This is a genomic window from Rhodococcus sp. JVH1, from assembly GCF_000280725.2.
Classification (GTDB): domain Bacteria; phylum Actinomycetota; class Actinomycetes; order Mycobacteriales; family Mycobacteriaceae; genus Rhodococcus_F; species Rhodococcus_F jostii_A.
The window spans coordinates 2,637,226-2,693,710 of sequence record NZ_CP166289.1 but is presented as its reverse complement, the minus strand read 5'-3'; the positions used below and the strand labels follow the sequence as shown (position 1 = coordinate 2,693,710).

Below are 56,485 nucleotides of genomic sequence, written 5' to 3'. Positions count from 1 at the left end.
TCGTGACCGGCGAACTGCTGCCCGACGAAATCCCCGAGACCGCGCCGGGTGCTACCTGGGCCATCGACCACAGTCACGTCTTCTATCTCACCGTCGACGAGTCCTGGCGCCCCGACACCGTGTGGCGGCACAAGCTCGGCACCGACCGTGCGCAGGACGTCACCGTGTTCCACGAGCCGGACGAGCGGTTCTGGGTGTCGGTCGGGTCCACGCGGAGCGAGAAGTACCTCATGATCTGGGTGGGGTCGAAGATCACCAGCGAAGGCTGGGTGCTCGAATCGGAGAATCCCGAGGGCGAGTTCCGGGTGGTGCTGCCGCGACGCGAGGGCGTCGAATACGGCGTGGAGCACGCGGTCGTCGCGGGGGAAGACCGCTTCCTGATCATGCACAACGACGTCGTCGACGGTGAGAAGGCCGAGAACTTCGTGCTCGCCGAGGCGCCGGTGTCCGATCCGACGTCGCAGACCATTCTCATTTCGCACCGCTCCGACGTGCGGTTGGAGGAGGTCGACGCGTTCGCCGACCACCTCGTGCTCGGTTACCGCCGGGAGGCGTTGACCCGGCTGGCCATCTGGCCGCTCGGTGAGGACGGCTACGGCGAGTTCACGGAGATCGAATTCGACGAGGAACTCTTCAGCGTCGGGCTCGGGGCCAACCCGGAATGGCGGCAGCCGACACTGCGGATGGCGTTCACGTCGTTCATCACGCCCGGCCAGGTGTACGACTACGTGCTGTCGACGGGTGAACTCGCCCTGCGCAAGTCGCAACCCGTGCTCGGCGAATTCGACGCCGGAAACTACGAGCAGCAACGCGACTGGGCCGTCGCCGAGGACGGGACGCGCATCCCGCTGTCGATCGTCCGGCGGAAGACGAACGGCGTCGACGACCCCGCCCCCACGCTCCTCTACGGGTACGGATCGTACGAGGCCAGCATGGATCCCGCGTTCTCCGTCGCGCGGCTGTCCCTGCTCGACCGGGGAGTGGTGTTCGTGGTCGCGCACGTGCGCGGCGGGGGCGAGATGGGCAGGCACTGGTACGAGACCGGCAAGACGCTCACGAAGAAGAATACCTTCACAGACTTCGTCACGAGCGCACAGCATTTGATCGACACCGGGCGTACCACGCCGCGGCAGATGGTCGCCGACGGCGGCAGCGCAGGCGGCCTGCTGATGGGTGCGGTGGCCAACCTGGCCCCCGAACTGTTCGCCGGAATCCTCGCCAACGTTCCCTTCGTGGACCCGCTGACGTCGATCCTCGACCCCTCACTGCCGCTGACCGTCATCGAATGGGACGAGTGGGGCAACCCGCTCGAGAACCCCGAGGTCTACGAATACATGCGCTCGTACAGTCCGTACGAGAACGTCGAGGCCAAGGACTACCCGGCGATCCTCGCGATCACCAGCATCAACGACACCCGGGTGCTCTACGTCGAACCGGCGAAGTGGGTCGCCAAACTGCGCGCCACCAAGACCGGCGACTCGCCGCTCCTCCTCAAGACGGAGATGAGCGCCGGGCACGGCGGTGTCAGCGGACGCTACGAGAAGTGGAAGGAAGTAGCGTTCGAATTCGCCTGGGTGCTCGACACGATCGGCGAGTAGGTAGGGGGCACCCGCGCCGAGGATGCGATATCTCGGCGTGTGAAAAGCATCGGCGAGCGAGGCGGAAATCGGAGGGTCAGGGGGCTTTCCGCCTCGCATGGCTCAGATGCAGAAGCTGATGCTGGCCGACCCCAGTGGCAGGTTGAGGCAGACGGCGATCGAACCGACTGCCGGGGTCGGTGAGGGCGCAGCCGGTGCGGCGACAGCTGCGGGAGCAGCCAGAGTACCGAGTGACAGGGTCATTGCGATTGCGGCGAGTGTGGTGGCAATTCTGCTAGACATTGTGAAGGTCCTTGACTGAGTTACTGCGAGCCGGAGGTGACTCCTCTACAATCGTCCACCGATGTGATCCAGGTCACAACCTCTGACGGAGCTTTTCTCGACCGCCTCCGGTGGTCCCGTCCGCGTCATGTCAATGCCGTTGTGCCACAGCGGTAGTCGGAGGTCAGTTGTAGGAGTCGAGCATCTCCTGCGGCAGCGGCTGCTCCATCACGACCCGGGACCCGTCCCAGGAGTAGGTGATCACCGCGGGTCCGCCCGACGGGCAGCAGTTGGCGTCCTGCTCGCCGAGCCACCTGTACTGCACCGATACGGAGTCGCCGGTGGACTCGACCACCCGCGTGTAGGCATACGATTCGGCTGTCGCGGTGCCGAGATACGCGCCGTCGTGGAAGAAGAGCACCGGGGTCGGCGAACTCACCGTCCCCATGAGCGTCTCCGCCGTGGCCCACAGCAGCGCGGGGCAGTCCCCGCCGGCGGCATCGGACGCGGTTCCCGGTACCCACGGATCGCCGCCCGGTGCGTCGCCGAGCGACGCGAACGCGTCGGTGACCAGTGCCGAATCGAGGTCGAGGCACCGTCCGCTGCGTACTTCTGCGGCAGAAGCGGCCTGTGGGACCGGGGAGGCAGCGGATTCTGCCGCGTCGTCGCTTCCGGTGCACCCGGTGAGCGCGGTCGCAGCCACGACGGTCAGAAATGCTGCCACGCGAGTCTTCATGTGTTCTCCCTGCATCGTCCCCGGCAGGAATTACTTCGCCTCCCTCACTGTCTCGCGCGGCGTGGCCGGTTCGTTACGGGAGTCAGCGCAGCGCGTAGCGAATCTGTGGGCGCCCCGCACGGCCGTACTCGGTGTGCCGGGTGAGCACGCCGTCGTCGGCCAGACGTTCGAGATACCGCCAGGCCGTGACCCGGGAGACCCCGATACTGGCCGCCACCTCGGCCGCCGTCAGCGGTCCCACAGCGTCGCGGACGCAGGCGGAGATGTGGTCGAGTGTCTGTGGTGCAACGCCTTTCGGGGACGCCGCGCGGTCGTCGGAGGTGCGCAGCGCCGACATCGCCCGATCGATGTCGTGCTGACTCAGCGCGTTGCTTCCGGCGGGCAGGGCGTCGCGGAATTCCCGGTACCGCTCGAGTTTGTCGCGGAACGCCGCGAACGTGAACGGTTTCAGGAGATACAACGCGATTCCGCGCGCCACGGCGGTGCGGACCATCTCGAGGTCGCGGGCCGAGGTCACCGCGATCACGTCGGGACTCGGTCGCACGCCGCTCAGTGCCGCCGCCACGTCGAGTCCGCTGGCATCCGGCAGGCCGATGTCGAGCAGGACGAGGTCGATGGGGTCGTCGCTGCCGTTCGCGGCGGCGACCGCGCGCATCGCGCTGTTACCGTCGTGCACGACGGTGTGGACCGAAAAACCCGGAATGCGTTCCACATACGCCCGATGCGCCTCGGCGATGAGTGGTTCGTCCTCGACGATCATCACACGGATCACGAGGCGGCCCCGTCGATCGGGATCTCGACGACGATCATCGATCCGAGCGACGGCTCCGTGTGGATCGTCCCGCCGTGCCGCGCCACCACCTGCGCCACCAGCGCCAGCCCGAGCCCGCGCTGACCCGACTTGGTGGAGTAGCCGCGCGTGACCGCCTTGTCGAGTTCGTCGGCGGGAATACCGGGGCCGCTGTCGGCCACCCGTACCACCATCATCGAATCCTCCTGACGGACGGTCACTTCCACCCACGCATCCTCTCCGGGGGACTCCGTCGCACCGCGGGCGGCGTCGATCGCATTGTCCACGAGATTACCCACCAGCGTGACGAGTTCACGCGCACTGAGCGACGCGACGGGTCCGAGGGCGGTGTCTTCGGTGACGGTCAGGTCGACTCCCCGTTCGGCGGCCACACCCACCTTGCCGAGCAGCAGTGCGGCCAGAGCGGGTTCGTGCACCGCCGTCATCAGGCGGTCGATCAGTTCCTGCGACAACCGCAGATCCTCGGTGGCGAACGCGATCGCGTCGTCGTAGCGGCCCAGTTCGACCATCGTGATGATCGTGTGCAGACGGTTCGCCGATTCGTGGGCCTGCGACCGCAGCGATTCCGCGAATCCGCGCACGGAGTCGAGTTCACCCATGATGCTTTGCAATTCGGTGCGATCGCGCAGTGTCAGCACCGTCCCCAGACGCTGCCCCTCCCACGTCACGGGCTCCCGGCTGACGAGCAGCACGCGGTCGGGGGTCACGTGCACCTCGTCCCGGGAATCGTCGCCCTGCGACTGCCGCAACGACTCCGGCAGCGCAGCCACCGGGACCGGGCCTTCCGGGAGATCGAGGAGGCGGCGCGCTTCGTCGTTCACCACTTCGGCCTTCGCGGAGTCGCCGCTGTCGCGGCCGAGCACCAGCAGGCCCTCGCCGATCGAGTGCAGGACGGCGTCGTGATGTTCGTACATCTGCCGCAGCTCGTCCGGCGCCATCCCCAGTGTCTGACGGCGCAGGCGCCGGCTCAGCAGGAACGAGCCGGCCGCCGACACCGCCAGACCGATCGCGGCGACCGCGAAGATGGTCGGCAGGCTCGCGGCGAACTGGTCGCCGATCTTCTCGCGCGTGACGCCGACGGACACGAGACCCGCGATCCGGTCGCCGTCGTACACCGGGGCCACGGCCCGGATCGACGGTCCCAGCGAGCCGGCATACGTCTCCGTGAACGTCTCCCCGCGGAGCGCGCGCTCGATGTTGCCGGAGAACACGCCGCCGATCAGCTCCGGATTGGTGTGGGTGAAGCGGATGCCGGCGGGCGTCATCACGACGATGAAATCGGTGCCGGTCGCGGCACGGATCCGCTCGGTCTGGGGCTGGAGAACCGCCGTCGGGTCGGGGGACCGCAATGCCTCGACGGTGCCGTCCGACAGCGCGAGCGTGGTCGCGACGGCCGTGACGGCACGTCGGGTGGTCTCGTCGCTGTCGCGACGCTGATCGACGATAGCCAGCGCGGTCCCGGCGCCGATGACCAGCACCAACACGACGAGCTGCAGGAGGAAGAGCTGCCTCGCGACGCTCATGGGACGTCTCGGCGGATGGTGAGGCAATGCATTTCTCCTGAACGTAATGAACACAAACTTCTCCAGCCAAGCGATCGCTTAGAAGATTCTTCCAAGACGTGATCGCGGTCACTAACCGGCCTCACCGATCAGCTTGCCACTCGAATTGGAGGACAATCCCATGAGTACTGCGACAGGGAAGACCAAGAAGCGCGACCGGACACACTGGTTGTACATGGGGGTCATCGTCGCCGTCGTCGCGGGCGTCCTCGTCGGATGGCTGGCTCCGGGAGTCGGCAAGTCGCTCGGCGTGCTCGGCACGATGTTCGTCGACCTCATCAAGATGATGATCAGCCCCGTCATCTTCTGCACGATCGTGCTCGGCATCGGATCGGTGAAGGCCGCAGCCAAGGTCGGCAAGGTCGGCGGACTCGCCCTCACCTACTTCATCGGGATGTCCACGGTCGCGCTCGGCATCGGCCTGGTGGTCGGCAACCTGCTCAACCCGGGCTCCGGCCTGAACATCAGCGCCGACACCGCGGGCACCGGAGCGGCGCTCGCCGAGAAGGCCCACGGCGCCGGCGGCACCATGGACTTCCTCCAGTCGATCATCCCCACGTCGCTGATGTCGGCACTGACCGAGGGAAGCGTGCTGCAGACCCTGTTCGTCGCGCTGCTCGTCGGCTTCGGACTGCAGGCCCTCGGCAAGCAGGGTGAGCCGATCCTGCGCGGTGTCGCCTCCGTGCAGAAGCTCGTCTTCAAGATCCTGTCGATGATCCTGTGGCTCGCACCGATCGGTGCCTTCGGTGCCATCGCGAACGTCGTCGGCCAGACCGGTCTCAGCGCCGTCGTCCAGCTCGCCACGCTCATGCTCGGCTTCTACCTCACCTGCCTGATCTTCGTGTTCGGTGTCCTCGGATCCGTGCTCCGCGTCGTCGCAGGCGTCTCGATCTTCAAGCTGGTCAAGTACCTGGCCCGCGAGTACCTGCTGATCTTCGCCACGTCCTCGTCCGAGTCGGCCCTGCCCCGTCTGATCGCGAAGATGGAACACGTCGGCGTCGAGCGCACCACCGTCGGTGTCGTCGTCCCCACCGGCTACTCGTTCAACCTCGACGGCACGGCCATCTACCTGACCATGGCGTCGATCTTCATCGCCGACGCGATGGGCCAGCCGCTGTCCTTCCCCGAGCAGCTGTCGCTGCTGGTGTTCATGATCATCGCGTCCAAGGGTGCTGCCGGAGTCAGCGGCGCCGGGCTCGCCACCCTCGCGGGCGGCCTGCAGAGCCACCGTCCCGAACTGCTCGACGGCGTCGGCCTCATCGTCGGTATCGACCGGTTCATGTCCGAGGCCCGCGCGGTCACGAACTTCTCCGGCAACGCCGTCGCCACCCTGCTCGTCGGTTCCTGGACCAACACGATCGACAACGAGCGCGTCCGCACCGTCCTCGACGGCAAGCTCCCGTTCGACGAGTCGACGATGGTCGACGACGGCCACGGCGAGGTCGTCGAAGAGCAGGCCACCGAGACCCCTGCCGCCGACGAGCCGCGGGTCCTCGTGAAGAGCTGACACCCACTCCGAAGTAAACCTCTGTGCGCCCGGGCGATTCGAAGCCTGGGCGCACAGAGGTTTGTTGGCTACGTTGGTGCGCATGACGACACCTGTTCAGAACATCGGCATCAACACACTCGGCGGCACCCCGACCTCACTCGGCGAATACGACGGTCGCGCCGTCCTCGTGGTGAACGTCGCCTCGAAGTGTGGACTGACCCCGCAGTACAAGGGCCTCGAGAAGCTCGCCACCGATTACGCCGACCGCGGACTGACCGTGATCGGCGTCCCGTGCAACCAGTTCATGGGTCAAGAGCCCGGCACCGCCGAAGAGATCGAGACCTTCTGCTCCACCACCTACGGCGTCACGTTCCCCCTGCTGGAGAAGATCGAGGTGAACGGCGAGAACCGGCACCCGCTCTACGAGGAACTGACCAAGGCCACCGACGCCGAGGGCGCCGCGGGCGACATCCAGTGGAACTTCGAGAAGTTCCTCGTCGCACCCGACGGCACCGTAGTGAAGCGGTTCCGTCCCCGCACCGAGCCCGACTCCCCCGAGGTCGTCGAGGCCATCGAGGCGGTCCTGCCCAAGTAGTAGGCGCTCCGCGCTCCTGCGCCTTTTCGGTAGCTCCCACTACCGGAAAGGCGCACGAGCTTTGCTCGCTGTTCACGTTCACCTGTCACGCTGAGGACCATGACCGGACAACTGATCGTGTCGGTGTCAGGAATCAAGGACGAGACGCGCGACTTCGCGGCCGCGTTCGCCGAGGAGATGGATGCGCGCGGCGTGCCGCTGTCGCTGCTCGTCGCCCCGCGCCTGAAAGACAAGTATCGACTGGTCAACGACCATGCGACGCAGGACTGGGTCCGTGCGCGCCGATCCCGAGGCGACGCCGTCGTCCTCCACGGGTACGACCAGGCCGCGACCAAACGTCGCCGGGCCGAGTTCGCCTCGCTTCCCGAACACGAGGCGCGGCTGCGACTGCTCGCGGCGGACCGGGTGATGGAACAGACCGGACTGCGCACCAGACTGTTCGCTCCGCCCCGCTGGCTGGCGTCGCAGGGCGCCGTCACGGCACTGCCGTCGGCCGGGTTCCGGCTGCTGGCCGCGATGACCGCCATCCACGACCTCGAACGCGAGACGTCGGTGCGGTCGCGGGTGCTGGGGATCGGCGAGGGATTCCGCGCCGAACCGTGGTGGTGCCGGGCCCTCGTCCTCGGCTCCGGACGGACCGCCAGGCGTGGGGGCGTGGTGCGCCTCGCCGTCACCGCGAAGCAGTTGGGCACGTCGGGACCGCGGCAGGCGATGCTCGACGCCGTCGACCTCGCGCTCTACCACCACGCGCGGCCCCAGGTGTACCGCTGGGAGCCGCGGATCCCGCAGATCGGTGCCGCCTGACCCGTGAGTACTTATTAACCGCGGGCGGTTAATAAGTACTCACGGGGCCGTCAGGCCACCTCGACGCTCGTCTCGCTCGGCATCGTGCGGAACTCGGTGCCCGCGGGAGCCATGTCCGAGTAGCGGCCGTAGAAGATGCCGGTGGCCTCGTTCGCGATGATCGCCTGGTGGATGGGCACCGCGACCCGCGGTGCGACGGCGCGCAGGTAGTCGATGGCCTCGGAGATCTTCAGCCACGGCGCCGCGGCGGGCAGCGCCAGCACGTCGACTTTCTGTTCCGGGACGAACAGCGAGTCGCCCGGGTGCATCAGGCGGGCGGGGTTGTCGCCGTCGCCGAGCAGGAACGCCGCGTTGTCGATCACCGGGATGTCGGGGTGGATTACCGCGTGCCTCCCACCGGTGCCGGTGACGTGCACGTCGCCGATGTCGAACTCGTCGCCGGCGTGCACCCCCGTCCACGCGCCGCCGAGTTGGGCCGCGGTCTGCGGGTCCGAGTACAGCGCCGCGCCGGGGTTCGCCTCGACGAGGGCGGGCAGTCGTTGCTGGTCGACGTGGTCGGGGTGCTGGTGGGTGACCAGGATCGCGTCCAGTCCGGTGATGCCTTCGAATCCGTGGGAGAAGTTGCCCGGATCGAAGAGGATGGTGGAACCGTTCAACTCGACGAGGACGCAGCTGTGGCCGAAGTGAGTCAGTCGCATGAAATCGAGTATGCGCCTGCATGCATGGCTCGTCCCGTTCGTCCGATGCGAACCGCAGGCAGGTAGCCCGGTAAACTTCCGGGTGCCCGGTGTTCCACTCTGGGCTCGCGCACTACTACAAGGAGCAGCACGTGGCCCGTGTCGTCGTCGAAGTCATGCCCAAGGCCGAGATTCTCGACCCCCAGGGGCAGGCCATTGTCGGAGCGCTGCCGCGGCTCGGCTTCGCTGGAGTTTCCGATGTCCGTCAGGGCAAGCGGTTCGAGCTCGAGGTCGACGGCAGTGTCGACGACGCTCAGCTCGAGAAGATCGCCGAGGCCCTGCTGGCCAACACGGTGATCGAGGACTGGACCGTGAGGCGCGTCGAAGCATGAGCGCCCGCGTCGGAGTCATCACTTTCCCCGGCACCCTCGACGACGTCGACGCCGCCCGCGCGGTGACCCTCGCCGGCGGCGAGGCCGTGAGCCTGTGGCACGGCGACGCCGACCTCAAGGGTGTCGACGCCGTCATCGTCCCCGGTGGCTTCTCCTACGGCGACTACCTGCGGTGCGGTGCCATCGCACGGTTCGCGCCCGTCATGGGCAAGGTCGTGCAGGCCGCGCAGGGCGGCATGCCCGTCCTCGGTATCTGCAACGGCTTCCAGGTTCTCTGCGAAGCGGGCCTCCTGCCCGGCGCGCTCACCCGCAACGAGGGCCTGCACTTCATCTGCCGCGACGAGTGGCTGAAGGTCGAGGCCACGTCGACGGCGTGGACGTCCCGCTACGAGTCGGGTGCCGAGATCCTCGTCCCGCTCAAGTCCGGCGAGGGCCGCTACCAGGCGTCGGAGAACGTCCTCGACGAACTCGAGGGCGAGGGACGCGTCGTGTTCCGCTACGTCGGCGACAACCCGAACGGTTCGCAGCGCGGCATCGCGGGCATCTCCTCGGCCAACGGCCGCGTCGTGGGCCTCATGCCGCACCCCGAGCACGCCACCGAGGCCCTCACCGGCCCCAGCGACGACGGGCTCGGCATGTTCTACTCCGTCCTCGACAGCGTCATCTCCGCCTGAGCCGACCGGCACCGTGTGTGGCCGCGGGCCTGCACGGTGCCGGGATCAGACGGCGACGATTCCCTCGCCGTGCTGCGTGATGCCGCGGCGTTCGGACGCGGTGAGCCCGCCCCAGATTCCGAACGGTTCGGTCACGCTCAGGGCGTGGTCCCGGCATTCGACGAGAACGGGGCAGCGCCGGCAGATCGCTTTTGCGCGACGTTCTCGGTTGCTGCGGGCGTTTCCCCGCTCGCCGTCGGGATGAAAGAACACGGACGATTCGACGCCGCGGCACAGGGCGTGGATCTGCCAGTCCCAGCTCTCGGTGTTGGGGCTGGGAAGGCGAGTGGATGACGGCATGTCGGCTCCCTCGGAGTGTCGTCGGCACGGAAAAGCGTTGTGGCGCAATATCGATTTCTACTTGACGGCGCGGATCACCACGATCTCTTCGCGGGTCTGGCCGGCCTCGATGAGTCCTCTCCGCTCGAGCATGCCTCTGCGTTCGGCCAGCACCGGTCCGAAGGGGATCTCGGCGCTCGCGGCGACGTCGACCCGCATGTTCTGTTCCTCGAGCATCGTCAGCGTCTTCTCGACTCCGCTGAGGCTGGACTGCGCCAGCAGCAGCACACCACCGGCGACCAGAACGTCGGGAGCCTGGCAACAGATTCGGTCGAGCAGTGCGCGACCGTTCTTTCCCGCGTCCCAGGCCCGCGCCGGACCGCGGTCGGGCACGGCGTCGATCATTGCCGGAACGTACGGCGGGTTGGACACGACGACGTCGAAGCGCTCGTCGCGAACCTGCTCGACGAGATCGCCGTGGATCACCCGGATGCGGTGCCCGCCGACGAGGGAATTGAGTCTGATGCTGATCGCGGCTCGCCTCGACACATCCACCGCGGTCACCCGGCCCGCACCCGCAGCGGCGGCGCGCACGCTCAGCGCACCGGTTCCCGCGCAAAGGTCGAGCACTCGGGAATGGGGTCCGAGATGCTCCGCCGCCAGGACATCGGCCAACAACTGCGTATCGTGTTGCGGGCGATAGACTCCGGGAAGGCGTAGCAGCATCGAAGACTCCTCGGTCGCCGGTCGCATCGTGGTGCGTCCACGGTGTGCCCTCGCGGACTCACCGTGGACGCCGTGCGTCTGATTACTCCACAATTACCCCGCTGGGCGCAGGGCCAATCACGCCGATGCGCTCCGACCGCGGTGGCACGGGTCGGAAGTCGCGCAGGTTCCGAGGTGACCTGGCACGATCGACGGGGTGACGTACACCGAGCAGTTGCGTGACCTCGCGGCCCGGCACGGGGTGGCGACGTCGTACCGGGGTTGGGATCAGCACCGCCGCGACGTGAGTGACGACACACTCCGCAGCGTCCTCGCAGCCCTGGACGTTCCCGCCGCAACGGAGTACGACGTGCGGCGCGCCCTGTCCGAATGCGACGCGGCACCGTGGCGACGGATGCTGCCGCCCGTCGTCGTCGGCAGGGAAGGGTCCGAGACCCGTTTCGTGGTCCACGTTCCGCACGGCGAGGCGGTGGACGTCACGATCGACTCGGAGTCGGGCGGGACGGTCCCGGCACGCCAACTCCAGGTGTGGGTCGATCCTCGGGAGGTCGACGGCGCCCTGGTCGGCCGCGCGACGTTCGTCGTCCCCTCCGACGTTCCGTGCGGGTGGCACACGCTGCGGGCTTCGACCTCGCACACGTCCTCGTCGTGCACGCTTGTGGTGACGCCGGACCGATTGTCGACGTCCGACGCGCTCAGCGACCGCCGACGCTGGGGTGTGCTCACGCAGTTGTACTCGATCCGGTCGCATCGGTCCTGGGGTGTCGGGGACTTCGGCGACCTCGCGGATCTCGCCGCGATCTTCGGTTCCGTGCACGGCGCCGACTACGTGCTGGTCAATCCACTGCACGCCGCCCAGCCCCGGCCACCGATCGAGGCGTCGCCGTATCTGCCGACCACGCGCCGCTACGTCAACCCGATGTACATCCGTGTCGAGAACATCCCGGAGACGGCGTACCTCTCGACGCGACGCCATGCGCGGATGCGCGAGGCCGCAGCGCGATTCGAGCGGGCGAACGACCGGTCCGACCGGATCGACCGCAACCCGTCGTACCGGGCCAAACTCCGCGTGCTCGAACGGGTCTTCCGGATCGAGCGCAGCCCGAGCAGGCAGCACGCGTTCGAGGAGTTCTGCCGCGTCGAGGGCGACGGACTGCAGGACTTCGCCACCTGGTGCGCGCTGACCGAGAAACTGCCGCCCGACGACCCGCGATGGACGACGCAGGCCGGTGCGCCCGACAGCGACTGGGTGCAGGCGCAGCGGCGCAAGCTCGCGCCGCGAATCGAGTTCTACTCGTGGCTGCAATGGGTATGCGACGAGCAGCTTTCCGACGCCCAGGACGCGGCGCGGGCGGCAGGCATGGACATCGGGATCGTGCACGATCTGGCGGTCGGGGTCCAGCGCGGGGGTGCGGACGCGTGGTCGCTGGGAACGGCCCTGGCAGAGGGCATTACCGTCGGCGCTCCCCCCGACGACTTCAATCAGCAGGGTCAGCAATGGAATCAGCCGCCCTGGCGACCGGATCGGCTGGCCGAACTGGGGTATGCCCCGTACCGCGACATGCTGCGCACCGTGCTGAAGCACGCGGGTGGGCTGCGGGTCGATCACATCCTGGGGCTGTTCCGGCTGTGGTGGATCCCCGCCGATGCGGAGTCGCCTGCGGACGGAACGTACGTCTCCTACGACCACGAGGCTCTCGTCGGAATCCTCGCGCTCGAGGCGGAGCGGGCGGGCGCCGTGGTGATCGGTGAGGACCTCGGGGTTTTCGAACCCGAGGTCCAGGACTACCTCGCCGAGCGCGGAATCCTGGGGACGTCGATCCTGTGGTTCGAGCACGACGGCGAGCGGCCGACACCGCCGGAGCAGTACCGGACCCTGTGCCTGACATCCGTTACCACGCACGATCTTCCGCCGACCGCCGGATACCTGGCCGGCGAACACATCGAATTGCGCTCGCGGCTCGGGCTCCTCGAACGCGACCTCGAACTCGAGAAGGAACGCGACGCCCGGCAGCGTGAGGCCGTACTGCAATTGGCGCGCGACCGCGGACTGCTGGCCGACGACGCGTCGATATCCGACACCGTGAAGGCGTTGTACCGGCTGATCAACCGCAGCCCGTCGCTGCTGACGGGTGTCGCGCTCGCCGATCTTGTGGGGGAGTACCGCGTCCAGAATCAGCCGGGCACCGACGAGACCCAGTATTCGAATTGGAAGATTCCCCTCGCCGACGCGGCGGGGCGTGCCGTACACGTCGAGGACCTGGCGGACGGCGATTTCGGGTTCGTGGGCGGCGCCCGCTGATCCCGGTCGTCAGGGTGCGAGGGCGCGCATCGCCAGGTCGACGACGGCGTCCGCGTGGTCGTGGGTGAGGGGATGGGCTCCGCTCTGCCAGCGGTAGAACATCGGCGCCATGAACAACTCGAACGCGAGGGTGAGGTCGACGTCGGGCCGCACCTGCCCGGCGTCCTGCGCGGAACGGAACCGCGCCGCGACGAACTCGAACTGCGGCTGGTAGATCCGCTCGACGATCTGTTCCTGCAGCGCGGGGTCCTGCAGCGATTCGATCGACAGCGCCCGGAACAGCGGTTCGAAATCGGGTGAGGTGAACTCGTCGACCGTGGCCCGCAGGACCAGGCGCATGTCGGCGGCGAGGTCGCCGGTGTCCGGCAGGGCCATGGCCTCCTGTGCCCCGGCCGCATTCTGTTCGTGCAGGGCGTCCACGACGAGTGCGCCCTTGGATCGCCACCACCGGTAGATGGTCTGTTTGCCGACCTTGGCGCGCGCGGCGATGCCTTCGATGCTGATCTTCCCGTAGGGCTGTTCGCGGATCAGTTCCTGCGTGGCCTGCAGGATCGCAGCGCGGGACCGTTCGGAACGGCGGGGAGTGTCGGCGGACGGCATGAACGGATCGTAGACCAGACGAGACGTATCGTCTTGACTCGACTGGAGTCGCGGGTCACTCTGTAGCGAGACGGACCGTTCCGTATCGGAAAGGATGAAGATGACCCGCTCACACATCGCCATGGTCAGCATTCCGGCGCCCGGGCACGTCAACCCGAGCCTGGAGATTCTCCGCGAACTCGTCACGCGTGGTCACCGCGTGACATACGCCAACGACGCCGCCGTGAAGGACGTCGTCGAGGGCATCGGAGCGGAGTTCACGGAGTACGCCTCGACGTTGCCGCGCGTGAACACCGCGGGTGCGACGGAGGAGTCCGGGAAGTCCTGGGACGGTGACACCATCGATCAGCTCACACTGTTCCAGGCCGAGTACGAGTCGATGCTGCCCCAACTGCGGGCGCTGTACGAGGACGACCGCCCCGACCTGTTCCTGTACGACATCGCGGGAGGACCCGCCCGCGTCCTCGCCGAGGAATGGGGCGTGCCGATCGTGCAATTGTCGCCGACGTACGTCGCGTGGGAGGGCTACGAGGACGACATGAAGTCGTTCGTGGACACGATGCGGGCGGACCCACGCGGGGCGGCACTGTACGAGCGGCAGGGGAAGTTGCTGCGGGACAACGGTGTCGAGACGGACCCGGACGAGTTCTACGGGCGCCCGGCGCGGGCGGTCGTGCTGATCGCGAAATCGATGCAGCCCAACGCCGACCGGGTGAACGAGGACGTCTACACGTTCGTCGGACCGGCTCTGCCCACCCGGCGGCCCGCCGACGGCCGGTGGCAGCGCCCTGCAGGCGCGGGGAAGGTGCTGCTCGTCTCGCTCGGCACTGCGTTCACCGATCACGCCGACTTCTACCGGCGCTGCATCGAGGCGTTCGGCGACCTCGACGGCTGGCACGTCGTCCTGCAGATCGGACAGCACGTCGACGTCGCCGAACTCGGGACCGTGCCCGGCAACGTCGACGTCCACCGGTGGGTGCCCCAGTTCGACATCCTCGGGCAGGCCGACGCGTTCCTCACCCACGCCGGCATGGGCGGGTCCAGCGAAGGAATGTTCACGGGAACGCCGATGATCGCCGCGCCGCAGGCCACCGACCAGTTCGAGAACGCCGACGCGCTCGTCGCCGCGGGAGTCGCGGTGCGAGTGGACAGTTCGGACGTGTCGGCAGCCGAGTTGCGGGACGCCCTCACGCACGTCGCCGCCGAGCCGGTCCGGCGCCGCAGCGCGGAGCTCGCCGCCGAGTTGCGTTCTGCGGGTGGAGTGGACGCCGCCGTGAGGGTGATCGAGGAGTTCCTCTGAAGCCACGAAACGTGTCGGTGGTCACGTCTACTCTGCGGGCATGGCACTCACACTCGGCATGATCACGTTCGACACCACGGATCCGGGGCCGCTCGCGAAATGGTGGGCGAAGCAGACGGCGGGCACGATCGAGCAGGAGAACGACGGCTGGTTCTACGTCGTCGCCCTACCGGATTCCGCGCAGAAGCTGGCGTTCCAGAAGGTCGGCGACCCCACTCCGGGAAAGAACCGCATCCACCTCGACCTGGCGTCCGACGACCTCGACGGCGAGGTGGGCAGGCTGAGTGCCGAGGGCGCGACGGAGGTCGCGCAGCACGAGATGGGCGATTTCCGATGGGTCACGCTCGCCGATCCCGACGGCAACCAGTTCTGCGTCTCGGGTCCCCACACGTAACAGCGGGTCCTGCATGATTGACCCCATGCCTTCCACTACGTGGGCCGACGCCCAGGGACTCTGCACCTTCGTCGATGCATCACCGTCGCCCTTCCATGTGTGCGCGACGGTGTCGATGTTGCTGACCGGCAACGGTTTCACCGAGTTGCACGAGACCGACTCGTGGCCCGGCGAGCCCGGCCGGTACTTCCTGGTGCGCGGCGGTTCCCTCATCGCGTGGAGTACCGACGGGCTGGGCCGGACGGCGCCGTTCCGCATCGTAGGCGGGCACACCGACAGCCCGAACCTGCGCGTCAAGCAGCACCCGGACCTGTCGTCGGCAGGGTGGCAGCTGGTGGGTCTCGAACCGTACGGCGGCGCGTGGCTCAACTCGTGGCTCGACCGCGACCTGGGCATCTCCGGGCGGTTGAGCGTGCGGGCCGGCAACGCGGTCGAGGAGAAACTCGTCCGCGTCGACGAACCGATCCTGCGCGTCCCGCAGCTGGCGATCCACCTGTCCGAGGACCGCAAGGGCGTCCACCTCGATCCGCAGCGCCACCTCAACGGGGTGTGGGGCGTGGGGTCCGAACGCCGCTCGTTCATCGACTTCATGGCCGACCGGGCGGAGGTGCCCGCCGACGCGGTGCTCGGGTGGGAACTGATGACCCACGATCTCGCGCCCAGCACCCTCGTCGGAACGGGACAGGACCTTGTCAGCGCGCCGCGACTCGACAACCAGGGCACCTGCTACGCGGGCACCCAGGCGCTGCTGGCGGCGGCCGAGAACCCCGGTGACCGGGTGCCGGTGCTCGCGCTGTTCGACCACGAGGAGGTGGGGAGCATGTCCGATCGGGGCGCGTTCTCCGATCTGCTGAGCACCGTCCTCGAGCGCATCGTCCTCGGCCGTGGCGGTGGTCGCGAAGAATTCCTGCAGACGATGGCCGGATCGATCTGCGCGTCCGGGGACATGGCGCACGCGACCCACCCCAACTACCCGGAGCGGCACGAGCCCGCACACCACATCGCCGTCAACGGGGGACCGGTGCTCAAGGTCAACCAGAACCTGCGCTACGCCACCGACGCGGCCGGAGCCGGCGCGTTCGCCCTCGCCTGCGACCAGGCCGGCGTGCCGCTGCAGCGGTACGTGCACCGGGCCGACCTGCCGTGCGGTTCGACCATCGGCCCGATCACCGCGTCCAGGACCGGGCTGAGCACCGTCGACGTGGGTGCTGCCCAGCTCGGAATGCACTCGTCGCGGGAGCTGATGGGCGCCCGTGACGTGCGTGCCTACTCCGACGCGCTTGCGGCCTTCCTCACACCGACGGCGTGAGGAAGCGGGGCGAGGAGCGCCAGGTCGGTACCGGAACGAGCCGCCGGATAGACTGACGTACGGCTCGTCGCCACCCGGCTTGCGCCGACCGTGACTCCCGGCTTGCCTCTCTTGACTCCCGTAGGGAAGGGACCCCACCTCCAGTGTCAGCACACCCGGTCGATACCGTCACCGCCGCCACCGCGACCCCCGACGTCGCACAGCCCTTCAAGGAACTGGGGCTGAAGGACGACGAGTACGCCCGCATCAAGGAGATCCTGGGCCGCCGCCCCACCGAGGCCGAGCTGGCGATGTACTCGGTGATGTGGAGCGAGCACTGCTCCTACAAGTCGTCCAAGGTGCACCTGAAGTACTTCGGTGAGACCACGACCGACGAGATGCGTTCCTCGATGCTCGCGGGCATCGGCGAGAACGCCGGCGTCGTCGACATCGGCGACGGCTGGGCCGTCACGTTCAAGGTCGAGAGCCACAACCACCCCTCCTACGTGGAGCCCTACCAGGGTGCGGCCACCGGCGTCGGCGGCATCGTCCGCGACATCATGGCCATGGGTGCACGGCCCATCGCCGTCATGGACCAGCTGCGCTTCGGTGCGGCGGACGCCCCCGACACCCGACGCGTCGTCGACGGTGTGGTGCGCGGTGTCGGCGGCTACGGCAACTCGCTCGGCCTCCCGAACGTCGGCGGCGAGACCGTGTTCGACGAGTCGTACGCCGGTAACCCCCTGGTCAACGCTCTGTGTGCCGGCGCGATGCGCGTCGAGGACCTGCACCTCGCGTTCGCATCCGGTGCCGGCAACAAGATCATCCTGTTCGGTGCGCGCACCGGCCTCGACGGCATCGGCGGCGTGTCCGTCCTCGCGTCGGAGACGTTCGACGGCGACGAGAGTGGCACCGGCCGGAAGAAGCTTCCGGCGGTGCAGGTGGGTGACCCGTTCACCGAGAAGGTGCTCATCGAGTGCTGTCTCGAGCTGTACGCCGCGAAGCTCGTGGTCGGTATCCAGGACCTCGGCGGCGCCGGCCTGTCCTGCGCCACGTCCGAGCTCGCCGCGGCCGGCGACGGCGGCATGCACATCAACCTCGAGCAGGTCCCGATGCGCGCCACCGGCATGACCGCGGCCGAGGTGCTGTCCAGCGAGTCCCAGGAACGCATGTGCGCGGTCGTCACCCCCGACAACGTCGACGCGTTCATGGAGGTCTGCAAGAAGTGGGACGTCCTCGCCACCGTCATCGGTGAGGTCACCGACGGCGAGCGGCTCACCATCTCCTGGCACGGCGAGACCGTCGTCGACGTGCCGCCGCGCACCGTCGCCCACGAGGGTCCCGTGTACGAGCGTCCCGTGCAGCGTCCCGCGAGCCAGGACGCCCTCGTCGCCAACACCACCGCCGGACTGACGCGTCCCGAATCGGCCGACGAACTGAAGGCCACCCTGCTGAAGATGCTCGCGTCCCCGGCGCTGTGCAGCCGCAAGTGGATCACCGAGCAGTACGACCGCTACGTGCGCGGCAACACCGTCCTGGCCGAGAACGCCGACTCCGGCGTGATCCGCGTCGACGAGAAGACGGGCCGCGGCATCGCCCTCGCCACCGACGCGTCCGGCCGCTACACGGCGCTCGACCCGTACGCCGGCGCCCAGCTGGCGCTCGCCGAGGCCTTCCGCAACGTCGCCGTCACCGGCGCGACGCCGAAGGCCGTCAGCAACTGCCTGAACTTCGGGTCCCCCGAGGATCCGGGCGTCATGTGGCAGTTCCAGCAGGCCGTCCGCGGCCTGGCGGACGGCTGCGCGAAGCTCGGCATCCCCGTCACCGGCGGCAACGTCAGCTTCTACAACCAGACCGGGTCGACCCCGATCCTGCCCACCCCGGTGGTGGCCGTGCTCGGCGTCATCGACGACGTGCACCGTCGCATCCCCACCGGTCTCGGACTGGAACCGGGCGAAACGCTGATCCTGCTCGGCGACACCCGCGACGAGTTCGACGGGTCCATCTGGTCGCAGGTCGAGCACGGCCACCTCGGCGGCGTGCCGCCGAAGGTCGACCTCGAGCGGGAGCAGTTGCTGGCCGACATCCTCCTCGCGGCGTCCCGCGACGGACTGGTGTCCGCGGCGCACGACCTGTCCGAAGGCGGTCTCGCGCAGACCGTCGTCGAGGCCGCGCTGGCCGGGGAGACGGGCTGCCGCATCCTGCTTCCCGACGACGCCGATCCGTTCGTCACCCTGTTCTCCGAGTCGTCGGGCCGCGTGCTCGTCGCGGTCCCGCGCACCGAGGAAACGCGCTTTACCGGTATGTGCACGGCCCGTAATCTCCCGTGGGTGCGCATCGGTGTGGTGGACGAGGGGTCCGATTCCGTCGAGGTCCAGGGCCAGTTCTCGGTCTCGCTGGCCGAGCTGCGCACGACGTTCGAGGGAACTCTGCCGGCATTGTTCGGGTGATGAATGGTCGAATCGGGGGCATTGGAGAGGGTTGACAGGGGGCCGCGGGAATTCTCGCGGCTGGTTGATCCTGCACTCCTCCACGGTCCCCGACTCGACCGGACCTGGCGTTTACTTCGGCTCGACTTCACCGGCATCGGGTTCGCGACGCTGTTCTTCTGCTGGTCGCTGACGCCGTCGCTGCTGCCCCGCGACTGGCTGTTCCAGGGGCTCATTGGCGGCATCAACGCCGCGATCGGTTACACGGTGGGAACGGTGGTCGGCTGGCTGGTGCGTCGCTACTTCCTGCGGCACCGGTCGTGGTGGCCGCTGCCGGAACCGTGGTCCACCGGCCTGCGCGTCGTCGTGACGGTGACGTGCGTGGTCGTGAGTCTCGTGATGCTCGCGTACTCCGCGGCATGGCAGCGTGAGATCGCCGCACTGATGGGGGCGGAGGGCACCACCACCACCGGTTACATCCGCACGGGCGGACTGAGTCTGCTGGTGGGCGCCGCGATCATCTCGGTGTGGCGGCTGTTGCGCGAACTGGTGCGGTGGATCGCGGCACGACTCATCCGGCGGTGGCGCCTCGCGATCCCGACGGCCACCACCGTCGGCATCCTCATCGTGACGGTGCTGTTCTTCCTGCTCGTCGACGGTGTTCTGATGCGCGGCGTCTACGCAGCCACGAATGCGGCGTTCAGCCTGCAGAATTCGACCACCCGCGACGGCACCGAGCAACCACTCGACCCCGAGAAGTCGGGCAGCCCCGAGTCGCGCGCGCCCTGGGACACCCTCGGGTACGAGGGTCGGAACTTCGTGTCCCGAGGCCTCGACGCCGACGAACTCACGGCAGCCAACGGCACACCGGCCAAGGACCCCATCCGCGTCTACGCCGGGCTGGAGACCGCCGAGGACCCGGACGCGCGCATGGACATCGTCATCGACGAACTCGAGCGGACCGGCGCGTTCTCGCGCACGGTCCTCGTCGTCATCCCCACCACCGGCACCGGCTGGGTCAATCCGACTGCGGCGCAGGCGATCGAGCTGGTCCACAACGGTGACACGGCATTGGTGGCCAGCCAGTACTCGTTCCTGCCGAGCTGGATCTCGTTCCTCGCCGACCGCGAGAAGGCCGCGGAGGCGGGGAAGAAACTGATCGACCGCGTGCACGAGCGGTGGTTGCAGGAACCCGAGGCGACGCGCCCCAAACTGCTGGTCTACGGCGAAAGTCTCGGCACCCAGGCGGGGGAGGGCGCCTTCGGCACGCTGAGCGACATCCGGCAGACCGTCGACGGCGTGTTGTGGGTCGGGCCGCCCAACTCGAACCGCCTGTGGGGGCAGCTGATCCAGCGCCGCGACCCCGGCACGCCCGAGGTGGATCCCGAGTACGCGGCGGGTCTGGTGGTGCGGTTCGCCGACGACTCCGCCGACATGGTCGAGGAAACCGGCGAGTGGCTGTCACCGCGCATCCTGTACGTGCAGCACCCGTCCGATCCCGTGGTGTGGTGGTCGCCCGACCTGGCGTTCACCCGCCCCGACTGGTTGAAGGAACCACCGGGCGAGGATCGTTCGCCGTCCATGAAATGGTTTCCGTTCGTGACGTTCTGGCAGGTCTCCGCCGACCTCACCAACGCCGCAGGCGTGCCGGACGGGCACGGCCACAATTACGGGACTCTCGTCCTCGACGGCTGGATCACGGTCGCCCAGCCCGAGGGATGGACGCCCGTCGACACCGAACGCGTCCGGTCCACTCTCGAATCCCTCTCCGGGACAGAGGGCCCGGAGAAGTGAGCAGGCTCGCCTCCGTTGCCGGCGCGGCGGCGGCCGTGCTGTGGAGCAACGTGGTGCTGCCCGGTTCGGGGCTCGGCCCGTACGGGCGGGCGGTCGCGGGAGGCGCGCTCGGGCTGTCGGTCGTGGGAGCAGTACGCGCCGCGGGTTATGGCATCGACGAACTCGGCCTGTCCGCGTCGAAGGCCCGGTCCGGGTTGCGGTACGGCGCCCTGGCGTCGGTGATCCCACTCGCCGGATACGTGATCACGCTGAGTGTGCCCGCACTGCGCAGGCGTGTGCCGACCGGCGACGACGTCACCGATTTCGCCGGCTGGGTGGGGTTCCGGATTCCGGTGGGGACCGTGGCGCACGAGGAACTGCTGTTCCGCAGCGTCCTGTCCGCGATGCTGCGACGGGCCTGGCCACCTGCGACGGCCCACGTCCTGCACGCCGCCACGTTCGGGCTGTGGCACGTGCGCGCGGCCCGGATCGCCGGTGACGGCGTCGCCGTGAGCGTGCTGCTCACCGGCTGCTCCGCGTGGCTGTTCGAGTGGGCGCGTCGCCGCAGCGGCAGCGTCGTAGCCCCTGCACTGCTGCACCTTTCGATCAACGTCGGTGGGGCGGTTGCCGCCGAACTCGTGCGGGCCCGCACAGTAGATTGAGCGTATGCCGCCGCGCCGAGCCGTAGATCCCGCCGAACTGAGAGCCGCCGTACTCGAGGTCGGCCCGTGGCTGCGCGGCGATTCCGAGGAGAAACCGTCCCGCACCCAGCTGGCCGCGGCGGTCCGGCTCAGCGCGCGGACGCTCGAGCAGGTCGCGCCCGGTTCGAGCGTGGAGGTCCGGGTTCCGCCGTTCGTCGCGGTCCAGTGCATCGAGGGCCCGCGGCACACCCGCGGCACCCCACCCAACGTCGTGGAAACCGACCCCCGGACGTGGCTGCTGATGGTGACCGGACTGCTGGAGTTCGACAGCGCGACCGCCGGCGGCGGGGTGTCGGTGTCGGGGAGTCGCGCCGGGGAGATCGCCCACTGGCTGCCGCTGCTGCGCGTGTAGTCAGCCCAGCCACAACGCGCGGGTGCGCGGCAGGCCGCTCGACCCGTCGTCGGACGGGCGCACGGCCAGCACCTGATGGATCGTCAGCCGGCCCTTCTCCTCGAACCCCAGGGCGCTGGCCGCGAGGTACAGCAACCAGGTGCGGGCCCGCTCCGCGCCGGCGAGCCGGCTCGCGTCGTCCCAGGAGTCGCGGAGTCTGCCCACCCACGCCCGCAGGGTGAGTGCGTAGTGCTCCCGGAGGGCCTCGACGTCGCGCACCTCGAGTCCGGCGCGCTCGAAGGCGTCGAGCGTTCTGCTCAGCGGCAGCACCTCGCCGTCCGGGAAGATGTAGTTCTCGATCAACCCCGACGAGGTGTCGGTGCCGGTGAGCGACCGGACCGAGGCGATCGCGTGGTTGAGCAGCCGGCCTTCGGGACGCAGAAGGTCGAGTAGGTGCTGCGCATATTCCGGCAGCGCGGAGTCGCCGACGTGTTCGGACATGCCGATGCTGGAGATCGCGTCGAACGGACCGTCGACGACGTCGCGGTAGTCCTGCACGCGGATCTCGATCAGATCCGACAGCCCGGCCTCGGAGACCCTCGCCCGCGCCCATTCGGCCTGTTCGTGGCTGAGAGTGACCCCGACGACGGACACGTCGTACTTCTCGGCGGCGTGGATCGCCATCGAACCCCAGCCGCAGCCCACGTCCAGCAGTCGCATGCCCGACTGGAGACCGAGCTTGCGGCAGACCAGGTCCAGCTTGTCGTTCTGCGCTTCCTCGAGCGTCCCGATCGCACCGCGGTCGTCGGATCGCTGGTCCCAGTAGCCGCAGGAGTAGACCATCGTCGGACCGAGGAACAGGCGGTAGAAATCGTTGCCGACGTCGTAGTGATGTGAGACCGAGGACGCGTCGCGCGCCTTGCTGTGCTTGGCGCCGCGGCGCCGCGACACCTCCACCGACGGCGGTGTCGGCCGGAGTCCGAGGCCGCCGAGCCGGACGAACGTCGACAGCGACTTCAGGACGGTGCCGCGGTCGAATCCGCGGACGCCGAGAGTGCCCAGCCGGTCGACGAGGTCCGGAAGCGTCAGCAGCCGGAAGACGTCGCCCTCGATCTCGAGGTCACCGGACACGTAGGCCCGGACGAGACCGAGTTCGTTCGGCGACCAGAGCACCCTCCGGATGGCCCGGCGGTTGCGGAAGACGATGGTGACATCGGAGTCGGGGCCGGCTTCCGAGCCGTCCCAGCATCGGACGTGCACGGGAATGGGGATGCCCATCGCACCTTCGAAGGCGCTCAGCAGGCGTTCTGCGGCGGTCGGTGCGGTGCTGCGGACGTTCATCGGACAAGCCCCCGCTCTGTGGTTCGAGGATGCTGATCGATACCGAAACTAATCTATTTTCGGCCGTCCGTCCGGGAGTCGGGCCGGTTCGATCGGCACCGTGGGCGAAGCGACGGCGCAGGGCACGTAGACTGACCTTGCCCCTCACACGCCCATCCCCAGGGAGCACCCCGGTGACCAGAGCCGATCTGTCGGTCCACAGTCCTAATCTTCTCTCTTCGAACCCGTCCGACGAGGACGAAAACGAGCCCCGCGAGGAATGCGGAGTCTTCGGCGTCTGGGCGCCGGGAGAGGATGTGGCGAAACTCACCTACTACGGACTTTATGCTCTGCAGCACCGTGGGCAGGAAGCGGCGGGCATCGCCGTTGCCGACGGTTCGCAGGTGCTGGTCTTCAAGGACCTCGGGTTGGTCAGCCAGGTGTTCGACGAACAGACCCTGGCAGCGATGCCGGGCCACGTCGCCGTCGGTCACTGTCGCTACTCCACCACGGGCTCGACCACGTGGGAGAACGCGCAGCCGATCTTCCGCACCACCGCCGCGGGCAGCGGCATCGCCCTCGGGCACAACGGCAACCTCGTCAACACGGCGGAGCTGGCGCAGCGCGCCCGTGAAGCCGGACTGGTCAACGACAAGCGGCCCGGCGGCGCCACGTCCGACTCGGACGTCGTCGGGGCCCTTCTTGCGCACGCCGCCGCCGACAGCACCATCGAGCAGGCCGCCATGAAGCTCCTGCCGACATTGCGCGGCGCGTTCTGCCTCACCTTCATGGACGAGCACACGCTCTACGCGGCCCGTGACCCGCACGGCATCCGTCCGCTGTGCCTCGGACGCCTGGACCGCGGCTGGGTCGTGGCCAGCGAGACGGCCGCACTCGACATCGTCGGCGCGTCCTTCGTCCGCGACATCGAGCCCGGCGAACTGCTCGCCATCGACGCCGACGGCGTCCGCTCCTCCCGTTTCGCGAACCCCGAGCCCAAGGGCTGCGTGTTCGAGTACGTGTACCTGGCCCGTCCGGACAGTGTCATCGCCGGACGTTCGGTGCATTCCACCCGCGTCGAGATCGGCCGTCGCCTCGCCACCGAGCACCCCGCCGAGGGCGACCTCGTCATCCCGGTCCCCGAATCGGGCACTCCGGCCGCGGTCGGTTACGCGCAGGGGTCGGGCATTCCGTACGGCCAGGGTCTGATGAAGAACGCCTACGTCGGCCGCACGTTCATCCAGCCGTCGCAGACGATCCGCCAGCTCGGTATCCGCCTCAAGCTCAACCCGCTCAAGGAAGTCATCCGCGGCAAGCGCCTCGTGGTGGTGGACGATTCGATCGTCCGCGGCAACACCCAGCGCGCGCTCATCCGGATGCTCCGCGAGGCCGGCGCACTGGAGATCCATGTCCGGATCGCGTCGCCGCCGGTCAAGTGGCCCTGCTTCTACGGCATCGACTTCGCCTCCCCGGCCGAGCTGATCGCCAACGGCGCGGGCGGCGGCGGCGAGCCCGGGAGCTTCGACGAGATGCTCGAAGGCGTGCGCCGTTCCATCGGCGCCGACACCCTCGGCTACATCTCCACCGAAGGCATGATCGCCGCCACCGAGCAGCCTGCGTCGCGATTGTGCGCGGCCTGCTTCGACGGCACGTACCCCATCGCGCTCCCCACGGAGACGTCGATCGGAAAGAACGTTCTCGAGGGAATGCTCGAGAGCGCGGCAGGCGGTCCCGCGACGCGGGAGAACGACAACGCGAACGCCCTCAGTCGGCCGTAGGCCGGTACATCGGGATCCGGCCGGAGAACGTACTCCGGTACCGTAAGGACGCAATCACAGCACTCGATTGCCCGACCGACACGATTTTGACGAGCAACAGAAGGCTGGAGTAACAACCACATGACCGAGGATCCGACAAGTCGCCCTGGCGCGTCCTACGCCGCCGCAGGAGTGGACATCGCCGCAGGCGATCGGGCGGTGGAACTCTTCGCTCCCTTGGCCAAGCGCGCCAGCCGTCCCGAGGTTCTCGGTGGTCTCGGTGGATTCGCGGGTCTGTTCTCGCTCAAGGGTGACTACAAGGAGCCGCTGCTCGCGGCGTCCACGGACGGGGTGGGCACCAAGCTCGCCGTCGCTCAGGCACTCGACAAGCACGACACCGTGGGCCTGGACCTGGTCGCGATGGTCGTCGACGACCTCGTCGTCTGTGGTGCCGAGCCCCTGTTCCTGCAGGACTACATCGCCGTCGGGCGGGTCGTCCCGGAGCGTGTCGCCGAACTCGTCAGCGGCATCGCCGAAGGCTGCATCCAGGCCGGTTGCGCGCTGCTCGGTGGCGAGACGGCGGAGCACCCCGGTGTGATGGCGGACGGCGACTACGACCTGTCCGCGACCGGCGTCGGTGTGGTCGAAGCCGACCAGGTGCTGGGGCCCGACCGGGTCCGTCCCGGCGACGTCGTGATCGCCATGGGTTCGTCCGGACTGCATTCCAACGGTTACTCGCTGGCCCGCAAGGTCCTGCTCGAGATCGACCACATGAGCCTGACGGCGCACGTCGACGAGTTCGGCCGCACCCTGGGCGAGGAGATGCTCGAGCCCACGAAGATTTACGCCAAGGACTGCCTGGCTCTCGCCGCCGAGACGGACGTGCGCACGTTCTGCCATGTCACCGGCGGTGGCTTGGCCAACAACCTCGCTCGGGTCATGCCGAAGGGTCTGGTCGCCGAACTCGACCGCGGCACGTGGAGCCCGGCTCCGATCTTCGCGATGATCGCGCAGCGTGGCCGGGTGGAGCGGGCCGAGATGGAGCAGACGTTCAACATGGGCGTCGGCATGGTCGCGATCGTGGCGCCCGAGGACGTCGATCGTGCGCTGGCCGTCCTGACGGCGCGCCACATCGACTGCTGGACGCTGGGCAGCATCAAGAAGTCGCACGACGTGTCGGCGGAGCGCGCAATTCTCGCCGGCGATCACCCGCGGTTCTAGGGTCGGGCGCCGTTTGTCGGAACGGGGCGAGCTAGTGGCCCCGACCGGCTGAAGATGTGGAAATGAGGGGGAGCCGGTATCGGCTCCCCCTCATTTCGTTGTCTTCAGATCTCAGCGCCGCCAGTCGTCGTCGTCCTCCCGGGAGTGACCCTCCCTGTCGGCACGCTGGTCAGCGAAGACCTCGTCCCGATGCGAGTTGGACGACCCACCTGAGAGCTCTCGTTGCAGGCTGTCAAAATCCGTGGTCGGTACGCTGTACTTCAGCTCGCGTGCAACCTTGGTCTGCTTTGCCTTAGCCCGGCCGCGGCCCATGGCTGACCCCCTCGCGCTTTCGCGGGGCGGCCTGGGGAATTTGGCGGCCCCGTTTGAGTGTGTAAGTTCCTGTCCCACACTCTAGCGTGGAAAAGTCCCTCGCGCTTCCATCCACACCCCGAAGCGGTGTCGGTTTAGTCTCACCGGGCTCGCGAGCTGCCGCGATGCCGACATTTCGCCCTCAGAAGACTCCCGGAATTGCCCGGACCGTCCCCACCCGGACGCCGCCGCCGAGCACGGGCTGCGATGCGAGAGCCGCCAGATCCTCGGTCCACTCGGCGCCCATCCGGTGGAGAAGTGCTGCGGCGAGGGGTAACCGGGCCCGTTCGTGGCCGTCGTCGATCTTCAGCGCGAACGCCGAGCCGTCGGGGAGCGCGCCGGCGTAGACACCGTCGGCTCCGGCCTTCGTCATCAGCCCGGGCACGACCGGCATCAGTCGCGCGTCGTCCTTGCCGGTGCCCGAGACGAGGTAGGGGTGCTCGCGGACGGCGTCGGCGACGGCGAGCTCGGGGGAGTCGGGTTCGGCGGTGACGAGCCGGGCGAACGCGCGCGCCAGATGCGTCAGCGACAGCGGGACGATCGGCAGCCCGCATCCGTCGATGCCGAGTTCGGCGTCGACGTCGCCGCTGATCGACCCGAGCGTCTCGACGACCGCGAGTTGCAGCGGATGCGTCGGCTCGAGGTAGCTGTCCACCGGCCAGTCGTTGGCCAGGCAGGTCGCGAGCATCGCCGCGTGCTTGCCGGAGCAGTTCATGTACACCGGGCGGGGGAGCTCACCGGCGGCCAGCAATTCGGCCCGGGCGAGTTCGTTGGAGGGCAGATCGGCGGGGCAGCGGAGCTGGTCCTCGTCGAGGCCGTACCGGGCGAGCAGCTGCTCGACGAGTTCGATGTGGTCCGATTCGCCCTCGTGGGATGCGGTCGCGATCGCGAGCTCTTCGGAACTGGTCGGCTCGAAGCCGTTCCGCAGCATCGTCACGGCCTGCCACGGCTTGTTCGACGACCGCGGGTAGATCGGCGTGTGCACCTCACCGAGGGTGAGCGCGATCTCGCCGTCCGCGCGGAGGATCACCGCGGAACCGCGGTGGACGCACTCACGGAATCCCGAACGGACGACCTCGACCAGTTCGATGCTCAATACGTGACCTGCACTTCCAGTCCGGCGATCCGTCGGCGGGCCTTGTCCGCGACGGTCGGAGAGAGGTTCTCCTGCTGTTCGAGCAGCGCCACGAAGCGTTCCGGGTCGCGGCCGGTGAACAGATCGCGCACGGTGACGCCGTGGCCGGGCACGTGGATGCGCTGGACGGTGTCGCCGGCGCTGACCGACCCCTCCGTCACCACCCGCAGGTACGCGCCCGTGTCACCGCGTTCGGAGAACCGCTTGACCCACCGGGGCTCGGCGGCCCAGACGCCGAACGTGCCGCACGGTGTCCGCGGGCTGGTCACCTCCAGTTCGGTGGTGCCGATCCGCCAGCGCTCGCCGATCACGGCGTCGGTCGCGGCGATCCCGTCGAGGCGGAGGTTCTCGCCGAACCATCCCGGGGGCAGTTCGCGGCCGAGCTCCGACGCCCAGCGCTCCGCCTCGTCCTCCTGGTAGGCGTAGACGGCCTTGAACGGGCCACCGTGGTACTCGGTGTCGCAGACCCGGTCGCCGACCAGTCCGGTGGTCGTGACGCGCACCGGGCCGTCGACGGGCCGCTTGTCGATCGCCGTCCGGGTCACCCGGCGGGTGCCGCTGTCCCGTTCGGTGTGCAGCACGCAGACGGCCAGCACCTCGCCGGCCGTCGCGGTCGCCTCGCTCACCGGCCCCGGAGCCGGTCGACGGCGGCGCGGCCCGCCTGGACCGTGTCGTCTGCAGGCACCGAGTCGGGGTCGATGGACGCGGCGCACGAGCCGGCCACCAACTCGGTGTCGGTGGGGATGGACCGTTTGACGAGGGCCAGCGCGATGGGTCCGAGCTCGTGGTGGTCGATCACCGTGCCGATCCGTCCGACCGCACGACCTCCCGCCGTCACCGGGTCGCCCGGTTCGGGCCTGCCCTCGGCGCTGCCGTCGAGGTGCAGCAGGACGAGGTGACGGGGCGGTTTGCCGAGATTGTGGACGCGGGCCACCGTCTCCTGGCCGCGGTAGCAGCCCTTCTCGAGGTGGACGGCGCCGTGGTCGGCGGGACCGCCGATCCAGCGGACCTCGTGCGGGATGGTGCGATCGTCGGTGTCGAGTCCGATCCGGGGCCGTGCGGCGGCCACCCGCAGTGCCTCAAACGCCCACGTTCCCGCGGGTGCGGCGCCGGCGGCGGTGAGCCGGCCCCACCACGTCGCGAGTCCTTCCCGCGGGATCAGCAGGTCGAAGGACTCGGCGGCCGGCCACGGCATGCGGCGGACGAATCCGCCCCCGGGCACCGCGACGGCGGCGTACGGCTCGGCGGGTGCCACGACGCCGGCCGCGTCGAGGACCGTCACGGCGTCGGGGCCGAGCACGCTGAGCACCGCGAGCTCGTTGCCCTCGCGGGGCTCGGCCTTGGACCAGAACACCATCTTGGTGAGGAACGACAGGAGGTCGGGTCCGCGGTCGGCCTCGGTGTCGATCCAGGTGACGCCGTCCAGATCGGTCTGGACGAAGTGGTGCTCGACGCGGCCGTTGACGTCGAGGCTGAGGTTCTCGGCGCTCGCGCCGTCGGGGAGCGCGGCGACGTGCTGGCTCGAGATGGTGTGCAGCCAGGTGAGTCGTTCGGGTCCGCTGATCGCGATGACGAACCGGTGGGAACGGTCGACGACCGCCGCGGAACGTTCGGCGCTGCGTTGTTCGCCGAGTGGATCGCCGTGATGCCAGGCGACGCCGGCGTCGGGAGAGCCTTCGGGCGCAGGAACCGCGCCCGGGGCCGTGAGGAGTGGACTGGGTGAGACGGGCAGTTTGTCGACCACGAACCCAGTCTAGGGACCATGGACCACGGGTGGCGGTCAGCAGGGTCGATAGGCTGGGCGTCATGTCTGATCGAGTGCTGGTGACACTGGACCACGAGGTGCGGGACGCGGATGCCCCGCTGCTGCACGCGGACGATCTGGCGGTGGTGCGCGGCGACGGTGTCTTCGAGACGCTGTTGGTGCGTGGCGGTCGCGCACTGAAGGTCGAGGCCCACCTCACCCGTCTCGTCGCGTCGGCGCGCGCCCTCGGATTGCCCATTCAGGACCTGGACGAGTGGCGCCTGGCACTCGAGCTGGCCGTCGAGGAGTGGGGGTCCGAGCGGGAGGGTGCGATGCGACTCGTGCTCAGCCGCGGCCGCGAGTCCGGTGGCGACCCGACTGCTTTCGTCACCGTCGGGCCGGTGTCCGAGCGGATTCTGGAGGCGCGGCGCGACGGGGTGTCGGTACTCACATTGGCCCGGGGCTATTCGGTGGATCTGTCGGCGAGTGCGCCGTGGCAGCTGCTCGGGGCGAAGACCTTGTCGTATGCCACGAACATGGCGGCGCTGCGGTATGCGGCGACACTCGGTGCCGACGATGTGATCTTCGTCAGCAGCGAGGGCAATGTGTTGGAAGGGCCACGTTCCACGGTGGTCATCGCCCGCGACAAACACCTCCTCACGCCGCCGCCGGAGCACGGAATCCTGCCCGGAACGACGCAGCAGGCGCTGTACGAGGTGGCGTCCGGCAAGGGGTTCCGCTGCGAGTACGCGGCGCTGCGGCCGGCGGATCTCATTACGGCGGAAGGTGTTTGGCTCATCTCCAGTGTCACCATGGTCGCGCGGGTGCGCAAGATCGACGGACTTGCCCTGCCCGACGCACCGCTCGCCGACGAGATCGTGGAGCTGGTCGGCCTCGCGGTCGAGGCGGCGGGTACCGAGTCTGCGGAGGCTTGACAGGTCTACTACATTTCGTAGTAGCAAAGTACTGCGGGGGAAACGACCCCGCAGTACGTTGTTTTCAAGGGTCGGGCGGAAGCCCACGCTCCGGCCCTGAAGCCTGTCCTACGGGCCCAGTTTCGGAGTAGCCATGGATGCCTTGGATGTCTCCCGGTGGCAGTTCGGCATAACCACCGTCTATCACTTCATCCTCGTTCCGCTGACGATCGGGCTCGCCCCGCTGATCGCCGTCATGCAGACGATGTGGGTGGTCACCGGAAAGGACCACTGGTATCGGCTCACCAAGTTCTTCGGGAAGCTGTTCCTGATCAACTTCGCGCTCGGCGTCGCCACCGGCATCGTGCAGGAATTCCAGTTCGGGATGAACTGGAGCGAGTACTCACGCTTCGTCGGTGACGTGTTCGGCGCACCCCTCGCCCTCGAGGGGCTGGTCGCCTTCTTCCTCGAGTCGACGTTCCTGGGCCTCTGGATCTTCGGCTGGGGACGGCTGCCCAAGCTCGTCCACCTCGCCACCATCTGGCTCGTCGCAATCGGTGTGAACGCGTCCGCGTACTTCATCATCACCGCCAACTCGTTCATGCAGCACCCGGTCGGGGCCGTCTACAACCCCGAGACCGGACGCGCGGAACTCACCAGCATCTGGGAACTGCTCACCAACAACACGGCGCTCGCGGCCTTCCCACACGTCGTGGCCGGAGCGTTCCTCACGGCAGGGACGTTCGTGGCCGGCGTCGGCGGCTGGTGGATGGTGCGCAGCATGCGCAAGTCGAAGGAAGCCACCGAACCCGACGTGGCGAAGAAGCACGAGGAAACCGCGAGGACGATGTTCCGCCCGGTCACCATCCTCGCGCTGTGGGTGATGGTCGCCGCGGGCATCGGACTCGCGATCACCGGCGACATCCAGGGCAAGCTGATGTTCGAACAGCAACCCATGAAGATGGCATCGGCCGAATCGCTGTGCCACACCGAAACCGGTGCCGACTTCTCCATCCTCACCGTCGGCACCCAGAACAACTGCGAGAGCATCACCCAGCTCATCAAGATCCCCGGCCTCACCTCGTTCCTGGCGGACGGCACGTTCGACTCCACCGTCGAGGGCGTCACCGAGATCCAGGCCCGCTACGAGGAGACGTACGGGCCCGGCAACTACAAGCCCAACCTGTTCGTCACCTACTGGACGTTCCGCGCGATGATCGGCTGGGCCGCCGGGTCGGCGCTGCTCGCCGTGGTCGGTCTGTGGATGACCCGCGGCGGCCGCGTACCGGACAAGAAGTGGTTCGGCTGGCTGTCGATCGCCGTCATCCCGACACCCTTCCTCGGGAACAGCGCGGGCTGGGTCTTCACCGAGATGGGTCGTCAACCGTGGGTCGTGGCACCCAACCCGACCGGTGTCGACATGATCAGACTGACTGTCGACCAAGGCGTCTCGAATCACTCCCCGTGGACCGTCTGGGTCTCGCTCATCACGTTCACGGTGGTCTACGGGGCGCTGGCCGTCGTGTGGTTCACACTGATCCGCCGCTACACGATCGAGGGACCACTCGAACACGACGCGCATCCACCGGGTGACGACCACGACGAGCCCGAAGAACCGGGCAAGCCCGAGCAACTCTCGTTCGCGTACTAGGGGAGACGGTCATGGGACTTCAAGAAGTGTGGTTCATCCTGATCGCGGTGCTCTTCATCGGGTACTTCGTCCTCGAGGGATTCGATTTCGGTGTCGGCATGCTGATGCCGGTGCTGGGCAGGCGCAAGGACCCGAACGGGGACACACGGCGGCGGGTGGTGCTCAACACCATCGGCCCCGTGTGGGACGGCAACGAGGTGTGGCTCATCACCGGTGGCGGCGCGTTGTTCGCCGCGTTCCCGGAGTGGTATGCCACGTTGTTCTCCGGCTTCTATCTGCCGCTGCTGATCATTCTCGTCGCGCTCATCGTCCGGATCTGCGCCATCGAGTACCGCGGCAAGATCGACGACGACACCTGGCGCAGGCGGTGCGACTGGGGCATCGTCTTCGGGTCCTGGGTGCCTGCCGTGCTGTGGGGTGTCGCGTTCGCGAACATCGTCCGGGGCGTCGACATCGACGCCGACAAGCAGGTCACCTCGAGCCTCTTCGATCTGCTCAATCCCTATGCGTTGCTGGGTGGTCTGACGACCGCCCTCGTGTTCGCCCTGCACGGCGCGGTGTTCCTCGCCCTGAAGACGGCCGACGAAGTACGCACGGACGCCGTCGAACTGGCGTCCCGGCTGGCGATCCCGGCCGTTCCGGTGGCAGGCGCGTTCGTGCTGTGGACACAGCTGGCGCACGGCAAGGGCTGGACGTGGATCCTCGTCGCGATCGCCGCCGCCGCACTCCTCGGGGTGGTCGCGTTCACCCGCGCCGAACGGGAGGGCTGGGCCTTCCTGCTCACGTCGATTGCGGTCATCGCCACGGTGGCACTGCTGTTCGGCTCGCTGTTCCCCAACGTCATGCCGTCCACACTGGACGCCGCGTACAACCTGACCATCGACAACGCCTCGTCGAGTCCGTACACGCTGAAGGTGATGACGTGGGCCGCCGCCTTCCTCACCCCGGTGGTGCTGATCTACCAGGGTTGGACGTACTGGGTGTTCCGCCAACGGATCTCGACCAAGCACATCCCGCCGTCGATCGGTCTCCCGCTCGGGCGCAGATGAGCACAGCGGTAGGCGACGCACCCCGCCCGGCTGACGAGCGCCCGGGCGGGGAGCGAGGTTCCCGGCGTCCCGTCGATCCCCGCCTCTGGCGCTACTCCGCGGCGGCACGCGGGTACCTCGTCCTCACGGTCGCGCTGTCGGTCGTCAACGTCGCGATGGTCATCGTGTCGGCGCTGATGATCGGCCGGGTGCTCGGTGGGGTCATCGTCGGCGACGCCACCGACGTCGGCCGGTGGTCCACCGAACTGGCGGTCCTCGCGACGGCGGTGGCAGTGCGGGTGCTCGGCACCTGGCTGCAGTCCCGGTTCGCGCACCGGTCCGCCACGCGGGTCGTGGCGGAGCTGAAGGGGGAGGTCCTCGGCGTCGCCACCCGCCTGCAACCACGCGAACTCGATCCGCGGCGGGACGAGATCGCGACCGTGCTCACCCGCGGAATCGACGGTCTCGTGCCGTATCTCACCGGGTACCTCCCGGCACTGGTCCTCGCGGCGACGCTCACTCCGGCGACGCTCGCGGTCATCACGTTTCAGGATCTGACGTCGGCGGCGATCATCTTCGTCACGCTGCCGCTCATCCCGCTCTTCATGATCCTCATCGGCCTGCTCACCAAGGGCAAGGCCGCCAAGACGCTGACCGCGATGACCACCCTGTCGTCCCAACTGCTCGACCTCCTGGCCGGCCTGCCCACGCTCCGCGCGCTGGGCCGCGAACAGGGACCGGCGACGCGGGTGCGTGAACTCGGCGACGCCCACCGCCACACCACGATGTCGGCGCTGCGGGTGGCGTTCCTGTCGTCGATGGTGCTGGAACTGCTGGCCACGCTCTGCGTCGCACTCGTCGCTGTGAGCATCGGACTGCGGCTGGTGTACGGGGGGATGGAACTCGAAGCCGGAATCGTGGCGCTGATTCTCGCGCCCGAGGTGTACCTCCCGCTGCGGATGGTCGGAACCCAGTTCCACGCCGCCGAGGACGGAATGGCCGCGGCGAGCCGGGCCTTCGCCGTCATCGATACCGATCGTCCCGACGACGCCGCCGCCGCCGACGGTGCGGTCGTGGTCGACGCGGCCGGGGCGCGAATCGAATTCGACGGCATCGACGTCCCGTCACGGCACGGCCTGGCGCCGCGCGGACTGACCGGCGCCCTCGAACCCGGTGCGGTGACCGTGCTGACCGGACCCAACGGTTCCGGGAAATCGACTGCGGTGCAGGCACTCCTCGGCCTCGTCGAACCCGAGCGCGGGGAGGTGCGCGTGGCGGGCACCCCCGTGAGTTCGCTCGACCGGTCCGCGTGGTGGGCGCAGGTGGCGTGGCTCCCGCAGCACCCCGTCCTCGTTCCCGGCACCCTGGACGAGAACCTCCGGCTCATCGGTGAGGTCGTCGACCTCGAACAGTCCTGTGCGGCGACGGGTTTCGACGAGGTCCTCGCTGAACTCCCCGACGGCTGGAACACGCGCGTCGGGTCCGGTGGAACGGGACTGTCGCTCGGACAGCGGCAGCGGCTCGCGCTGACCCGCGTGCTGGCCACCCGGCGTCCCGTCCTGGTGCTCGACGAACCCACCGCGCACCTCGACGACGCGTCGGAGCGCACCGTGCTCGATTCGCTGCGGAGCCTGGCCGCCGCCGGCCGGACGGTCGTCGTGGTGGGGCACCGGCCGACCGTGCTCGCGGCCGCCGACCGGGTAATCGAGGTGAGCGCAGATGTCGCGTGACCCGCTGATCCGGGCGTTGCCGCTCCTCGACCTGCAACCGGGGCGGGTGGTGCGGGCCGTCGCCGCCGGTGTGGCCACACTGGGCAGTGCGCTCGCGCTGGCGGCGCTGTCGGCGTGGTTGATCACGAGGGCATGGCAGATGCCGCCCGTCCTGGACCTCAGCGTGGCCGTCGTGGCGGTGCGCGCGCTGGGCATCTCCCGCGGCGTCTTCCGGTACCTCGAGCGGCTGGCCACCCACGACACCGCGCTGCGGGGGACCACGTCCGCCCGCACCCAGCTGTACCAGCGGCTGGCCGACGGCGACCCCGCGGCCGCTGCCGGCCTGCGCCGCGGCGAACTGCTCGCCCGCACCGGGGCCGACGTCGACACCCTCGGTGACGTCGTCGTCCGCGCGATCGTCCCCATCGCCGTGTCCGTCGTCCTGGCCGTGGCCGCCGTCGGCATCCTCGCGGTGATCTCGCCCGCGTCCGCGCTCGTGCTCGCCGTGGCGCTCGCGGTGTCGGGGGTCGCGGCGCCCTGGTTGTCCGCACGGGCCGCCCGCCTCGCCGAGACGTCCGGCGCCGACGCGCGTGCCCGGTTCAGCGAGGACGCCGTCACCGCGCTCGATCACGCCGCGGAACTCCGCGTCGCGGGTCGCCTCGACCGGACCGTGTCGCGGGCGGTCCGCTCCGAACACGCCGCGGTCGCGGCCACCGACCGTGCCGCCGCACCCAGCGCGTTCGCGGACGCCGCCACACCGCTCGCGGTGGGCGTGAGCGTGATCGCGTCGCTACTCATCGGCATGGACCTGTACTCGTCGGGGACGATGAGCCCGATGGCGATGGGCGTCCTCGTGCTCCTGCCGCTGTCCGCGTTCGAGGCCACGGGCGCGCTGCCCGCCGCGGCGGTCGCGCTGACCAGGGCCCGGATCGCGTCGCGCCGCATACTCGCCGTGCTCGACGCCGCCGTCGCGGATCCGCACCCAGGGGACCGGGAACTGGACGGGCCCGCCGAGGTCGTCGCGAAGCACCTGCGGTGCGGCTGGCCCGGAGGGCAGGTCACCGCCCCGCTCGACCTCGACCTACGGCCGGGCGCGCGGGTCGCGATCGTGGGCGGCAGCGGGTCCGGGAAGACAACCACCCTGATGACCCTGGCGGGGTTGCTCCCGCCGGTGTCGGGGACGGTCCAGGTCGACGGACTCGACCTCCACCGGATCAGGTCCGAGGCTCTCCGCCGGAACGTCGGATTCTTCGCGGAGGACGCGCACCTCTTCGCCACGTCCGTGCTCGAGAATCTGCGGGTGGCGCGCGGCGACCTCCAGGACGCGGAGGCGCTGACCGTTCTGGAGTCCGTCGGGCTCGGGGGATGGGTGTCGGGGCTGCCGGAGGGCGTGCACACGACCCTCACGGGCGGTGCCCGGGCGGTGTCCGGCGGACAGCGTCGCCGGCTGCTGCTCGCCAGGGCGCTGCTGGCGCCCGCCCGGGTGTTGTTGCTCGACGAACCGACCGAGCACCTCGACGCCGACGCGGGCGCCGACCTGCTCCGGCGACTGCTCTCGCGCGACGGCGGACTGGTGCCGCCGCAGCGCACCGTCGTGGTGGTCACCCACCAGCTCCCAGAGGATACCAGCGCTGACCTGGTGATACGGGTGGAGAAAGCTGAGAGAGAAAATGCGTTGCCGACTCCGTGAGTGCGGCGTACTTTCTTCAGTACACGAGGAAGGAGGTGGTCTGAAATTGAATGACAGACGGACACGTGAGGTGGCTGCCAGCTAGCCGCTACCGCTGACGGAATTCACTGACCGCGCGAGCGGCGAGCGAATCCCAGGCAGCTACCCGGCCCCCGAGCCCCCGGTCTGGTCCAGACCGGACCCGGTGCACACGCACCGGAAGGCTCGGGGGCCGTTGTGCGCTCCGCGCCCGTGAGTACTTATTAACCGCCCGTGGTTAATAAGTACTCACGGCAGCGCGGGCACGGGTTCGGACCACTCCAGCCGCCCCGCTCGAGCACCGTCCGCACCTCGGCCGCGACGTCGCACGAGCGCCGTGTCACCTCCTCCCAGCCGTAGACCAGCGTCGCCTTGCCTGCGAGTTCAGCCGCGTTGCCGCGACGCCGATCGCGCAGAGCCACCGACCGCGACGAGTGGTACCGCAGTCCGTCCAGCCGCACGAGGAGCGGAACGCCGCTGTCCGAGTAGTCGACATCCTCGTAGAGGGTTCTTCCGTCGACCAGAACAGGCGACTGTCGTCGGGCGGCCGGTAGTCCGTGCGCGAGTTCCACGTCGACGGCGTATCGGTGCTCGAGAATCGACTGGACTCCGCCGGAGACGAACGTCAGAGCGTCGGTCAGAGCCTTGCGGTATCTGCGCGGTGGACGCTGCTCGATCCGTCGAAGAAGTTCGTGGACCGGAATGTCGCTGCCGGTGACCGCCGACACGAGGAGCCGTGCGGCCGCGACCGCCGACGGCTCCGCGACAGCGAGATCGACGACGGTGTCGGCCCGGGACGTTCGAGGCGGAAGCGTCGGGACGAGGATGTGGGCGTGCGCACGGGATCGGTGCACCACGACCCCGGGGTGCAGGAGATCGCCCTCGCGGGGAACGGGACGGTCGGATCGCCGGCCGACCTTCCGATACGTCGGTCCCTGCGGCTCCGCAGACAATCCGTAGGGCACGGTGACGTGAATCGGCCCGTCAGGGTCGACGGGCATCAGCCCCCACTCCTCGGCGGCCGTCCGATGGCTGAGAATCGCTCGGGGGCCGCCGAACAGCAGTGCCGCCCACAGTCTCATCGGCCGGTCGAGCGGACCGTTGGTGACGGCGTAGACGCCGTGCAGAACCGCCGACCACTGGCCGGACTCCACCATGTGCTGAATCTGCCGGGTCGAGATACCCAGTCCGCGCAGTTGCCGGGCCGTGACGAGGCCGTGCTGATAGTCGAGGACTGTTTGGAATTCGGGCCTGAAGTCGATCGTCGCAGTCGTCATGGTCGCGACGGTGCGCACGCCGACCGACAGGATTCGCCCGAAACAGGCCGATCTCAACTGACCTGTGGATGAACCTCAGGTTGTGGATAACCCGAGCCGTGAGTACTTGTTAACCGCCCGTGGTTAATAAGTACTCACGGGCGCTAGCCGACGTAGCGGGACAGACGCGCGGAGAGATGGGGACGCAGCTCACCGTCGGCGATGATGCGTTCCTCGACGTAGGCGAGGTCGCCGCCCTCGACGATGCCGTAGAGACGCTTGGCGCCGCCGACGAGAACACCGGAAGTGCTGCGGATCACGACGTCGGTCGCGAGTTCCCACGACGACTGTGTGAGGGCCTGACCGTAGAACAGTTCGACGATGCCGGAGCTGTGGGCGAGGAGGAGTTCGACGACTTCCTCGTTGGTGCTGCCGGGGATGCCGTCTCCGCTGATCCGCCAGAAGCCGGTTTCGTGGAGGTCGGGGCGCACGTATTCGCCGTCGGCGTCGAGGACCCAGGTCTGGGATTCCCACTTGAGGTAGTTGCCACCGTTGTGGGAGACGATGATCTGCTGCCCGAAGGGGTAGTCGCCTGTGTCGGGGTCGTGGCCTTCCCCTTCACCGCGCCACACACCGACGAGGGGCAGTACTGCGAGGAGTTCGTTGTTCAGATCCGGGCCGAGGCGCAGATTTGCGGTGTCCTCGGGCAGCGGAAGGTCCGGAAGCTGCGGGATGTTCCGCGCCGCCGTCGTCTTGGAACGCTCGATGGCGTCCGCGACGGCTGCATCACCGCTACCACGACGCACGGCGGGGGTGTCCCCAGCGGGCGCGCTCGTAGTCGGGTGCTCGGAAGGCGGATCTGCGCCTGCGTCCGGGTTCTGACTCACGACTCGTCGGTGACCAGGCGGTAGATCGTGTAGAGCGAGAACCACGTGATCAACACGGCGGCAAGGACAAGAAGTACCTCGAAGAAGATAACCACGGGGACATCCTAAACCGAACTCGTCGAACGGTCGAAACGGGAGGCGACTAACCGTGACTGCGGCTACGGTTTCTCGAAGGCGACCACCAGGTCGGTTCCGAACATCCTCATGCGGTCGTCTCGTCTCCCGTCCCTCCCGGAGGTCCCATGCTTCGATCGAGTACTGCCGTCGCCGGTCCGGTGCGGGCCGCGATCGCGGCGACGGCGCTGCTGCTGAGCGTGTCCGCGTTCGGCGCTCCTGGTCTTGCCGTCGCCGCGCCCGACACCGGTAGCGCGGGTTCGGGGAGTGCCGACACGGATCGTGTCGATCCGAACAACTACGCCGCCGACTGCCCCGACGTGATGATCGTCGCCGTGTCCGGCGCCACCGACTCGACGGCGGACCGCAACCCTCTGGCGGACGAGAATCGGCAGCTCTGGTCGAACTGGGTGGGCAACGTGACGGTGCCGACCGGCGAGGCCAACAAGGACGATCCGGGAACGGTGGGGTGGATGTACGTTCCCTACCCGTCCACGTACGGTCTTGGTCTGCTGCAACCTGTTCCGACATACCAGGATTCGATGGCCGCGGGTGTCGCGTCGACCAACAGGATCCTCGACGAGAACAAGACGAAGTGCGGCGACGACACCAAGTACGTACTGCTCGGGTACAGCGTCGGTGCCGAGGTGGTCGAAAGGGTGTCGCGCGAACTCGGCCACCGCGACAGCAACGCTCTGGTTACCGCCGACGACATTGCCGGCGTCGCGCTGATCGGCGACCCGTACCGTCCCGCGGGCACCCCCTCGATGGGCGAACCCGGCCCGCCCGGAGGCGGATTCATGTCTTCCGGGCCGGCCGACTACGGCGCTCTCGACGGCAAGATCACGTACGCGTGCCGCCCGTACGACATCGCCTGCGACGCGCCGCGGGAGATCGCCGTCCTCGAACTGGCACTCGGGGTGCTGGGACAGATGCACTTCACCCTGCTGAACCCGGGCCAGACGGTCTCCGACTTCGCGAATGCGGTGACGAACATGGCGGCGCGGACGATTGTGCACATCGTCACACACGAAGACTGGTTCGCCTCCGACGAGTCCTTCCTCGACGTTCTCCGCGAGGTCGCCGACCGGACCTACGACCCCGACGGCCCGGACCGGAACATGCAGGTGTCCCAGGGGCAGATCGTCGAGGCGCTCAACTGGGCGATGGGTCCCGGTTCGGAGGTCGTGAAGGCGAAGCTCGCCGACGAGGGCCCGGGGTTCGTGGAGGACAACAGGGACGTCTTCGAACTGGTGATCAAGCCGTACATCTTCCTGGGCTTCATCCAGCACCTGTTCTACTGGAACAACAATCCGAACGACCCCTGGTACTGGGAGAGCGAGAAGGTCGTGGACTGGATCACGGCGCTCGCGCGGTCCGAGAAGGGCGGCGAGACCATTCCAGCGGCACCGGGCAAGTAGAGTCCGCACGACAGAAGGGCCCCGCTCCGGATGCGGAGCGGGGCCCTTCTGGTGTCGTCAGCTGGTGATTACTTGCCGACCGTGACGTCGACGTTGTGCACGCCTGCGCTCGACGGGCTCACCGTCGAGGTGCCGTTGCCGGAGCTGGACAGTGCGCGCACGGTCCACTCGCCGGGAGCGGCGAAGAAGCGGAAGTCTCCGGTGCCCGAGGCGACGACCTCGGCGGTGAACTCTCCGCCGCCGTCGAGGAGACGCACGAACGCTCCACCGATCGGCTGGCCGTCAGCGGCGAGAACGCGGCCGGTGATGACCGTTTCCTTCTCGACGTCGACGCCCGCGGGCAGGGTCTGGGTCTGTACAGGTGCTCCACACATGGCTCAGTGAACCTCCAACTCGATGGGTGCGCCGACGAGCGAGCCGTATTCGACCCAGCTGCCGTCGTAGTTCTTGACATCGGACTTGCCGAGGATCTCCTTGAGCACGAACCAGGTGTGGCTGGAGCGCTCGCCGATACGGCAGTACGCGATGGTGGGCTTGGACTCGTCGTAGCCCTTCTCCGAGTACAGCTTCTCCAGGTCGTCGTCCGACTTGAACGTGCCGTCCTCGTTTGCGGTGGTGCTCCACGGGATGTTGATGGCCGTGGGGATGTGTCCACGCTGCTGCGCCTGCTCCTGCGGCAGGTGCGCGGGAGCGAGGATCTTGCCGGAGAACTCGTCGGGCGAACGCACGTCGACGAGGTTCTTGCTGCCGATGGCGTCGATGACCTCGTCACGGAACGCGCGGATCGACAGGTCGGGGGCCTCGGCCTTGTACTGGGTGGCCTCGCGGGTGACGGTCTCCTTGGAGAGGGGACGCCCGTCGAGCTCCCACTTCTTGCGGCCGCCGTCGATCAGCTTGACGTCCTGGTGGCCGTACAGCTTGAAGTACCAGTACGCGTAGGCCGCGAACCAGTTGTTGTTGCCGCCGTACAGAACGATGGTGTCGTCGTTGGCGACGCCCTTGGCGGACAGGAGATCGGAGAACTGCTGCTGGTTCAGGAAGTCACGACGGACGCCGTCCTGCAGGTCCTTCCGCCAGTCGAGGCGGATGGCGCCTTCGATGTGGCCGCCGTCGTATGCGCTGGTGTCCTCATCCACCTCGACGAAAACGGTCTTGGGGGCGTTGAGGTTCTGCTCAGCCCAGTCGGCGGAGACTAGGACATCGGAGCGAGCCATGGTGTTCCTTTCGATGTGTACTTACTTGTGTCGGGTGGATCGTGCAGTGGTTCTGGGTGTGAAACTTTCAGGCCGCCGTGCGGAAGCGTGCGACGAGTGGATAGATCTGGCAGCCGAGGCAGATGCCGAACGCAGCATTGAGAAACGCCGCGAACAGGGCGAATGCGGTGGCTACGGCGCCGACGACGCCGGAGCCGGCGAAGAAGCCGACGGTGCCGACGGCGGCGAAGACGAAACCGACGAGCTGCGCGAAGCGAAGCGGTGCGACGGGTTCGCGTGCACTCACCGGGGCGAGTCGCGGCGCGACGAGGGTGCCGAAGATCCGGCCGTACGGGCTGCGTCGCGGCCCGGTGGCTGCGCCTGCCGCGAAGACGACCGCTTGCAGCGCCAGCAAAATTCCTGCTGCGACCAGCGAGAACGTCGACACGACGAGGACGGCGACGAGGACGGCGGTGGTGACCCAGGCGGCGAACCGGGGGCCACGAACGTCGACCTGCTCGAGCTCGAGTGTTGTGGACATGAGAAGTGCTCCTGCGGTGAGTCCTGAATGCTTGCCTGGCGCCGAACGACGACGGACGACGTCGTCATCGGGGGTTCGATCACGTGCGCGGAGTCCGCGGTGTCAGCAGAAAGCGACAGCCCTGGTGATCAGCAACAGGTACAGCAACAAGCCCCGAGGCGGCACAGGTCAACTGTGCGGCGACGGGTGAGCATGAGCTCGTGGCTGGATTGCACGACGACGAGTTTACCCGGTTCTTCAGGAATTTGAAGCCGGGGGCCGGGTGAGGGGTTCCAGCGCGGCCCGCAGGTTGGTCGCGGCGGGCACTCCGGACACCCGGAAGCGTTGCTGCAGGTCGGCGTCGAGAATGAACGTCGTCGGCAACGACAGAACGCCGAGTTCCTTGGCGAGAGCGGGATACTCGTCGATGTTGACCTCCACTTCGACGGGAGGTTCCGGCTCACCTGCGAGGTCCGCGACGACCTGTCCCACCACCCTGCGCACCGCCGCGCACGGTCCGCACCAGTCGGCGGAGAAATGGAGAACGGTGGCCCGTCGAGGGTGCTCGGGCGACGCCGGCCCGACGCCCGCCGCCTCGAGGAGTAGCCGTCGCTGGTCGGTCACGACCGCGGTCGTCCCGCCGGTACTCCGGACCGTCCCCTGGCGGCGTTGCCAGACGAGCCCGAACGCGACGGCGGCGAACAGTGCGATCAGTAACAGTGTGATTCCGGTCATCGGCTCTGCAGTTCGTTCAGGTCGATCGTGACGTTGTTGCCGACGCCCTCGATGACGATCTGCGAGCCTTCCGCGTAGACCTCCGTCGGCTGGACGCCGAACGGTAGTTCCCGGGGGTCGATCGTCCGGGTGAAGAGGCCGAGGATCGCGGGGGCGAGGGGTTCGGGGATGGTGAAGTCGGCGTGGCCTTCGGGGCCGAAGTAGAAGTCGCTGGCGACGATCTTCACCTGACCGCTGTCGAGAACCAGGTCGGCCTGCACGCTGACCGTGGTTTCGATGGGCCCGACGGGGACCGTGCCGGTGAGGACGACGCCGCCCGCGGTCGGCATCCCCGAGCCGCCGGAGCCGCCGGTGCCGTCCGACTTACTGGCCGGCGGGGCCGAAACCTGCAGGTCGGGGATGTCGAGGAAGCGTCCCAGGTCGGTGGCGTCGATGAGCATGCGGCCGGAGAGGTGATCGACCGGAAGGGTCTTCACGGAGCCGTCGACGAGGTCGGACAGCGGCGCGGAGACACCCAGGAGGGTGGACTCGACCGTCACCTCACCCACGACGTCACTCTGTACTCCCTGCGCGCGGATCTCGATGTTCTCGTACTTTCCGTCCCACGCCTGGTTGAGGAACGGAAAGCCGTGAACCGTCACCTCGGGATCCGCTGTGAGGGACGCGCCTGCCCGGAGTTCCCGCGACACCCGGTACTCCGCGTAGGCCGCCGAACCGAAGTCGACGACGAGACCGAGAGCCACGAGGAAGACGATTCCGATGATGAGTTTCCGCACGGCCCCATTGTGACGGACACCGGTCGGGGGAGTGTCGGTGCGACCTCCGCGCCGCTTGCCGGGGTTCGGTGCAACGAACGCCGACGGCGGCGCGCTACTCTGTCACCGACAAAAGTGTCGATACCTTCAGTGTCGATCTACCTGGACCGGCGGATGAACGATCCGTCGGCCGGCCGGGTACGACGGCGACGAGATGGGAGGCTGTGTGGAGCTACTGCTTCTTACCTCCGACCCCAACCCCGAGGCAGTGCTGCCTGCCCTCGCCCTGCTGGCGCATTCGGTGCGGCCAGCCCCGACGGAGGTGTCCTCTCTCCTGGAAGCGAGCTCCGCCGACATCGCCCTGGTGGATGCGCGCACCGATCTCGCGGCGGCTCGCGGCCTCTGCCGGCTGCTGGGCAGCACGGGTTCCGCGGTTCCCGTGGTGGCGGTGCTCACCGAAGGTGGCCTGGTGGCGGTCAATTCCGACTGGGGCCTCGACGACATCCTGCTCCCGGGCACCGGTCCGGCCGAGGTGGACGCCCGTCTCCGACTGCTGGTCGGACGCACCGGCGGCGTCGCCAGCCCGGAGGCCTCCGGCAAGATCACGCTGGGCGAACTGGTCATCGACGAGGGCACGTACACGGCCCGTCTGCGCGGCCGGCCCCTCGACCTCACCTACAAGGAGTTCGAACTCCTCAAATACCTGGCACAGCACGCGGGTCGCGTCTTCACCCGCGCGCAGTTGCTGCAGGAGGTGTGGGGTTACGACTTCTTCGGCGGTACCCGCACGGTCGACGTCCACGTGCGTCGTCTGCGCGCCAAGCTGGGCAGCGAGTACGAATCCTTGATCGGTACAGTCCGCAACGTCGGCTACAAGGCCGTCCGTCCCACCCGCAGCAAGTCGGGTGTGCCGGTGCCGCCCGTCGACGACCTCGACGCCGAGGATGCGGACTTCGAATCCGCGGAAGGGCCGGCGATCCAGTGAGTGCTTCGGTTCAGTCCTGGACTGATCGACTCGACGGCAAGCAGGCTGCGGACGTGTCCGCACTGCTCGAACGCGCGACGGCCGTGGACGGAACCGCGCCGGTGTCGGAGCAGGGTGTGCACGCCGTGTCCGGCGCCGGTAGCGACGGTGTCCGTCATCTCGTGGAGACCGACGCCGATCGGATCGTCGGGTATGCGCAGCTGCAGCCGGGGCGCGGGGATCATCCTGCGATGGCCGAACTCGCCGTCGACCCTGCGGCGCGTGGCCGCGGAATCGGTGGCCGGCTGGTCGCCGAGGTCCTGTCCGCGGGTGGTCCGGACGCCCGGGTGTGGGCGCACGGCAACCTGCCTGCGGCGCAGGCGGTGGCGCAGCGCCTCGGGCTGATCGGTGCGCGCGAACTCCTGCAGCTCCGGCGTCCACTCGCCGATGCGGAACTCCCTGAACTCGTTGTGCCGGAAGATATTTCACTCCGTGTGTACCGTGGCGTCGAGGACGATCCCGAGGTCCTGCGGGTCAACGCTGCCGCCTTCGCCTGGCATCCCGAGCAGGGGTCGTGGACCGAACGCGAATTGGCCGAACGCTGCGCGGAGGCCTGGTTCGATCCGTCCGGCCTGTTCATGGCGTTCGCCGCTTCGGACGATCAGCGGTTGCTCGGATTCCACTGGACCAAGGTGCATCCGAAGCAGGGCGACGAGCCGGCCATCGGTGAGGTCTACGTGGTGGCGATCGGCCCCGACGCCCAGGGACGTGGTCTCGGCCGGTTGCTGACGCTCGCCGGGCTGCACTACCTGCGCGACCGCGGGCTCGGTGCGGTGCTGCTCTACGTCGAGGGCGACAACGAATCGGCGCTGCACACCTACGACCGGCTCGGATTCGAGCGGTTCCACACCGACGTCGCGTACGCGCGCGCCTGAGGTGCTCCTCTACTTCCGCACTCGTTGTTCGTCTCGGAAATGTGGACAAATGCGCGGTCTGTTCACCTTCCGTTCACCGATAGTGGTCCAACTGGACATTAGCTACCCCTAGGTTTCTCCGTGGGCAGCGCCGTGTTGCCTGGTGCAGATTTCAACGAAGCGCACCTCATGTCGCCGCCCGATCGCGGGCGAGACGGTATTTCCGGAGGACTAGGTGAATCTCAAGCGCAGTGGCGCCCTGCTCGGTGCAGTGGCCCTGGGTGCCATGACCTTGGCCGCGTGTGGCAGCGACAACAACGCGGCGTCGAGCGGCGTCGACGCATCGTCGTCCAACGCGACGTGCGAGGGCAAGGCCAACCTCTCCGCGGCCGGTTCCTCGGCCCAGAAGAACGCCATGGATCAGTTCGTCTCCACCTACATCTCCGTCTGCCAGGAAAAGGGCAAGACCGTCAACCTGGCGTACAACCCCAGCGGTTCCGGCGACGGACGGACCCAGTTCATCGCGGGCCAGATCGACTTCGCCGGCTCCGACTCGGCGATCAAGGCCGAGCAGGCCGAGCAGGCCAAGGCCCGGTGCGTCGGCGGCGAGGCCTGGAACCTTCCGCTGGTCTTCGGACCCGTCGCGATCGCCTACAACCTCGACGGCGTCGAGGACCTGGTGCTGAACGGTGAGGTGACCGCCAAGATCTTCAACGGCACCATCAAGAAGTGGAACGACCCGGCCATCGCCGCGCTCAACCCCGGCGCCACCCTGCCCGACCAGGACGTCACCGCCATCATCCGCTCGGATTCGTCGGGAACCACCGACAACTTCCAGCAGTACCTGACGGCCGCCTCCAACGGCGCCTGGACCACCGGTGCCGGTTCCGACTTCACCGGCGGAATCGGTGAGGGCGCCAAGGGTTCGGCCGGTGTCGCGCAGGCAGTGGCCTCCGCCCCGGGCTCGATCACCTACGTCGAGAAGTCCTACGCCGACCAGAACAAGCTTGCTGCCGCGCAGATCGACACCGGCTCCGGCCCCGTCGCGCTGTCCGACGAGTCCGCGGCGAAGGCCATCGAGGGTGCGCAGTTCAAGGGTCAGGGTGTGGGCGATCTGACCCTCGACCTCGGCTCGATCTTCGGTACCAAGGAAGCGGGCGCGTACCCGCTGGTGCTCGCCACCTACGAGATCGTGTGCTCGAAGGGCTACGACGCCGACACCTCCGCTGCGGTCAAGTCGTTCCTGACCAGCGCAGCCAACGAGGGGCAGGGCAACCTGGCCGAGCAGGGTTACGTGCCGCTGCCCGACTCCATGAAGGAGAAGCTGAACGCATCGATCGCCGCCATCGGCTGATCGCACCGTTAATCGTTCGGACCCGCCCATGACTCGATATTCTGACCAGGAAAGATTGCGAGCGCAGATGAGTGAAGCGCACATCGAATCAGCACCTCGCGCCTCCGGCTCCGCTTCCGGCGGAGTCGGGGTGGGCGGTCCGAACGGCACCCCGGAGGCCGAGTTGAGTACCACCAAGGCCGAAACCCCGACTCCGGCAGGTGCACCCCGCGGCAAGGCCGCCGCCAGGCCTGGGGATCGGATTTTCAAATCCCTCGCAACGACCTCGGCCGTCTTCATCTCCATCCTCATCGCCGCGATCGGCATCTTCCTGATCTGGCGCGCAGTTCCCGCACTGAGCCGGAATCAGGTCAACTTCCTCACCAGCCGCGAGTGGGTCACCCAGAACATCAACGCCATGGCGTTCGGTGTTCTCGACCTGTTCCAGGTGACGGTGCTCGTCTCGCTGTTCGCTCTGGTCCTCGCGATGCCGGTCGCACTCGGTATCGCGATCTTCCTCACCGAGTACTCGCCGAACTGGCTCAAACGTCCGCTGGCGTACGTGATCGACCTGCTGGCCGCCGTGCCGTCGATCGTCTACGGCCTCTGGGGTCTGCTGGTGTTCGCTCCCGCGATCAGGCCGCTTGCCATGTGGCTCAACGAAAAGCTCGGCTGGTTCCCGCTGTTCGCGACAGGAAGCGGTTCCATCACCGGCGGTGGCACCATTTTCACCGCAGGTATCGTCCTCGCCGTCATGATCCTTCCCGTCATCACCGCGGTGACCCGCGAGGTGTTCGTGCAGACTCCGACGCCCCAGATCGAGGCAGCGCTCGCGCTGGGTGCCACCCGGTGGGAAGTGGTGCGAACCACGATCATTCCGTTCGGCAAGTCGGGCTACATCAGCGGATCGATGCTCGGTTTGGGTCGCGCCCTCGGCGAGACCATGGCGCTCTACCTGATCCTGCGCACCACGTCGCAGCCCTTCGGATGGTCGCTGTTCGACGGCGGCGCCACCATCGCCTCCAAGATCGCCCTCGGCTACGCGGAATTCAACAACAACATTCAGGCCGGCGCTTACATCGCCGCAGGTCTGGTGCTCTTCGTGCTCACCTTCGTCGTGAACGCCGCTGCCCGCGCCGTGATCGCAGGAAAGAAGGACTGACCCATGACCGCGACACTCGACAAGCCGGTCAAGGCCCCCACCTTCCAGGGGGTCGGTGTCCGCCGACGCATCATCGATCTGACCGCCACCGTCCTCGTGACGCTGGCAGTGCTCGTGGCGCTGGTCCCGCTGGTGTGGGTCCTGGTCACCGCGGTCATCAAGGGAATCCCTGCCCTGACGTCGGCCACGTGGTTCACCCACTCGCTCAGCGGACTGACGTCCTCGGCGGCAGGCGGCGGCATCTATCACGCGCTGATCGGCACGATTCTGCAGGGAATCGTCTGCGCGGTGCTGTCCATTCCCCTCGGACTGTTCGTCGCGATCTATCTCGTCGAGTACGCCGACCGGAAGTCGCGGCTGGCGAAGCTGACCACGTTCATGGTCGACATCCTGAGCGGTGTCCCGTCCATCGTGGCCGCCCTGTTCATCTACGCCCTGTGGATCGCGACGTTCGGTTTCCCCAAGTCCGGCTTCGCCGTTGCGCTCGCCCTGGTGCTGCTGATGGTTCCCGTCGTCGTCCGCAGCACGGAGGAGATGCTCCGCATCGTTCCGCAGGACCTGCGCGAGGCGTCGTACGCGCTGGGCGTTCCGAAGTGGAAGACGATCGCCAAGATCGTGCTGCCCACCGCACTGCCCGGCATCATCACGGGCGTCATGCTGGCGCTGGCCCGGGTGATGGGCGAAACCGCGCCGCTGCTGATCCTCGTGGGTTACGCACCCTTCATCAATTTCAATCTGTTCGGTGGCGAGATGGGCACGCTGCCCGGCGTCATGGTCGCCGAGATGAACAACCCGACCGATGCCGGTACCAACCGCATCTGGGGCGCGGCGCTCACGCTGATTCTCCTCATTGCCGTCCTCAACATCCTGGCCAAGGTCATCGGCCACTTCTCACAGGTGCGCAGCAAGTGACACATACACTCGATCTCGAACACCAATCAGTAGGGAGCCGGTAATGGCCAAGCGTCTGGATCTCAAGGACGTCAACATCTACTACGGCAAGTTCCACGCCGTCGCCGATGTCGGGCTGTCCGTCCCCCCGCGGAACGTGACCGCCTTCATCGGCCCATCCGGGTGCGGCAAGTCGACGGTGCTGCGTTCGCTGAACCGCATGCACGAGGTGACTCCCGGTGCGCGCGTGGAGGGTTCGATCCTGCTCGACGGTGAGGACATCTACGGTTCCGGCATCGACCCGGTCGGCGTCCGCAAGACGATCGGCATGGTGTTCCAGCGTCCCAACCCGTTCCCGACGATGTCCATCAAGGACAACGTGGTGGCCGGCCTCAAACTGCAGGGCGAGCGCAGCAAGAAGCGTCTCGACGAGGTGGCCGAGCGGTCGCTGCGCGGCGCCAACCTGTGGACCGAGGTCAAGGACCGTCTCGACAAGCCGGGCGGCGGACTCTCCGGCGGTCAGCAGCAGCGTCTGTGCATTGCCCGGGCCATCGCGGTCTCGCCCGACGTCCTGCTGATGGACGAGCCCTGCTCGGCGCTCGACCCGATCTCGACCCTCGCGATCGAGGACCTGATCACGGAGCTGAAGAAGGACTTCACCATCGTGATCGTCACCCACAACATGCAGCAAGCCGCGCGTGTGAGTGACCAGACGGCGTTCTTCAACCTCGAGGCCACCGGCAAGCCGGGCCGCCTCGTCGAGATCGACGACACCGAGAAGATCTTCTCCAACCCGACGCAGAAGGCCACCGAGGACTACATCTCGGGCCGCTTCGGATAGAGCGAGCACAACGAGAACGCCCCGGCCGGTACTGCGGTCGGGGCGTTCTCGTGTCTGCGGAAGGCGACCTCGGGTGGCCTCGGCCGAACGAACGGGACGCTCGTACGGTCTGACCGTACGAGCGTCCCGTTCGCGCGAAAAGTGTTGGGGGAGTTCTACCGGTCGGGGTACGAGGTGAGGGTGTCGGCGTCGACGGCGGGCGTCTGGGTCTCGTCGGGCAGCTTGCCGGTGACGAGGAAGATCACCCGGCGGCCCACCTCGACGGCGTGGTCGGCGAAACGCTCGTAGAAGCGGCCGAGCAGGGTGACGTCGACCGCCGCGGCCACGCCGTGCTTCCACTCCCGGTCCATGAGGACCGTGAACAGGTGACGGTGAAGGTCGTCCATCGCCTCGTCCTCTTCACGCAGGCGCGCGGCCCGCTCCGGATCGCGCGTCTCGAGAACCTCGCGGGCAGCGGCGCCGATGGAGACGGCGATGCGTCCCATCTCGGCGAAGTAGCCGTTGACCTCTTCGGGAAGCACGTGGTTGGGATGTCGGCGGCGCGCAATCTTGGCGACGTGGAGAGCCAGCGCACCCATGCGGTCGATATCGGCGACGATCTGGATCCCGCTGACGACCGAGCGGAGGTCGCCGGCGACCGGTGCCTGCAGGGCGAGGAGGGCGAACGCCCGCTCCTCGCAGATGGTGCTGAGCTCGGTGATCTTGTCGTGCTCGCCGATCACCTGCTCGGCGAGGGAAAGATCTGCCTGGAGCAGCGACTGGGTGGCTCGCTCCATGGCGACCCCCGCAAGCCCCGCCATCTCACCGAGCAAGTCGGCAAGCTCGGTCATCTGTTCGTTGTAAGCCACGCGCATGAGGTCACAGCCTACGGTGCACGGGAAACCAAGTCACGATCACACGGTAAACGCAGAGTGAACGACGTGACCCGGCGGGCGCTCATTCGCAGGACGTGTCGCCCGCGTTCACAACTGCCAGGTCCGCGGGGATTTCCACGTCCTCCTGCTGGCCCTCTCGCACGCCCGACATACTGAGCGGTGTGTCGATCGGACTGGGCGTCTGGACGGTCCCGGAGAAGTCCGAACCGAGCGCGACCTCGACGACCGTGCCGAGTCCGGTGGTCGATTCGAGCACCGCACCCGGGAACGACGACGCCAGGGTCGCCGCCTCGGCTTCGTGGCCCGGCGAGAACCGGACGACGGTCTCGCCGCTGGTACCCGTGTAGTTGCCGACGTTGTAGATCTGGAACCCCTCGGCGGCCAGTGAATCGGCCACGGTCGCGGCCAGTCCCGACTCACCCGACGCGTTCGACACCTGCACGGTCACGCTGGACGGGTCGACGGCCTGGACCGACAGCGGCGCCGGCGCGGCCTGCGGTTCGGGGGCGGAGGGCAGGGGTTCCGCACGCTTCTCGCCGGGCAGCGCCTCGTCGTCGATGATGGCGCGGAAGATGGCCTTGATGTCGTCGGTGCGGGGAATCTCGTTGCCCCACTCGGTGGTCCCCGCGGTGGGCACCGTCAGGAACGTGACCGCGCCCGCATCGACGTTCTGCAATGAACGTCCGAGCGTGACCAGCGACTTCGTGTCGATGTTCTCGACGAATGTGTCGCGGGTGAACGCGTTGATGAAGCCGTTCAGTTTGCTGGGATTGAGCAGCACCTGACTGGACAGGGCGCCCCGCAGCAGGGCGGACAGGAATCTCTGCTGACGGTTGATGCGGCCGTAGTCGCCGTTGCCCTCCGCCTCGACATGTCGGGCGCGGACGAAGTTCAGTGCGGTCTTGCCGTCGAGCATCTGGGTGCCCGCCTGCGGCAGAACGGTGCCGAGGACGCCGTCCTCGAGCGGCTGGGTGGTACAGACCTTGACCCCGCCGATCTCGTTGACCATCGACTCGAAGCCGGCGAAGTCCATGCCGACGAAGTGGCCGATCTTCAGACCCGACATCTTCTGGATCACCTTCACCAGGCACTTCGGTCCGCCGAGCGCGTAGGTGGCGTTGAGTTTGTCGCCGTCGGCGGCGGGAAAGGTCTCCTCGGTGTAGGTGCCGCTGGCGTTGTCCCAGCCCTGGCAGACGGGCCGCTCGACATCGAGGTCGCGGGGGAACGACACCGCGACCACCCGGCTCCGGTCGGCAGGGATGTTGACGAGCATCACCGTGTCGGCGCGGGATCCCTCGGCGTCGTCGATGGTTCCGGCACCCACTTCGCCGCTCGCGCCGGCGCGGGTGTCGCTGCCGACGATGAGATAGGTCTCGTCACCGGTCTGCCCGACGGCGTCGACGATGTCGGTCGACTCCGTGTCGAGTGCCGCGATCTGGTCGAACTTGCCCTCGGTGGAGCGGAGGTAACCCCAAACGATGCCGGTTCCGGCGAGTGCGATCACCGCCACGAGTGCGACGACTGCGCGTCCTGCTGCACGGAGACGCTTGCGTTTGCGGGTCTTGCTGAGAGCCAGGCGGGTGGTACCCGGGTTACCGACCACCTGCGGGACCGCGGTGGTCTCGGCGGAATCCGCGACCCGTTCGGGCTCGGATTTGCTCTGCGGCGGCTCCGGCTCCGGCGGCGGAGGCGCGGCAGGGGTGTCCCGCGGCGGAACCCCGGGAGGCGGCGGCTGCCGCTCGTCGATCGGGGGAATGATCTCGGTCTTGTCCGGATCGTCCGGCGCGCTCGGTTCCTCCCCGGAGACCTTCTTCACCAGGTCTGCGACGGAGAGCGCTTCGGTGGGCCCACCCGCGGCCCGGCGGCCGATCCGGCCGCTGTCGTGGCGGGACGATTCGGTGCGTTCTACCTGCGCCCGGTGCCCGGGCGGCGCGGTCCGTTCGGGCGGCGCGGTCTGCTCGGGAGGCCGCCGTTCGGGCGGTGGCTGCCGCGGCGGGAGTCGCCGGGGCCGTCCGGACTGGGCTTCTCGGTAGCTGGGATCCGCGAGAGGACGCTCCCAGGGGGCACGGGATTCGGGAGTCGGTGAGTCCGAGCTGTGATCATCACCCACCGATGCAACCTGACCTCTCCGCCGACTCGGACCTCCGTCGGCCTCGACGGATTCCAGCCATAGTACTTATCGAACGTCGAGGCTCCACACATGTAGCGAGGTGACGCGCGTTCGTGCTGCTAACCACCAGAATGCATGAGGTCGGCGCCGGCGGGCACCAGGCAGTCGTCGGGGTCGTCGAGCCACCCCTCGGGGAGCGCGACCGTGCCGGGTGAACCCTGCCGTCCGCGCGGTCCCTCGGCGTCCTTGGGGAACGGGATGGTCGGATCGAGCTGGACGAGGAGGTCGTCGAGTTCGGTCAGGGTGCTCACGAGGGCCATCGCGACCCGCAGCTCGGACCCTGCGGGGAAGCCGCGCAGGTACCAGGACACGTGCTTGCGCAGTTCACGTAGGCCCTTGTCCTCGCCGTGATGATCGGCGAGGAGTTCCGCGTGCCGGCGGATGATCGTGGCCACCTCGCCGAGATTCGGCGGAGTGGGCTGCGGTTTTCCGTTCAGTGCCGCGCTCAGCTCCGCGAACAGCCACGGCCGGCCGAGGCATCCGCGGCCGACGACGACGCCGTCGCAACCGGTCTGCTCCATCATGCGGGCCGCGTCCTCGGCGGCGAAGATGTCGCCGTTCCCGAGAACGGGCACGTCGGTGACGTGCTCCTTGAGCCGGGCGATCTCGTTCCAGTCGGCCGTGCCGGAGTACCGCTGCGAGGCGGTACGCGCGTGCAGTGCGACCGCGGCCGCACCTTCGCCGGCGGCGATCCGGCCTGCGTCGAGATGCGTGTGGTGTTCGGCGTCGATACCGACGCGGAACTTGACGGTCACCGGGACGTCGGTCCCCTCGGTCGCCTTCACGGCGGCGGCGACGATCCGACCGAACAGGGTGCGCTTGTACGGCAGCGCCGCGCCGCCACCCTTGCGGGTCACCTTGGGAACCGGGCAGCCGAAGTTCATGTCGATGTGGTCGGCCATGTTCTCGTCCACGATCATCTTGGCCGCGGCGTACGTGGTGTCGGGGTCGACGGTGTACAGCTGCAGCGACCGCGGGGTCTCGGTCGGGCCGAACGTCGTCATGTGCAGGGTCGCGGGCTGCCGCTCCACCAGGGCGCGCGCGGTCACCATCTCACAGACGTACAGGCCGGACGTGCTGCCTGCGCGCTCCGTCTCGAGCTCACGGCACAGCGTGCGGAACGCGACATTGGTGATCCCGGCCATGGGGGCCAGAACCACCGGACTGCGCAGCTCGAGCGATCCGATACGAAGGGATGACATTGACGACCTCTGCGAAAGTGCTGGAACGAAACTGTGCCCGGTACCGAATCCGGTACCGGGCACAGGATAACTGTTTACGTCACGAAGCCTTCTGCTCGCGCTTCTTGGCCTCGCGGGCCAGCATGCGGTCGCGCTGCTCCTCGAACTTGGTGGCCTGGCCCTCGAGGTTCTCGAGGAACTTGCCGAGGCTCTCGCGGACCTCTTCGCCGCGGGCGGTGAAATCGGTCCGCTCGAAGATGTTCCACTTGCGCAGGACGGGCATCACGACCTCTTCGAGGTGCTGACGCAGGTCGTAGATGCCGTGCTTGGCCATGAGTACACCGTTGCGCCGGAAGTTCGGCATGCCTGCGCCCGGCATCTGGAAGTTCTGGACGATCATGTTGATGGCCTCGAGCGCCTGATCGGGCGCGAGGTCGAGGGCTGCGCCGCACATGTTGCGGTAGAAGATCATGTGCAGGTTCTCGTCGGCGGCGATGCGCTGCAGCATCCTGTCGGCGATCGGGTCCTTGCACGCCTTACCGGTGTTGCGGTGGCTGACGCGGGTGGCCAGTTCCTGGAACGTCACGTAGGCCACGGAGTGGAGGAAGCCGGCGTCGACGTCGGCGGGGGAAGCGAAGCCGTTGGTCATGTGCTCCATGCGGAAACGCTCGAGCTGGACGGGGTCGACGGCGCGGGTCACGACGAGGTAATCGCGCATCACGATGCCGTGACGGTTCTCCTCGGCGGTCCAGCGACCGACCCAGGTTCCCCACGCGCCGTCCTGCGAGAAGTTCTCGGCGATCTCGCGGTGGTACGACGGCAGGTTGTCCTCGGTGAGGAGGTTCGTGATCATCGCGGCCTTGGCGACCTCGTCGAGCTGCGACTGCTCGGGATCCCAGTCGGTGCCGCCCATCGCGGCGAAGTTACGTCCTTCGTCCCACGGAACATAGTCGTGGGGATGCCATTCCTTGGCCATGGAGAGGTGGCGGTTGACGTTCTCTTCTGCAACCGGCGACAACTCCTGCAGCAGTTCGAGTTGGGTCAGATCCCTCGCCATGTGTAATGCCTCCATGTAGCTCAATTTGACTTTGTTCAGCCTACGGCACCGTAAGTAGGTTGGTAAACGCCGTCGGCGGCCCGGGAACCGTCCAAGTTACCGATCCGTAATGGATCTTCCGGGATGTGTCGCCGCGACGCGGCGAACCGTTACATGACAGTGTACTGATGAGCGTGCGTGTGCGGTGACCAGCGTAATCGTCGCAGGGAGAGATCATCACAGCGACGCGCGGGCCGTTGTGGACGATCACAGTTTTGTCGGTCCCCACAGATTCCCCGCCGTAACTCGAGCCGTGTCGGCGGTTGCGCGGGAGCCTGTTCGTCCGAGCTGTCGGTCTCCCGGGAATTCGATCCACCCCAGGTGTGAATATCGCCACCCGGGGGGCGGCGGTGGCCCCGCCGCCCCCGGGGACCTACTTCTTTCCGCCGCCCGCACCCTTTCCGAGCAGGCCACCCAGGACACCGCCGAGCCCGCCGGAACCGCCGCTGCCTCCGAGGAGCCCGCCCAGGACGTCCCCGAGACCTCCGCCCGCCTGGCCGGCGCCCCGCGTCTGCGGAGCGGAACTTCCACCGCCCGTCACCTGCTTGGCGATGTACGCCAGCACGATCGGCGCGAGGATCGGGAGCAACTGCTTCATGAGGTCGCTGCCCACTCCGCTGCCGCCCACACCGCCGAGCGTGCTCGCCACCCGGTCACGTTCGCCGCCGAAGATGTTGGACACGATCTTGTCGCCGTCGGCCGTGTCGACCTGGTCGATGTCGATTCCGCCGTCGAGAAGCGTCGTGCCGCTGTGATCGTGCAGCGCGCTCTGCAGCGACGCGGCGCCGTTCGGGTCTTCGGCGTTGGCGCCGAGCCCGCCGACGAGCGTCGGGAGCGCCGATTTCACCGCGGTCTCGGCGGTGGCCTCGTCGACGCCGAGTTGCCGGGCGATCTGATTGATCGGGATCTGCGACAGAAGGTCGTCGATCGATGCCATTGATGCCGTCCTCGTCATGGGGTTCGTCGTCGACACCCCCGGACACGCGACACTAGTGAATCCCGCGTGTCCGTTATGCCGGTTGCGGTGGGTCGGGGCGCTGCCGACAATCGTCACATGGGCAACAACATGAGCCGCCTGGAACAGATCGTCGCCGAGTTGCCCGAAGCCGTGCGCGTGGACGTCGCCCAATGGGACGGACACCCGACGTTCCGGGTGCGGGGGAAGAATTTCGTGTTCAGTGACGTGGAGGCCACCCGGTTGACGGTGAAGCTCACCGTCGACGAGGCCGAAGCGGTCGTCGCAACGGAACCGGGGGCCGAGCCCGCGGGATACGGTCTCGGTAGACACGGCTGGATCGCAGTGGACGTCGCGGACGCGGACGAGCCCCACTGGGAACAGCTCCGTGAGTGGATCAGGACGTCGTACACGCTCGTCGCCCCGAAGCGACTGGCCGAGCAGGTGCTGGACGAAGAACCGTTGCCGACGCAGGGAGACCAGTCATGACGACCGACAACAGCGCATCCACCTCCACACCGTCGAAATCCGGCCTGCCGGCGTGGGCCAAGAAGGCCATCGGCATCGCAGTCCTGCTGGTGGTACTGGTCATCGCCTACTTCATCCTCGCGGCCTACCTCCCGCGGGCGTGGGCTCAGAACGTGGGAGGGCTGGCGGGCGGCAGCTTCGGCGGCGGCATCCTGTGGGGACTGCTGTTCGGCACCCTGTGCACCCTGCTGCCGCTGCTGCTGTTCCGCGGAGCGTGGCGGCTGTTCCGCCGGCGCCGGTTCAAGCCCGTGCAGATCGTGTTGCTGATCCTCGGTGTCCTGGTGGTGCTGCCCAACCTGCTGACGCTCAGTGTGGTGCTCGGCGGCAACAGCGCAGCGCACGCGGGCGAACGGATCATGGACGTCGACGCGCCCGGATTCCGCGGCGCGTCGCTC

55 protein-coding genes (2 of these 55 running past the window's edge) are annotated in these 56,485 nt (G+C 68.0%); 30 read left to right on the top strand and 25 right to left on the bottom strand.

The features are described from left to right. Positions 1-1,598: the 3' portion of a S9 family peptidase gene (locus JVH1_RS12180; protein ID WP_009477883.1), read on the top strand. The gene continues 532 nt to the left of window position 1, outside the view; the window shows 1,598 of its 2,130 coding nt (coding positions 533-2,130); the start codon falls outside the window, past its left edge; the stop codon is at positions 1,596-1,598. Positions 1,599-1,700: 102 nt separating this feature from the next. Here JVH1_RS12180 and JVH1_RS12175 read toward each other — a convergent pair whose 3' ends face one another. From JVH1_RS12175 to JVH1_RS12160, 4 genes are all read right to left on the bottom strand, one after another. Next, positions 1,701-1,880, bottom strand: coding sequence for a hypothetical protein (locus JVH1_RS12175; RefSeq protein ID WP_009477884.1), 180 nt, complete (start codon positions 1,878-1,880; stop codon positions 1,701-1,703). A gap of 163 nt (positions 1,881-2,043) precedes the next feature. Then, on the bottom strand, positions 2,044-2,595 hold the full coding sequence (locus JVH1_RS12170; protein WP_009477885.1) for an LppP/LprE family lipoprotein: 552 nt from the start codon (positions 2,593-2,595) through the stop codon (positions 2,044-2,046). A gap of 82 nt (positions 2,596-2,677) precedes the next feature. Then, the gene (locus JVH1_RS12165; RefSeq protein WP_043780937.1) at positions 2,678-3,367 is read right to left on the bottom strand and encodes a response regulator; all 690 of its coding nucleotides are present in this window, start codon (positions 3,365-3,367) and stop codon (positions 2,678-2,680) included. Then, entirely contained in the window at positions 3,364-4,929 is a 1,566-nt protein-coding gene (locus JVH1_RS12160; RefSeq protein ID WP_009477887.1) for a sensor histidine kinase, read from the bottom strand. The genes JVH1_RS12165 and JVH1_RS12160 overlap by 4 nt, the downstream gene beginning before the upstream one ends. Before the next feature lie 160 nt (positions 4,930-5,089). Between JVH1_RS12160 and JVH1_RS12155 the strand changes: the two genes are divergently transcribed. The 3 genes from JVH1_RS12155 (at position 5,090) to JVH1_RS12145 (ending at position 7,856) form a co-directional block, all read left to right on the top strand. After that, positions 5,090-6,475: a C4-dicarboxylate transporter DctA gene (locus JVH1_RS12155; protein ID WP_011597135.1), complete on the top strand. Its 1,386-nt coding sequence runs from the start codon at positions 5,090-5,092 to the stop codon at positions 6,473-6,475. An 82-nt stretch (positions 6,476-6,557) separates the two neighbouring features. Beyond that, the gene (locus tag JVH1_RS12150; RefSeq protein WP_009477889.1) at positions 6,558-7,052 is read left to right on the top strand and encodes a glutathione peroxidase; all 495 of its coding nucleotides are present in this window, start codon (positions 6,558-6,560) and stop codon (positions 7,050-7,052) included. Positions 7,053-7,151: 99 nt separating this feature from the next. Then, positions 7,152-7,856: a DUF2334 domain-containing protein gene (locus JVH1_RS12145; RefSeq protein WP_009477890.1), complete on the top strand. Its 705-nt coding sequence runs from the start codon at positions 7,152-7,154 to the stop codon at positions 7,854-7,856. Between the two features lie 50 nt (positions 7,857-7,906). Here the strand turns inward: JVH1_RS12145 and JVH1_RS12140 are convergent, their stop codons facing one another. Beyond that, entirely contained in the window at positions 7,907-8,554 is a 648-nt protein-coding gene (locus JVH1_RS12140; RefSeq protein ID WP_009477891.1) for an MBL fold metallo-hydrolase, read from the bottom strand. Between the two features lie 131 nt (positions 8,555-8,685). Between JVH1_RS12140 and purS the strand changes: the two genes are divergently transcribed. Further along, positions 8,686-8,925 carry a phosphoribosylformylglycinamidine synthase subunit PurS gene (gene purS, locus JVH1_RS12135; RefSeq protein WP_005244409.1) on the top strand — a complete coding sequence of 80 codons (240 nt, stop codon included), beginning with the start codon at positions 8,686-8,688 and terminating at the stop codon, positions 8,923-8,925. Further along, complete coding sequence (purQ, locus tag JVH1_RS12130) at positions 8,922-9,599, top strand: phosphoribosylformylglycinamidine synthase subunit PurQ (RefSeq protein WP_009477892.1); 678 nt, start codon at positions 8,922-8,924, stop codon at positions 9,597-9,599. The genes purS and purQ overlap by 4 nt, the downstream gene beginning before the upstream one ends. A gap of 45 nt (positions 9,600-9,644) precedes the next feature. Here the strand turns inward: purQ and JVH1_RS12125 are convergent, their stop codons facing one another. Then, the gene (locus JVH1_RS12125) at positions 9,645-9,938 is read right to left on the bottom strand and encodes a WhiB family transcriptional regulator (protein WP_009477893.1); all 294 of its coding nucleotides are present in this window, start codon (positions 9,936-9,938) and stop codon (positions 9,645-9,647) included. A gap of 57 nt (positions 9,939-9,995) precedes the next feature. After that, positions 9,996-10,643 (bottom strand): HemK2/MTQ2 family protein methyltransferase, encoded by a 648-nt coding sequence (locus tag JVH1_RS12120; protein ID WP_009477894.1) that lies wholly within the window; start codon positions 10,641-10,643, stop codon positions 9,996-9,998. A 196-nt stretch (positions 10,644-10,839) separates the two neighbouring features. On the opposite strand from JVH1_RS12120, the gene malQ reads away from it, so the two are divergent. Beyond that, entirely contained in the window at positions 10,840-12,945 is a 2,106-nt protein-coding gene (malQ, locus tag JVH1_RS12115) for a 4-alpha-glucanotransferase (RefSeq protein ID WP_009477895.1), read from the top strand. Between the two features lie 9 nt (positions 12,946-12,954). On the opposite strand, the gene JVH1_RS12110 is transcribed toward malQ, so the two are convergent. Next, positions 12,955-13,545 (bottom strand): TetR/AcrR family transcriptional regulator, encoded by a 591-nt coding sequence (locus tag JVH1_RS12110; RefSeq protein WP_009477896.1) that lies wholly within the window; start codon positions 13,543-13,545, stop codon positions 12,955-12,957. Between the two features lie 94 nt (positions 13,546-13,639). Between JVH1_RS12110 and JVH1_RS12105 the strand changes: the two genes are divergently transcribed. The 7 genes from JVH1_RS12105 (at position 13,640) to JVH1_RS12075 (ending at position 21,782) form a co-directional block, all read left to right on the top strand. After that, positions 13,640-14,845 carry a macrolide family glycosyltransferase gene (locus JVH1_RS12105; RefSeq protein ID WP_043780940.1) on the top strand — a complete coding sequence of 402 codons (1,206 nt, stop codon included), beginning with the start codon at positions 13,640-13,642 and terminating at the stop codon, positions 14,843-14,845. 40 nt (positions 14,846-14,885) lie between these two features. Then, on the top strand, positions 14,886-15,239 hold the full coding sequence (locus JVH1_RS12100; RefSeq protein ID WP_005244396.1) for a VOC family protein: 354 nt from the start codon (positions 14,886-14,888) through the stop codon (positions 15,237-15,239). Between the two features lie 25 nt (positions 15,240-15,264). Next, positions 15,265-16,548 (top strand): M18 family aminopeptidase, encoded by a 1,284-nt coding sequence (locus JVH1_RS12095; protein ID WP_009477898.1) that lies wholly within the window; start codon positions 15,265-15,267, stop codon positions 16,546-16,548. Positions 16,549-16,691: 143 nt separating this feature from the next. Further along, positions 16,692-18,977, top strand: a complete 2,286-nt coding sequence (gene purL, locus JVH1_RS12090) for a phosphoribosylformylglycinamidine synthase subunit PurL (protein ID WP_009477899.1) — start codon at positions 16,692-16,694, stop codon at positions 18,975-18,977. Positions 18,978-18,980: 3 nt separating this feature from the next. Continuing rightward, the gene (locus tag JVH1_RS12085; RefSeq protein ID WP_009477900.1) at positions 18,981-20,750 is read left to right on the top strand and encodes an alpha/beta-hydrolase family protein; all 1,770 of its coding nucleotides are present in this window, start codon (positions 18,981-18,983) and stop codon (positions 20,748-20,750) included. Continuing rightward, entirely contained in the window at positions 20,747-21,391 is a 645-nt protein-coding gene (locus JVH1_RS12080) for a CPBP family intramembrane glutamic endopeptidase (RefSeq protein WP_009477901.1), read from the top strand. The genes JVH1_RS12085 and JVH1_RS12080 overlap by 4 nt, the downstream gene beginning before the upstream one ends. Before the next feature lie 4 nt (positions 21,392-21,395). Next, positions 21,396-21,782 carry a sterol carrier family protein gene (locus JVH1_RS12075; RefSeq protein WP_009477902.1) on the top strand — a complete coding sequence of 129 codons (387 nt, stop codon included), beginning with the start codon at positions 21,396-21,398 and terminating at the stop codon, positions 21,780-21,782. Here JVH1_RS12075 and JVH1_RS12070 read toward each other — a convergent pair whose 3' ends face one another. Continuing rightward, a complete protein-coding gene (locus JVH1_RS12070; protein WP_009477903.1) occupies positions 21,783-23,102 on the bottom strand; it encodes a class I SAM-dependent methyltransferase in 1,320 nt (439 codons plus the stop codon). Between the two features lie 173 nt (positions 23,103-23,275). Between JVH1_RS12070 and purF the strand changes: the two genes are divergently transcribed. Together purF and purM are read left to right on the top strand one after the other, a co-directional pair. Beyond that, entirely contained in the window at positions 23,276-24,859 is a 1,584-nt protein-coding gene (gene purF, locus JVH1_RS12065; RefSeq protein ID WP_009477905.1) for an amidophosphoribosyltransferase, read from the top strand. A 120-nt stretch (positions 24,860-24,979) separates the two neighbouring features. Continuing rightward, complete coding sequence (purM, locus tag JVH1_RS12060) at positions 24,980-26,059, top strand: phosphoribosylformylglycinamidine cyclo-ligase (protein WP_005244377.1); 1,080 nt, start codon at positions 24,980-24,982, stop codon at positions 26,057-26,059. Between the two features lie 111 nt (positions 26,060-26,170). On the opposite strand, the gene JVH1_RS12055 is transcribed toward purM, so the two are convergent. The 4 genes from JVH1_RS12055 to JVH1_RS12040 all read right to left on the bottom strand — a co-directional run bounded on the left by JVH1_RS12055 (position 26,171) and on the right by JVH1_RS12040 (position 29,289). Next, entirely contained in the window at positions 26,171-26,371 is a 201-nt protein-coding gene (locus JVH1_RS12055; RefSeq protein ID WP_005244376.1) for a DUF3073 domain-containing protein, read from the bottom strand. A gap of 181 nt (positions 26,372-26,552) precedes the next feature. After that, positions 26,553-27,506 carry an asparaginase gene (locus JVH1_RS12050; protein ID WP_009477906.1) on the bottom strand — a complete coding sequence of 318 codons (954 nt, stop codon included), beginning with the start codon at positions 27,504-27,506 and terminating at the stop codon, positions 26,553-26,555. Continuing rightward, positions 27,503-28,171: an MOSC domain-containing protein gene (locus tag JVH1_RS12045; protein ID WP_009477907.1), complete on the bottom strand. Its 669-nt coding sequence runs from the start codon at positions 28,169-28,171 to the stop codon at positions 27,503-27,505. Before JVH1_RS12045 ends, JVH1_RS12050 begins: the two co-directional genes overlap by 4 nt. Beyond that, entirely contained in the window at positions 28,168-29,289 is a 1,122-nt protein-coding gene (locus JVH1_RS12040; RefSeq protein WP_009477908.1) for a folate-binding protein YgfZ, read from the bottom strand. Before JVH1_RS12040 ends, JVH1_RS12045 begins: the two co-directional genes overlap by 4 nt. Positions 29,290-29,351: 62 nt before the next feature. On the opposite strand from JVH1_RS12040, the gene JVH1_RS12035 reads away from it, so the two are divergent. The 5 genes from JVH1_RS12035 (at position 29,352) to cydC (ending at position 36,281) form a co-directional block, all read left to right on the top strand. After that, entirely contained in the window at positions 29,352-30,224 is an 873-nt protein-coding gene (locus JVH1_RS12035; protein ID WP_009477909.1) for an aminodeoxychorismate lyase, read from the top strand. Positions 30,225-30,357: 133 nt separating this feature from the next. Further along, a complete protein-coding gene (locus JVH1_RS12030) occupies positions 30,358-31,854 on the top strand; it encodes a cytochrome ubiquinol oxidase subunit I (RefSeq protein WP_009477910.1) in 1,497 nt (498 codons plus the stop codon). Between the two features lie 11 nt (positions 31,855-31,865). After that, complete coding sequence (cydB, locus tag JVH1_RS12025; protein WP_009477911.1) at positions 31,866-32,903, top strand: cytochrome d ubiquinol oxidase subunit II; 1,038 nt, start codon at positions 31,866-31,868, stop codon at positions 32,901-32,903. Continuing rightward, entirely contained in the window at positions 32,900-34,612 is a 1,713-nt protein-coding gene (gene cydD / locus JVH1_RS12020; RefSeq protein ID WP_009477912.1) for a thiol reductant ABC exporter subunit CydD, read from the top strand. Before cydB ends, cydD begins: the two co-directional genes overlap by 4 nt. Then, positions 34,602-36,281, top strand: a complete 1,680-nt coding sequence (gene cydC, locus JVH1_RS12015; RefSeq protein WP_009477913.1) for a thiol reductant ABC exporter subunit CydC — start codon at positions 34,602-34,604, stop codon at positions 36,279-36,281. The genes cydD and cydC overlap by 11 nt, the downstream gene beginning before the upstream one ends. A gap of 242 nt (positions 36,282-36,523) precedes the next feature. Here cydC and JVH1_RS12010 read toward each other — a convergent pair whose 3' ends face one another. Together JVH1_RS12010 and JVH1_RS12005 are read right to left on the bottom strand one after the other, a co-directional pair. After that, positions 36,524-37,633 carry a type IV toxin-antitoxin system AbiEi family antitoxin domain-containing protein gene (locus JVH1_RS12010; RefSeq protein WP_009477914.1) on the bottom strand — a complete coding sequence of 370 codons (1,110 nt, stop codon included), beginning with the start codon at positions 37,631-37,633 and terminating at the stop codon, positions 36,524-36,526. Between the two features lie 86 nt (positions 37,634-37,719). After that, positions 37,720-38,442 (bottom strand): FABP family protein, encoded by a 723-nt coding sequence (locus tag JVH1_RS12005; RefSeq protein WP_037197635.1) that lies wholly within the window; start codon positions 38,440-38,442, stop codon positions 37,720-37,722. Positions 38,443-38,684: 242 nt separating this feature from the next. Here JVH1_RS12005 and JVH1_RS12000 point away from each other — a divergent pair, with 242 nt between their 5' ends. After that, positions 38,685-39,977, top strand: coding sequence for a cutinase family protein (locus JVH1_RS12000; RefSeq protein ID WP_009477916.1), 1,293 nt, complete (start codon positions 38,685-38,687; stop codon positions 39,975-39,977). Between the two features lie 68 nt (positions 39,978-40,045). Here the strand turns inward: JVH1_RS12000 and JVH1_RS11995 are convergent, their stop codons facing one another. The 5 genes from JVH1_RS11995 to JVH1_RS11975 form a co-directional block, all read right to left on the bottom strand. Then, entirely contained in the window at positions 40,046-40,351 is a 306-nt protein-coding gene (locus JVH1_RS11995) for a DUF1416 domain-containing protein (protein ID WP_009477917.1), read from the bottom strand. A 3-nt stretch (positions 40,352-40,354) separates the two neighbouring features. After that, on the bottom strand, positions 40,355-41,191 hold the full coding sequence (locus tag JVH1_RS11990) for a sulfurtransferase (RefSeq protein ID WP_009477918.1): 837 nt from the start codon (positions 41,189-41,191) through the stop codon (positions 40,355-40,357). A 67-nt stretch (positions 41,192-41,258) separates the two neighbouring features. Continuing rightward, positions 41,259-41,711 carry a DUF4395 domain-containing protein gene (locus JVH1_RS11985; protein ID WP_009477919.1) on the bottom strand — a complete coding sequence of 151 codons (453 nt, stop codon included), beginning with the start codon at positions 41,709-41,711 and terminating at the stop codon, positions 41,259-41,261. Between the two features lie 237 nt (positions 41,712-41,948). After that, positions 41,949-42,425, bottom strand: coding sequence for a co-chaperone YbbN (locus JVH1_RS11980; RefSeq protein ID WP_009477920.1), 477 nt, complete (start codon positions 42,423-42,425; stop codon positions 41,949-41,951). Then, the gene (locus JVH1_RS11975) at positions 42,422-43,201 is read right to left on the bottom strand and encodes an LmeA family phospholipid-binding protein (RefSeq protein ID WP_009477921.1); all 780 of its coding nucleotides are present in this window, start codon (positions 43,199-43,201) and stop codon (positions 42,422-42,424) included. The genes JVH1_RS11980 and JVH1_RS11975 overlap by 4 nt, the downstream gene beginning before the upstream one ends. A gap of 205 nt (positions 43,202-43,406) precedes the next feature. Here JVH1_RS11975 and JVH1_RS11970 point away from each other — a divergent pair, with 205 nt between their 5' ends. The 6 genes from JVH1_RS11970 (at position 43,407) to pstB (ending at position 49,285) form a co-directional block, all read left to right on the top strand. Then, on the top strand, positions 43,407-44,165 hold the full coding sequence (locus JVH1_RS11970) for a response regulator transcription factor (RefSeq protein ID WP_009477922.1): 759 nt from the start codon (positions 43,407-43,409) through the stop codon (positions 44,163-44,165). Beyond that, positions 44,162-45,079: a mycothiol synthase gene (gene mshD / locus JVH1_RS11965; RefSeq protein WP_009477923.1), complete on the top strand. Its 918-nt coding sequence runs from the start codon at positions 44,162-44,164 to the stop codon at positions 45,077-45,079. Before JVH1_RS11970 ends, mshD begins: the two co-directional genes overlap by 4 nt. Positions 45,080-45,293: 214 nt before the next feature. Further along, on the top strand, positions 45,294-46,412 hold the full coding sequence (gene pstS, locus JVH1_RS11960) for a phosphate ABC transporter substrate-binding protein PstS (RefSeq protein ID WP_009477924.1): 1,119 nt from the start codon (positions 45,294-45,296) through the stop codon (positions 46,410-46,412). A 67-nt stretch (positions 46,413-46,479) separates the two neighbouring features. Further along, positions 46,480-47,553 (top strand): phosphate ABC transporter permease subunit PstC, encoded by a 1,074-nt coding sequence (gene pstC, locus JVH1_RS11955; protein ID WP_043780950.1) that lies wholly within the window; start codon positions 46,480-46,482, stop codon positions 47,551-47,553. Between the two features lie 3 nt (positions 47,554-47,556). Beyond that, a complete protein-coding gene (pstA, locus tag JVH1_RS11950) occupies positions 47,557-48,465 on the top strand; it encodes a phosphate ABC transporter permease PstA (protein WP_009477926.1) in 909 nt (302 codons plus the stop codon). A gap of 43 nt (positions 48,466-48,508) precedes the next feature. Beyond that, complete coding sequence (gene pstB, locus JVH1_RS11945; protein ID WP_007301060.1) at positions 48,509-49,285, top strand: phosphate ABC transporter ATP-binding protein PstB; 777 nt, start codon at positions 48,509-48,511, stop codon at positions 49,283-49,285. A gap of 155 nt (positions 49,286-49,440) precedes the next feature. Here pstB and phoU read toward each other — a convergent pair whose 3' ends face one another. The 5 genes from phoU to JVH1_RS11920 form a co-directional block, all read right to left on the bottom strand. Continuing rightward, the gene (phoU, locus tag JVH1_RS11940; protein WP_011597165.1) at positions 49,441-50,139 is read right to left on the bottom strand and encodes a phosphate signaling complex protein PhoU; all 699 of its coding nucleotides are present in this window, start codon (positions 50,137-50,139) and stop codon (positions 49,441-49,443) included. A gap of 82 nt (positions 50,140-50,221) precedes the next feature. Continuing rightward, a complete protein-coding gene (locus JVH1_RS11935; protein WP_009477928.1) occupies positions 50,222-52,270 on the bottom strand; it encodes an LCP family protein in 2,049 nt (682 codons plus the stop codon). A gap of 119 nt (positions 52,271-52,389) precedes the next feature. Next, entirely contained in the window at positions 52,390-53,532 is a 1,143-nt protein-coding gene (dusB, locus tag JVH1_RS11930) for a tRNA dihydrouridine synthase DusB (protein WP_009477929.1), read from the bottom strand. 79 nt (positions 53,533-53,611) lie between these two features. Beyond that, on the bottom strand, positions 53,612-54,568 hold the full coding sequence (locus tag JVH1_RS11925) for an acyl-ACP desaturase (RefSeq protein WP_009477930.1): 957 nt from the start codon (positions 54,566-54,568) through the stop codon (positions 53,612-53,614). Positions 54,569-54,980: 412 nt separating this feature from the next. Continuing rightward, positions 54,981-55,544 carry a DUF937 domain-containing protein gene (locus tag JVH1_RS11920; protein ID WP_043780952.1) on the bottom strand — a complete coding sequence of 188 codons (564 nt, stop codon included), beginning with the start codon at positions 55,542-55,544 and terminating at the stop codon, positions 54,981-54,983. A 117-nt stretch (positions 55,545-55,661) separates the two neighbouring features. On the opposite strand from JVH1_RS11920, the gene JVH1_RS11915 reads away from it, so the two are divergent. Together JVH1_RS11915 and JVH1_RS11910 are read left to right on the top strand one after the other, a co-directional pair. Then, positions 55,662-56,051 carry an MmcQ/YjbR family DNA-binding protein gene (locus tag JVH1_RS11915; RefSeq protein ID WP_009477932.1) on the top strand — a complete coding sequence of 130 codons (390 nt, stop codon included), beginning with the start codon at positions 55,662-55,664 and terminating at the stop codon, positions 56,049-56,051. Beyond that, positions 56,048-56,485, top strand: the 5' portion of a protein-coding gene (locus tag JVH1_RS11910) for a hypothetical protein (RefSeq protein ID WP_009477933.1). It continues 165 nt past the right edge of the window; the window shows 438 of its 603 coding nt (coding positions 1-438); the start codon lies at positions 56,048-56,050; its stop codon lies beyond the right edge, outside the window. Before JVH1_RS11915 ends, JVH1_RS11910 begins: the two co-directional genes overlap by 4 nt.

What these genes read in the sequence shown, in the direction of transcription:
- JVH1_RS12175 (WP_009477884.1), bottom strand. Translation starts at nt 1,880, where the DNA reads ATGTCTAGCAGAATTGCCACCACACTCGCCGCAATCGCAATGACCCTG.
- JVH1_RS12170 (WP_009477885.1), bottom strand. Translation starts at nt 2,595, where the DNA reads ATGAAGACTCGCGTGGCAGCATTTCTGACCGTCGTGGCTGCGACCGCG.
- JVH1_RS12160 (WP_009477887.1), bottom strand. Translation starts at nt 4,929, where the DNA reads ATGAGCGTCGCGAGGCAGCTCTTCCTCCTGCAGCTCGTCGTGTTGGTG.
- JVH1_RS12155 (WP_011597135.1), top strand. Translation starts at nt 5,090, where the DNA reads ATGAGTACTGCGACAGGGAAGACCAAGAAGCGCGACCGGACACACTGG.
- JVH1_RS12150 (WP_009477889.1), top strand. Translation starts at nt 6,558, where the DNA reads ATGACGACACCTGTTCAGAACATCGGCATCAACACACTCGGCGGCACC.
- JVH1_RS12145 (WP_009477890.1), top strand. Translation starts at nt 7,152, where the DNA reads ATGACCGGACAACTGATCGTGTCGGTGTCAGGAATCAAGGACGAGACG.
- JVH1_RS12140 (WP_009477891.1), bottom strand. Translation starts at nt 8,554, where the DNA reads ATGCGACTGACTCACTTCGGCCACAGCTGCGTCCTCGTCGAGTTGAAC.
- purQ (WP_009477892.1), top strand. Translation starts at nt 8,922, where the DNA reads ATGAGCGCCCGCGTCGGAGTCATCACTTTCCCCGGCACCCTCGACGAC.
- JVH1_RS12125 (WP_009477893.1), bottom strand. Translation starts at nt 9,938, where the DNA reads ATGCCGTCATCCACTCGCCTTCCCAGCCCCAACACCGAGAGCTGGGAC.
- JVH1_RS12120 (WP_009477894.1), bottom strand. Translation starts at nt 10,643, where the DNA reads ATGCTGCTACGCCTTCCCGGAGTCTATCGCCCGCAACACGATACGCAG.
- JVH1_RS12110 (WP_009477896.1), bottom strand. Translation starts at nt 13,545, where the DNA reads ATGCCGTCCGCCGACACTCCCCGCCGTTCCGAACGGTCCCGCGCTGCG.
- JVH1_RS12105 (WP_043780940.1), top strand. Translation starts at nt 13,640, where the DNA reads ATGAAGATGACCCGCTCACACATCGCCATGGTCAGCATTCCGGCGCCC.
- JVH1_RS12100 (WP_005244396.1), top strand. Translation starts at nt 14,886, where the DNA reads ATGGCACTCACACTCGGCATGATCACGTTCGACACCACGGATCCGGGG.
- JVH1_RS12095 (WP_009477898.1), top strand. Translation starts at nt 15,265, where the DNA reads ATGCCTTCCACTACGTGGGCCGACGCCCAGGGACTCTGCACCTTCGTC.
- JVH1_RS12085 (WP_009477900.1), top strand. Translation starts at nt 18,981, where the DNA reads ATGGTCGAATCGGGGGCATTGGAGAGGGTTGACAGGGGGCCGCGGGAA.
- JVH1_RS12075 (WP_009477902.1), top strand. Translation starts at nt 21,396, where the DNA reads ATGCCGCCGCGCCGAGCCGTAGATCCCGCCGAACTGAGAGCCGCCGTA.
- JVH1_RS12070 (WP_009477903.1), bottom strand. Translation starts at nt 23,102, where the DNA reads ATGAACGTCCGCAGCACCGCACCGACCGCCGCAGAACGCCTGCTGAGC.
- purM (WP_005244377.1), top strand. Translation starts at nt 24,980, where the DNA reads ATGACCGAGGATCCGACAAGTCGCCCTGGCGCGTCCTACGCCGCCGCA.
- JVH1_RS12055 (WP_005244376.1), bottom strand. Translation starts at nt 26,371, where the DNA reads ATGGGCCGCGGCCGGGCTAAGGCAAAGCAGACCAAGGTTGCACGCGAG.
- JVH1_RS12035 (WP_009477909.1), top strand. Translation starts at nt 29,352, where the DNA reads ATGTCTGATCGAGTGCTGGTGACACTGGACCACGAGGTGCGGGACGCG.
- JVH1_RS12030 (WP_009477910.1), top strand. Translation starts at nt 30,358, where the DNA reads ATGGATGCCTTGGATGTCTCCCGGTGGCAGTTCGGCATAACCACCGTC.
- cydB (WP_009477911.1), top strand. Translation starts at nt 31,866, where the DNA reads ATGGGACTTCAAGAAGTGTGGTTCATCCTGATCGCGGTGCTCTTCATC.
- cydD (WP_009477912.1), top strand. Translation starts at nt 32,900, where the DNA reads ATGAGCACAGCGGTAGGCGACGCACCCCGCCCGGCTGACGAGCGCCCG.
- cydC (WP_009477913.1), top strand. Translation starts at nt 34,602, where the DNA reads ATGTCGCGTGACCCGCTGATCCGGGCGTTGCCGCTCCTCGACCTGCAA.
- JVH1_RS12000 (WP_009477916.1), top strand. Translation starts at nt 38,685, where the DNA reads ATGCTTCGATCGAGTACTGCCGTCGCCGGTCCGGTGCGGGCCGCGATC.
- JVH1_RS11995 (WP_009477917.1), bottom strand. Translation starts at nt 40,351, where the DNA reads ATGTGTGGAGCACCTGTACAGACCCAGACCCTGCCCGCGGGCGTCGAC.
- JVH1_RS11990 (WP_009477918.1), bottom strand. Translation starts at nt 41,191, where the DNA reads ATGGCTCGCTCCGATGTCCTAGTCTCCGCCGACTGGGCTGAGCAGAAC.
- JVH1_RS11985 (WP_009477919.1), bottom strand. Translation starts at nt 41,711, where the DNA reads ATGTCCACAACACTCGAGCTCGAGCAGGTCGACGTTCGTGGCCCCCGG.
- JVH1_RS11980 (WP_009477920.1), bottom strand. Translation starts at nt 42,425, where the DNA reads ATGACCGGAATCACACTGTTACTGATCGCACTGTTCGCCGCCGTCGCG.
- pstC (WP_043780950.1), top strand. Translation starts at nt 46,480, where the DNA reads ATGAGTGAAGCGCACATCGAATCAGCACCTCGCGCCTCCGGCTCCGCT.
- pstA (WP_009477926.1), top strand. Translation starts at nt 47,557, where the DNA reads ATGACCGCGACACTCGACAAGCCGGTCAAGGCCCCCACCTTCCAGGGG.
- pstB (WP_007301060.1), top strand. Translation starts at nt 48,509, where the DNA reads ATGGCCAAGCGTCTGGATCTCAAGGACGTCAACATCTACTACGGCAAG.
- phoU (WP_011597165.1), bottom strand. Translation starts at nt 50,139, where the DNA reads ATGCGCGTGGCTTACAACGAACAGATGACCGAGCTTGCCGACTTGCTC.
- dusB (WP_009477929.1), bottom strand. Translation starts at nt 53,532, where the DNA reads ATGTCATCCCTTCGTATCGGATCGCTCGAGCTGCGCAGTCCGGTGGTT.
- JVH1_RS11925 (WP_009477930.1), bottom strand. Translation starts at nt 54,568, where the DNA reads ATGGCGAGGGATCTGACCCAACTCGAACTGCTGCAGGAGTTGTCGCCG.
- JVH1_RS11920 (WP_043780952.1), bottom strand. Translation starts at nt 55,544, where the DNA reads ATGGCATCGATCGACGACCTTCTGTCGCAGATCCCGATCAATCAGATC.
- JVH1_RS11915 (WP_009477932.1), top strand. Translation starts at nt 55,662, where the DNA reads ATGGGCAACAACATGAGCCGCCTGGAACAGATCGTCGCCGAGTTGCCC.